Source organism: Mesorhizobium sp. M0870, assembly GCF_040319775.1.
Classification (GTDB): domain Bacteria; phylum Pseudomonadota; class Alphaproteobacteria; order Rhizobiales; family Rhizobiaceae; genus Mesorhizobium.
Genome location: NZ_JAMYOI010000025.1, coordinates 1 through 54,135, shown reverse-complemented (window position 1 = coordinate 54,135; position 54,135 = coordinate 1). Strand labels below are relative to the sequence as shown.

Below are 54,135 nucleotides of genomic sequence, written 5' to 3'. Positions count from 1 at the left end.
TCCAACCTGCGGCGAACTCACGGCATTCCTTGCGGAATTCGTTGACCGGCACCTCGTCCTTGTTCTTGCCCTTGGCGCGGTACTGCTCCTCGATCTTCCATTCGATCGGCAGGCCGTGACAGTCCCAGCCGGGCACATAGTTCGAGTCGTAACCGCGCATCTGGAACGAGCGGGTGATGACGTCCTTGAGGATCTTGTTCAGCGCATGGCCGATATGGATGTTGCCGTTGGCGTAGGGCGGGCCGTCATGCAGCACGTATTTCGTGCGGCCGGCAGCGCTCTCGCGCAGCTTGCGGTAGAGGTCCATGTCCTGCCAGCGCTTGACCAGCAGCGGCTCCTTCTCCGGCAAGCCGGCACGCATCGGGAAATCCGTCCGCGGCAGGTAAAGCGTCTTGGAATAGTCGATCGTTTCAGTTGTATCGGTCATTGGTCTGCCATGTGCATTGCCCGGCGGCAAAAGAGCTCGGGCGTTGAACTATACTTTTGCGCATGTCGTTTTCCCAAAACCGGGGCCACTTTTGGGCGACATGCCTGATGATCTGGAAAAAGCGCGAGAGGCCGCGCGCAGAATTCCCGGCGGTTCCGGCGACCCTCAGGCCGCCCGGAACACCGGGCCGGTAATTCGTATCGTCAGCACGCGAAGGCGCGAAAAGCTCGTCATTGGTGGGCTTTTAGCGGAGATAGACGCAGGAATAAAGCGTCTCTCGTTCGATTCACCTACATCGTGAAATCGAAGCGGTAGGTGGTCGACACGCCAATCATAAACTGGTTGCGGTCGCCACGCTCCTTGACCAGGCTGGAATCGGCCGCCGGTCCCATCAGGCGCGAATATTCGCCAAACAGGCTGGCAGTCATCGGCTCGGTCACCTTCCAGGTGATAGCGCCGCCGAGGCCGGTCGATTTCAACCCGCCACCGGGATGGTATTCGCTCAAGCCCGAGGCCACCGCTTCCTGCGCGTTGACGCCATAATAGGCGTCGAAATAGTTGCCTGAGGCGAAGGAAACACGCGGTCCTCCCGAAATCCTGACGGTCGGCGTCACGTCGTAAAAGGCGTCGGCGGCGATGTCGGCGACAAAGCCGTTGTGGGCGCGAATGCCGTGGCGCAGCTCGGCGCGGGCGCGCAGCCAGTCCGTCGGATAGAATTCGAAGAAGCCGCCGACTTCGCCGCCCCAGCGCACCGGATCGAGGCCCTTCAGCTCATCGGCGTTGTCATCGTCGCGGGAAAACAGGAACTTGCCGGTCAGGCCGGCGCGGACACCGCCATCATCGACCAGCGCCAGCGAGATGTTGTCGTTGCGCGAGACAAAGCGGGCGGCAGGTCCGGCCTTGCCCAGCGAAATGATCGGCGAGGCGCTGAGCAGGTACTTCTTGCCGCCCTCGAAATTCGGCGCCACCATGCCAGTGGCGCCAACGGTCAGATACCAGTCGCCGGACAGCCAGCTGCCCTCGCCCGCATTGGCAACGCCCGCGCCACCCAGCATCGCAGCGGCCAACACCAGAGAGATTCTTCCGACCGGACTCATGGCCACTCCACTAACACAACACACACGGTTACCGACGACAGCTTTGACGGCCGTTTGGTAAAATTTGATTTAAACCCGAGACATACGCTCGCGCTTTGCCGCGATCCGGCTGCCGGTCATCGACTGGACGTTGGCCCGCGCCCGGATTACCTTCCATTCGCAGTATTCCGCAGCCCTCGATGGAGACCGCGACAATGACCCTGCATGGCGACGCCTTGAAAATCGCGATCGAACAGACACGGACAAAATGGGGATGGTTTGTCGCGCTCGGTGTGCTGCTGCTCATCTTCGGCGGCATTGCCTTTGCCAATCTGTTCGTCGCCACGGTGGCTTCCGTCTACGTCGTGGGATGGCTGATGCTGATGGCGGGCATCATCGAGATCGTGCATGCGTTCGGCGTCAAGACCTGGAGCCGCTTCTTCTACTGGCTGCTCAGCGGACTGCTGTACGCCGTTGCCGGCTTCTTCGCTTTCGGCAATCCGTTGCTTGCCTCGGCGGTGCTGACGTTCCTGCTGGCGATCGCGCTGGTCGCGTCAGGGGTGCTCAGGGCCTGGGTCGGCTACAGCCATCGGCCGGAACGCGGCTGGGGCTGGATCGTCGCCGCCGGTGTCATCAGCGCCCTTGCAGGTCTGATCATCGCCATGGGCTGGCCGGTCAACAGCCTGTGGGTGCTCGGTCTGTTCCTTGCGATCGATCTGATCTTCCAGGGCTGGACCTTCATCGCCGTCGGCCTCGCGCTGAAAAAATAGCCGGGATCACGCCTGGACTCAAAAAGCCATGGCCGCGTCGAGATCGGAGAGCGGCTTGACGCCGGCAAGCAGCGCGCGTGCCTCGGCTTCATCGCGCTTCATCTGCGCGACCAGCGCATCGAGCCCTTCGAACTTCACCTCCGGGCGCAGGAAACCGAAGAAGGAAACCTGACAGACCTCGCCATAGAGGTCTTCGGAGAAGTCGAAGACGAAGGTTTCAAGCAGCGGCGCGCCATTGTCGTCGACCGTCGGGCGACGGCCGAAGCTGGCGACGCCGTCGTGAAGCGTGCCGTCGGCGCGGCGGAAGCGGACGGCATAGATGCCCTCCTTGAGTGCGGCTTCAGCCGACAGCCTCATATTCGCGGTTGGAAAGCCAAGGGTGTGGCCAAGCTGCTGTCCGCCGACCACCTCGCTTTCGACGGTGAAGCGGTAGCCGAGCAGACCGGCGGCTTCAGCCACCTCGCCCTCGCCCAGCAATCCGCGGATGCGGCTGGACGACACCACCTCGGCGCCCTCGTCCCGGAAGGCGTCGACGAGCGTGACGCCGAAGCCATGACGTTCGCCGGCCGCCATCAGGTAGGCCGGGCCGCCTTGACGATCCTTGCCGAAGTGGAAATCGAACCCGGTCACGGCGTGGGTAATGCCAAGGTTCGTTTCCAGCACATCCGTCACGAACGCTTCCGCCGACAGCGAGGCGAAGTCGCGCGTGAACGGCTGTTCGACCAGCGCGGCAAAGCCCAGCAGCGACAGGAGCCTCGCCTTCATCGGCGGCGGCGTCAGCACGAACAACGGGATATCAGGCCTGAAGATCTTGCGCGGATGCGGTTCGAATGTCAGCACCAGGGCCGGCACTCCACGCCGTCCGGCCTCGGCAGAGGCCCGCTCGAGCACCGCCTGATGGCCGCGATGGACGCCATCGAAATTGCCGATCGCCACCACGCCGCCGCGCAGGTCGGCGGGAAGCGGCGCGGTTGCCAGGATGCGTTGGAAGGCTGCCATCGTCACCTACCGAAGTCTGGGAATGACGGCCACCGGACCATAGCCATGCTTTTCCAGGAACGCCGCCAGTCTTGCCGGGTCCGGGTACAGGGCATCGCCATAGTCGCGGGCATGGATGCCGCCGGAGACATAAAGAACATCGAAGCCATTGTCGGCGGCGCCCTTCACATCGGTCATCATGCCGTCGCCGATGGCCAGCACCTGGCCGCGCTCGACCGGCTGGCCAAGAATCTCGGCGACCTCTTTCATCGCGAGATTGTAGATCGGCGCGTAAGGTTTTCCAGCGATCAATGTGCGGCCGCCGAGCTGGGCGTAGTCACGCGCCAGCGCGCCGGCACACCATATGATGCGTTCGCCGCGCTCGACCACGATGTCGGGATTTGCGCAGATGAAAGGCAGGTTCCGGGCGCGCAGCCGCCGCAGGAGCTCCGTGTAATCCTCGGGGTTTTCGACCTCGTCGTCGAACAGGCCGGTGCAGACGATGCCGGACGCCTCGAACTCCTCGACAAGCTCGACGTCGAGACCTTCATAGAGGGTGAAGTCCCGGTCGGCGCCGATATGGAAAATCTTGCGCGGCCCTTCGGCGATCAGATCCCGCGTCACGTCGCCTGAGGTAACCACCCGGTCGTAGGCTGACGGTGGAACACCGATCGCGTTCATCTGCGCCACGACATCGGCACTTCTGCGCGGCGAATTGGTGATGAGGACGACGGGGATTTTCGCCTCTCGAGCCCTTGCCAATGCCGAGGCCGCCGCCGGGAAATGCGTTTCACCATTGTGCACCACGCCCCAGACGTCGCACAGGATTGCCGAATAGGCCTTCGACACGTCTTCGAGCGAGCTGATGATTTCAGGCGAATCCGCCATGCCGTTTCCTTCAGTCATGATCGTTGCGATCGCCGCGACCGACGGTTCGCCGCAGCCGGTTCGGATTAGCCGAACCGCCCCGGCCTGTCATCAGCTTTCGCCAGGCACGATTGGTTAGCGGTTGGTGAAGCGCTGCCCCGGCAATCGAGCGATTTCCCAAACACGGCCTTCAGCGTTTTGTGGAAAGCTGGCATTGATCGAGAATCCGCCGGCGGGGGCCGCTGCAAGACATGCATGGACTTTGGCGTCAGTTCTGCCGCGACCAACGCGGCAACTATGCTCTTATGACCGTCGTCGCGATGGTTCCGCTCATGGGCGCCCTGGCGATGGCCGTCGACTTCACCGAGATGAGCCGCGAAAAACAGGCGGTTTCGAATGCGCTCGATGCCGCAAACTTCGCCACGGCGCGCCGGCTGACGGAAGGTGCTACCGACGACCAGTTGAGAGCCTATGCGCTCGATTTCTTCAATGCCAACCTCAACAAGATCAACCCTGCCAACACGACGCTCAGCGTCACCTTGCCAAGCAACACCGCCGGCGGGGGCTTGCTCAAGATGAGCGCGCGGCTTGACTACAAGCCCTATTTCTATCCGGTCTTCGGTCAGCTCGTCGGCAAATCCGAAACCGACGCCAACCAGAAGATCAGCTTCAACGTCTCCTCGGAAGTGCGGCTGAAGAACACTCTTGAAGTCGCCCTGGTGCTCGACAATTCCGGGTCGATGACCAAGACCGGAACGGGCTCGGGGCAAACGCGGATCGACCTTCTCAAGACCGCGGCCAAACAGCTGGTCGACACGCTGGCCCAGCAGGCGGCGATGATCAAGCAGGTCGACAGGCCGGTGCAGTTCGGCCTCGTGCCGTTTGCCGCCTCGGTCAATGTCGGACCCGGCAACGGTAACGCGTCCTGGATGGACACCGAAGGACTGTCGCCGGTATCGAACGAGAATTTCGACTGGTCGACGCTGAACGCGGTCGACAAATACGCCCAGCAGACCAACGGTATCTGGTACAAGCGCGGCACCGGATGGGGTACCGGCGAAGGCCAGATGCTGACCCGGTTTTCGCTCTACCGAGACATGAAGGTCGTCACCAACCATGAGCGTGTCACCAACAGCAAGCGCGTGGTTTGCGACGAATACAACTCGAACAACACCTGCAAACGCGACCACGACGAATACGACTACATCGATTCCTATGGCCCGTTCGCCAGTTGGCAGGGTTGCGTCGAGGCCAGGCCCTATCCCTACAATGTCAACGACGCGGCGCCTTCCGGCGGCTCTGCGAACACCGGCATAGGGATTGGCGATCCGGCGACGATGTTCGTGCCGATGTTCGCCCCTGACGAACCCGGCAACCATTGGAAGATCACTCAGGATCCGGATGAGGCCGCGCCGACGGCCTATGGCGCTATCAACAGCTGGTGGAATGACGACCCGACAAGCAGCACCGGCCAATCCCGGTTGCGCAACATGGCCAAATATTTCCAGCCGCGGCCGATCAATGCGCCGGCGCTGGCCGCCGGCAACGGGCCGAACTACAGCTGCTCCACCAACCCGATCACGCCGCTGACCGATGTCAGCGTTGCCACTGGGCTCACGGCGATCAAGGCCGCGATCGACCTGATGAAGCCCGATGGCGGCACCAATGTTCCCGAAGGCATCGCCTGGGGATGGCGCGTGGTTTCGAGCGGCGAGCCCTTCACGCAAGGACGCCCGGAAACCGAGAGGGGCAACGACAAGGTCGTGATCGTGCTGACCGACGGCGCCAACACCTACTACACGCCTTCCTCGCTCGGCTATTCCGACCCCGCCGATTCGAAGTCGACCTATGCGTCCTTCGGCTATCTCAAACCCGGCTACAACGGCACGTCGGTGGGCCGCCTGTTCATGGGCACATCGAGCACCATTGGCCAATTCGATTATTCTAACGGCAATTATACCAACGCGCTCAACGAGCAGATGGCGACGCTTTGCAACAACGCCAAGGCAGCCAACATCATGGTGATGACTGTGGCGCTCGATCTGTCGACGACTAAAATCGCCGACCAGCAGGCGATCGAGGCGCTGAAATCCTGCTCGTCGAACTCGCGCTTCCGCAAGGATCCAACGGACGCGAGCAAGCCGGCAAAACTGTTCTGGAACGCCACCGGCGCCAGCTTGTCGAACGATTTCAAGGAAATCGGCAACGAACTGTCGAACCTGCGCGTCGTCGGCTGATCCGTAGGCACCGGCGGCTAGCTGGAACAACGGCTGGCGCCGCCATGCACTTGCGCGCGCCTGCCGGGACAGGCACATGTTGGCCGCCTGCCGGATCGTGCATCCATTCGCGGCGCGCTGGGGAAGAACAGATGCCCGAAACGGCCAATCATCTCGCCTTCGCGCTGGTCTGCCTCGGCATGGTGCTGACGCCTGGCCCCAACATGATCTATCTGATCTCGCGTTCCCTGTCGCAGGGGCCGAAGGCGGGGCTCATCTCGCTTGGCGGCGTGGCACTCGGCTTTGTCTTCTATGTGCTGGCGGCGGCGTTCGGCATCACCGCGCTGCTGCTCGCCGTGCCCTACGCCTATGACGCGCTGCGCTTTGCCGGCGTGCTCTATCTCCTGTGGCTGGCCTGGCAGGCGGTGAAGCCGGGCGGACGCTCGCCGTTCGAAGTGCGCGAATTGCCGAGGGACAGGCCGCGCAAGCTTTTCGCCATGGGCCTGATGACGAATCTGCTCAATCCGAAGGTGGCCGTGCTCTATCTGTCGCTGTTGCCGCAGTTCATCAGCCCCGGCAAAGGCCACGTCCTGTCGCAGCTACTGGTGCTCGGCGCGACGCAGATTTCGATCAGTCTCAGCGTCAATGCCGTCATCGCGGTGACGGCCGGCTCGATCGCCACCTTTCTCGCCGGACGGCCTTTGTGGCTGGTCATCCAGCGCTGGATGATGGGCACCGTGCTGGCGGCACTTGCGCTGAAGATGGCGACAGAGGCGCAGCGCTGAATTCGCCTTGGACGATGATCGCGAGCTGAGCTAGAAACGTCAGGGCGCCAGCAGCTGCACGAATTTCTCCGCGGCTGGCGAACGATTGGCCCTTGCAAGACTGACAACGAGCAGCCGCCTCTGAACACAAGGAACAATGGGAATTCGACACACGCGAGCGTCTCCTTCCGGAGTGGAAAGCTCAGGCATCAGTGTCACACCGATCCCCTGCGACACCATTTCCACCAGGGCAGCCGTATCGCGAACCGTAAGGACAACCTTAGGCGAGATGTTCACGGATGCGAAGAGCTGACGGATGACCGGCTCGCAACCAGAGCCCGACATGATGAAATTCTCGTCGGCCAGGTCGCACAATTTGACGCGCGCCGTCGCTGCTAGCGGGTGGTCGCAAGCAGCAAGAAAGACGAAATCATCCTCCAGGACTACATCCCCGACAGTTTCGGCTGATTGTTCGGAGGTCAGGCCGACGTCAACGACTGCTGTTTCAACCCATTCCAGAACCTCATGATCGGTTCCTTCCAGCAAAACCAGTTCGACGCCGGGGAAAAGCCGCTGGAAGCGGGCAAGTATTTGCGGCAGCAAACGCTCTACCGCGCTTGCCACGCTTCCAATGCGCAACCGCCCGGTCTGAGCGCCTGAAGCTGCGGCGCTCCTTTGCTGGATTCGCTCGATGGCCAGAACGGCCTCTCGCGCATCCTGAAGCACTGCTTGTCCAATTTCCGTCGGAAACACCCCGTTCTTGCCGCGAACCAGAAGCTTCACTCCAAGAACGCCTTCAAGGCTTCTCATCGCCTGGCTTGCGCCCGACTGCGTCATGCCGATCCGCGTAGCGGCCGTCGAAAAGCTCGCGTCTTCGACAATCATGGTCAGGACCCGCAGCTGAGCGAGAGTGATATTAGTGATAGTCATGATAGATATCATCCGAATGCATTTTACTTATGCATCTCCGATAACGCATCTGGAAGCTCACTTCAATTCATAGGAGCTCTCATGACACAACGACTCGCATTGGCGCTGATCGGTGAATACACGCCATCTTTCGAACCACACGCCAAGATGGACGAAGCGCTGGATCATGCCGGGTCCACGCTCGGTATCCAGTACGAACACCAGTGGATTTCGACCGAAGAACTGATCACCGGGGTCAGCGACAAGCTGGCACCTTTTGATGCGATCTGGATCGCTCCAGGCAGCCCGTACAGGAGCATGAATGGCGCTCTGAATGCCATCCGGCATGCCAGGGAAAACGAAATTCCTGCTTTGGGAACCTGCGGCGGTTGCCAGCATATGGTCGTCGAATATGCCCGCAACGTGCTGGGTTTCCAGGACGCCGAGCATGCGGAATACGATCCCTATGCTTCCACCCTGTTCGTCACACAGCTGACCTGTTCACTCGTTGGGCAAACCATGGACGTATTTCTGACGCGAGGGAGCCGGGCAGCGCGGATTTATGGACAAACGAACACGAAAGAGCGCTACTATTGCAACTTCGGCATCAATCCAGCCTACCAGAAAGAACTGGACGCCGGCGGCTTTCACATTGTCGGCAGGGATTCGAATGGCGAGGCTCGCGTCCTCCTGCTGCCATCCCACCCATTCTACCTTGCCACGCTCTTCGTGCCGCAGCTGACGTCGACAAAGCAGCACCCGCATCCAATCATTGTCGCCTTCCTGGAAAGCGCCCGGTCAAGACCGCGCGCCGCGTTTTGGGGCGGTGATGTTTCCCAGCTCAATCGCTGAACGGCCTATCGTCGTTGAGTGATTGCAAGAAGTTAGCGACAGCGCACCCTACATCGGCCGCCTTGTCTGCTGCGCCCGCTCGGGCTCGACCACCTTGCGGTAGAGATGCCAGGTGGCATGGCCGAGCACCGGCATGACGACGGCTAGCCCGGCAAACAGCGGGATGGAACCGATCACCAGAAGCACGGCGACCAGCAAGCCCCACAGCGCCATCTGCAGCGGGTTGGCCATTACCGCCCGGGCCGAGGTCTCGATCGCCGAAACGGCGCCGACGTCACGGTCGAGCAGCAGCGGGAAGGCAACCACGGTGGTGGCCAGCACGATTACGGCAAAGACAAAGCCCGCGGCATTGCCGGCAAGGATCAGCGTCCAGCCCTTGCTGGTGGTCAGCACGTCGCGGATGAAGCCACCGATCGAGGCCGGCGGCTGGTCGCCGAACAGGCCGGTGTAGATCGATTGCGCGGTGTAGAGCCATAACAGGAACAGCGCCACCAGCATGATCCCGATGACGGCGATCGACGGAACCGCGGACGAGCGCCGCACATCAAACGCGTGCCGCCAGGAGGTGTTCATGCCGAGTTCGCGCCGGCGGCTGATCTCGTAAAGGCCGAGCGCCGCAAAGGGCCCGACCAGCGCGAAACCCGACATCAGGGGATAGATGAGCTGGATGGCGTTGGCCCCGGACGTCCACTGCGTCAGGATCAGGCCGACGATGGGATAGATCAAGCACAGGAACACATAGTGCGAAGGTTTTGCCCAGAAATCCTCGACGCCGAGGCGCAGCGCATCCCAAAGGTCCGACGTGGTGATGCGGCGCACCGTTGGCTGCACATGCATTCCACGTGCGTCCGCCATGACATGAAAGCCGGCCATAACCTTCCTCCCGTGTGTCGGGGCGGTCACCGCCAGGATGGCCGCCAGAGCTGCCACTTCAAGAACGAGAGGCACGATAGCAGAGTTGGCGGCGATTGTCGCCGCGTCAATTGCCTGGGGAGCAACTCCTCGTAGTGTTCAACTCTCCGTATGGCCTCTCATATGGCGTACCTTGGCGGTCCTTCATTTTGACCAATCATTGTGCTGCATTTTAGCATTTACGCATTTTAGCATTTACTTAAATTGCTCGTAGGGATCTTTGGCGTATCACCTGAGCTTTACGAAGTTCGGCGAGGAACTATGTTCGCATTGAAAGGCTTTTGGTCTTCGGAGCGTGGCAACTTTGCCATAACGACCGCCATCGGGATGCTGCCGATAATGATTGGTTTGGCCGGCGCCGTTGATCTGATCGGCACGAGCCATGACGCCTCGCAACTACAGAACTCGCTTGACGCGGCGGGGCTCGCCATCGGCACGAAGTTCTCTCCCGATATGGCGGCCGGCGATGTCCAGCAGCTTGGGCTGCAATTCTTCGCCGCCAATATGAGCGTGGCCGACCAGCAGGAATATCTGGGCAGCGTCTCCGCTTTCGCGGCAACGGCAAGCGGCAGCCCAAGCGCCTACTTTATCTCGCTGTCGTCCAGCATAAGCCGCCCAAGCTTCATCAGCGCCTCGGCCCCCTGGCAGGCCTACCGCTCGGCCTCGGTCAAGATAAAACCTGGCGCGCAGGCCTGCGTGCTGGCGCTCGATCCGCATGCGTCCGCCGCCGTGAACCTGCAGGGCTCGACCAACGTCTCGATGGACAATTGTGTGATCGCGGCGAACTCGGACGCCCCCGATTCCGTGAACAGGGGCGGCTCCGCCCTGGTTTCAGCGGGCTGTGTCTCAACTGTCGGCGGCACCAGCGGGCTGTTGCCACCCAGCGCCAGTCTCGCCTGCGGAACGCCGCACGAACATCGGTACGCATCCTTTGATCCGCTGGCCGACGTCGTTCCTCCCCCTTACACATTGTGTTTGCCGGTCCCGAACGGCAAAACCTACACGCTGTCGCCAGGCACTTATTGCGACAAGACATTGTCGGGAAACATCACGCTTAATCCGGGCGTCTACATCATGCGCGGCACCACCATAAAGCCAGGGGGAAACGGCAGCCTGACTGGCCAGGGCGTGACCATATTTCTCATGGAAAGCGCTCAGATCTACATAAATGCCAATGAGAAGGTGAACCTTTCCCCGCCCACCAGCGGCCCTTATGCCGGTATCACCATTTTTCAGGATCACGGCAACACGTCTGCTCTGACATTGAATGGCGGCGCAAATTCCGTGATCAGCGGTTTTATCTACGCGCCGGACGCGCCCATTTCCTACGCCGGCAACTCTGATATGAGCGCCCAGGGCAACTGTCTCAGGCTTGTCGGCAATACGATACAGATGACCGGAAACTCGTCCGTCAAGTCGGACTGCGCGGCGGCGCTTGGAAATCGCACAATGTATGCCGATCGGATGATCACTCTGGTGAAATGAGAAACGACAGGCGGCCCAAGCGGTCGCGTTGAGAAAAATGGCGGTCGCGTTTAACAATGCCGGAGTGCGGCGACCGCACTCCGGCAGATCAGTGCCTCTCACAAAGGCACATCCTGGTTGAAAATGGGGTATCGCTACGATTGCGCCGGTGCAGCGAAGCGATCGATCACCTCAGTCAGGGGGACGTGGCCAAGGCAGGCGCCAGAACCGGCGGGTTGTTCGCCATCCTCGACAGCCAGGGCATAACGCACGGCCGGATCGGCTTCGATGCGAAGGCGCAATCCGGCCAGCTTGGGATAGGCAGCGCCGTCGATCGCCTGGTGAAATTCCGCCCAGCGTGCCACGCCGATCAGCGTGGTATCGGCAAGAGTCAGCCCGTCGCCGACCAGGAAATCCGTACCGGCGATCATCGCCTCGAGCCGATCATGACGTTCCGCAACGGCCTTGCGGCCGAACTCCCGCAAGGTCGCCTTCAGCGCGGGTTCATCCGCCGCCATTTCCAATGCCACCCAGAGCGGGCTGAAGGCGGCGGTGAAACCGGTGTTCACGAAGGCCATCAACTGGTGCATGCGGTCGGCTTGCGGCGTGCGCGGTTCGAAGCTGATGCGACGCTGTGTGTCGCGGGCTTCGAGCCATGCGGCGATGGCCATTGTCTCGGTGAGCACCCGGCCTTCGTCGGTGATCAGCACCGGCGTTTCCTGACGGTCGTTGATGCTGGCATAGGCATCGTTTTTCATCTCGGTGAGCATGTCGACGCGGCACAGGCGATAGGGTTGCCCGACGCGTTCGAAGGCAGCGACGAGCCCCATCGAGCTTCCCGCCGGGAAGCCATAAAGCAGGATAGGTTCCATTTGTTTTCTTCCGTGATTGAGGAGATCACGCCGCGCAGCGAAACTTGACCCTAAACGCTGGTCGTCCCATGTAAATTACGCACAATTCTGTAACCAGGATCCGCCCATGAAAGACGTCGTCTCACGCTGCCCGATCGAAGAGACCATGCGCGTGCTCAGCGGCCGCTGGCCCACGCTGCTGCTCTATTATCTGAAGGACGGGACCAAGCGGTTCAGTGACCTGAGACGCGACAACCCCACCGTGTCGCACCGCATTCTGGCTCTGGAACTGCGCAAGCTCGAGGACGCCGGTATCGTGAGGCGAACGGCCCGCTCGGGCTATCCGCTGCGGGTCGACTATGACCTCACGGCGCCTGGCCGCAAGCTTGTACCGCTCATCGACGCGCTGGGCTCGTGGTGGGTGCATACGGAAGACGACCGGATGCGCGGTTCCTCGGACGCAGATCTCGATACTGCCGCCTAACATCTTCGATTTTCGCCGCCCTGCCCGGCAAAAGCCATGATCGACGTTATCTCAGGGGCATGACCATAGCGAAAATCGAAACCTACCCGATGCCGAATCTGAACAGGCGCATGGTGTTGACCGGCCTCGCCGCCCTAGCGGGACTCGCCGCCTGCAGCGCTGTTTCACTGCCAACCGGCGAAGGCGCCGGGGTCTCCTCCTCCGCCACCGGCACGCTGGCCAGTATCCGCGCCTCGGCCGGGCTGGCGCCGATGGTCCCCGACCGGCAGCTCGAACAGGCCGCCCTGCAGCAGGCCGGCTACATGGCGCAGCGCCGCCGCATGAGCCACACCACCGGCTGGGGCAAGGATTTCGCCTCGCGCGTCAGGGACAATCGAATTTCCGGTGCCGCGGCGGAGAACATCGCCGAGGGCCGTTTCGATCTTGAGAAGCTGTTCGACATCTGGGTGCATTCGCCCGGCCATCGCCGCAACATGCTCGACCCGCGCTTCACCCGCTTCGGCCTTGCCTATGTGCGCGACGGCGGCGACAGCAAGCTCCGTTACTGGAGCCTGGTGCTCGGAAAATAGGATGGAAAGCTAGTCCATATGCGCTGCCGGCGCGCCGCCGGCAGGCGCCTGCTTCGGCTTGCGCAGCAGGAAAACAAACGGAATGGCAAGCAGCGTCATCACCATGAGCATTTTGAAGTCGTTGACGTAGGAGATCATCATCGCCTGGAGATTGACCATGCGATCGACCTGTGAGAGCGCCATAGGATCGCCGCTCGCGGCGGCTGGAGAGACCGCCCACAGATTCGGATTGAACGGGTTGATGAAGGCCGAAAGCTCGGTGTGGTTGACCTGCGTGTTGCGCACCATCAGAACCGTCACGACCGACACGCCGATGGATGAGCCAAGATTGCGCACCAGGCTGAACAAAGCCGTGGCATCGGTGCGGAAGCGCACGTCAAGCGTGGCGAAGGCGACGGTCGACAGCGGCACGAACACCATTCCCATCCCCAGGCCCTGGATGACGCCGGAGCTGAGGATCAGCCAATTGTCCATCTGTGGCGTGAAGCTGGACATGGTGTAGAGCGATTGCGCCGTGAGCAGAAAGCCGATGACGACAAGAATCCTGGCGTCGATCCTGCTCATGAGCCGCCCGACGACAAGCATCGAAATCATGGTGCCGACACCGCGCGGCCCCAACACGACACCGATGGTGACGGTCGGATAGCCGAAGATGGTCGACAGCATCGGCGGCAGCAGCGACATCGAGGCCAGGATCAGCACGCCCATGACGAAGATGAATGCCAGCCCGGTCACGAAATTGCGGTCGAGGAAGATCTTGGGATCGATGAAAGGACGTTCCGCCGTCAGCGTGTGGATGATGAACACCCAGAATCCGGTGATCGAAAGAGCAAGCTCGATCCAGATCTCGACCGAGGAAAACCAGTCGACCTCGCCGCCGCGGTCAAGCAGCAACTGCAGCGCACCGACACCGAGCGATAACATGGCGAAGCCGAAGAAATCGAAGCTGCGCACTCGCCGGGCAACCGCCGGCAGATAGGCGGCCATACCGAGGAAGGCGATGATGCCGACCGGCAGGTTGATGAAGAACACCCAGCGCCAGTTGAAATTTTCGGTCAGCCAGCCGCCGAGCGTCGGACCCAGGATTGGCCCCAGCATGATGCCAGCGCCCCAGATGGCCATTGCCTGGCCGTGGCGCTCCCTGGGGTTGATGTCGAGCAGGAAGGTTTGCGACAGTGGCACGATGGCGGCGCCGAACACGCCTTGCATCAGCCGGAAGAACACTATGCTCTCCAGGCTCCAGGCGATACCGCACAGCATCGAAAACACGGTGAAACCGACAACCGCCCCCAGGAACAGTTCCTTGCGGCCGAAGCGATCGGCCAGCCAGCCGGTGACCGGCGTCATGATGGCGGCGGCAACGATGTAGGAGGTCAGCACCCAGTTGATGTTGTCGGGTGAGGCGCCGAGATCGCCGGTCATGGTCGGCAGCGCGACGTTGGCGATCGTCGTGTCGAGCGCCTGCATGATCGTCGCCAGCATGAGCGCGACCGTGATCAGGCCGCGATGCGGCACTTCTTTGAAGGGTTCGGGCGTGCTCATGGCATGAAACTTCCAGCAGGTAACAAAAACGTGTACAAGGGGTTTCCGGGCGGCAACGCCTTCCGTTGAGAGACCCTCGTCGCGGTGGGACGCGATTGTCGATGTGGGGGTTACATCGACTGAAAGTCTCTGATGAGCGGATGCCTGCCGCCCGGAAACATGAGGACCGACGGGTCCGCGTCGGAGATTTCAGATTTCGGCCAGGCCGCTACGCGGCGCGCCCAAACGCTGATCCTCCAGCTCCTCCCATCAGACCAATCCTGCTATTCACCTCCGCCGCTGGTCCTGCGGCATTCTGACGTTACTGCGCGGCCTCGCCAGCCGTGGCGTGACCGAAGATCGAAGGCAGGCCACGCGCCACGCCGGTGTCGACGGTAACGGTGGCGCTCATGCCGGTGCGCAACGCCATCTTGGCGTCCGCATCGGTCAATTCGAGACGAACCGGGATGCGCTGCGTGACCTTGACCCAGTTGCCGGTGGCATTCTGGGCTGGCAGCAGCGAGAACTCGGCTCCCGTGCCGGCGCCGATCGCCTTGACCGTCGCCTCGAAGGTGCGCCCTGGATAGGTGTCGACCACGATCTCGGCCTTCTGGCCGGGCTTCATGTGGGTGAGCTGCGTTTCCTTGAAATTGGCATCGATCCAGGTGTCGCCGGTCTCGACCAGCGAAAACAGCGGCGTGCCGGAACCGACATACTGGCCGACCTTGAACGACGAGGCCTGGCTGACGATGCCGTCCGCCGGCGCCTTGACCGTGGTCTGCGCCAGGTCGTAGGCCGCCTTGTCGCGCGCGGCGAGCGCGGCCATCACGGTCGGGTGCTTGTCGGTCTCGATGTCGGGATTGCCGCCAAGGGCTGCCTTGGCGCTGATGATGCCTTGCTCGGCAACGGCCAGCTGCTGCTTGGCCTTGTCGAGATCGTTCTTGGCCTCGTCCAGCGACGATTTGGCGTTGATGCCCTTCTGGGCAAGATCGGCGGCGCGGTCGAACTGCGACTGGGCGAAGACGACCTGGCTGGCATCGGACTTCTGCTGAGCCATCGACTGGCCATAGGCCGCGCGCAGCTGCTCGACATTGAGACGCGCGCCCGCCACCGCCGCGTCGGCCTGCGCCAGCGCGATCCGGTATGGCTCGGGGTCGATGGCAAACAGCTCGTCACCCTGTTTGACCAGCTGGTTATCGAAGATGTCGACCTTGACGATGCGGCCTGCCGTGTCGGAAGCGATCGACACCTTGGCCTGCTGCAGGTTGGCGTTCTCGGTCTCCTGGTAGCGGCCGCCGGTGACCCAGACGTAGCCGCCCCCGACAGCGAGTGCCGCGGGCAGCGCGACCATCAGCAGGAAGCGGCCCAGCCGGCGCTTTTTCTTCACCGGCGCCGGGGCCGGCTGCACTGGGGGAGCAACCGCCACCGGGGCCGCGGCCGGCTGCGCCGGCGCTTCCATCTCCAGTTCGGTCGTGTTCTTGTCTATCTTGGCTACCGCGTTCATGCTGCTGCGCCTTCTGTATTCTTCACTTTTTCAATGGACGGCGTCTCGTCGTCGGTCAGGTTGCGGACCATCGCCTCGAGCCCTTCGACGAGGACGCGACGGGCTTCCGGCTTCACGCCGACCAGCGATTCCTCATAGACTTCCCCGGCAATGCTCTTGATCACGGCGTAGGCGTCGCTCGCCTTGGGCGTCAGGAAGATCATGCGGACGCGACGATCGGCGGCGTCGGCACGACGCTCGATCCAGCCTCCCTCCTCCATGCGGTCGACCAGGCGCGAAACGCTGATCGGCTCGATTTCGAGAAGTTCGGCCAGCCGTGCCTGCGCGACGCCGTCTTCCTTGGCAACGCGGACCAGAAGCCGCCATTGCGCCGAAGAAAGCCCCAAGCCACTGGCCCTCGCCTCGAAGCGCTTGCGCATCAGGCGCTGCACGTCGTGAATCAAGAAGCCCAATCTGTCGATGCCATCGGAAACCATGAGCGGGATATATAATAAGCGTGCTCACTATTCAAGATGCCGCGTTGCATAAGAAGCCGGCAGATATGCACGACAGTCATGCGATGCAGGCATGGTTACCGATTGGTGAGCGCCTGTCGCCATGCCAGCCGGCTTCGCCGCTCCGCCACGTCATGCTGGTCGGGTCTGACATATTGATGTACAGCCGTTGGTCAGGATCGGGGGATCACGAAAATGCCGACGCTCTACGCTCTCAAGCCGGCCTTCCAGGGACGGCTGCGGCCGCTGGTCAATCGGCTGGCGGCAATCGGGGTCACCGCAAACAGCATAACCATCCTGGCGGCCGTGATGTCGATAACCGCCGGCGCGGCCATCGCGATCCTGCACGAATGGCGCTGGCTGCTGTTGCTTATCCCCGTGGTGATGTTCGTGCGCATGGCGCTGAATGCCGTGGATGGCATGCTGGCACGGGAACATGGGCAGGCGTCGACGCTCGGCATGTATCTGAACGAGTTGTGCGACGTCGTTTCGGACCTCGCACTGATTCTTCCTTTTGCCGTCTTTCCGGAATTTGGCGCATGGGGCGTCGTCGCCTTCGCGATATCGGCCGTGCTGACCGAATTCGCCGGCGTGCTCGGCATCGCCGCCAAGATCGGACGCAACTATGCCGGGCCATTCGGCAAGAGCGACAGAGCGCTGGCGCTCGGTGTGGTCGCCGTGCTGTGCGCCGCCGGGCTCTGGCCGGCATCGATAGCACCGTTTGTGTTTCCGGCCATGGCAACGCTTTCGCTGCTGACCGCCATAAACCGGATACGCGCCGGCCTTATTGGCAGCGCCAGCTGAGCATCGAGGCTCGCCATGCCGCCAGAGGGAAAGACCATGATGCACGAACCGATCGCCGCCGCGGCCACGCAAAGCTTTGCGCGGCAAGCGCAGGAGCGGGTCTTCCGCAGCCATGACGGGGCGGAGATCTTCTACCGATTCTGGCCTGCGGCTTCGGCCGATGCCAAAGGCGCGGTGGTGCTGTTCCATCGCGGCCACGAGCATGGCGGCCGCATGGCCCATCTCGTCGACGAATTGCGGATGCCGGACCACGCCTTCTATGCCTGGGATGCCCGCGGCAATGGCCGTTCGTCCGGCGAGCGCGGCTATGCCCCTTCCTTCTCGGCCCTGGTGCGCGACATCGACTGCTTCATGCGCGAGATTGCCGCCAGGGATGGCTTCGCCACTGGGGATATCGCGCTGATCGCGCAATCCTTCGGCGCTGTGCTTGCCGCCGCCTGGGTGCATGACTATGCGCCGAAGTTGCGCGCCATGGTGCTGGCCTCACCGGCCTTCTCGGTGAAACTCTACGTGCCCTTCGCCAAGGAAGGCATCGCACTCTGGCAGAAGATCAAGGGCCGCTTTTTCGTCAATTCCTACGTCAAGGCGAAATTCCTGACCCATGATCCCGTGCGCATCGCCTCCTTCGAGAGCGATCCGCTGATCACGCGGCCGATCGCTTCCAACATCCTGGTCGAACTCTACCAGCATGCCGCACGCATCGTCGCTGACGCCCGCGCCATCAGCGTGCCGACCCAGCTTCTGCTCTCGGGCAGCGACTGGGTGGTGCGCCACGGCCCGCAGCACGAGTTCTTCGTCAATCTCGGCAGCCGCACCAAGGAACGCCATGTGCTGCCGGGCTTCTTTCACGACACGCTGGGCGAACGCGACCGGGCGCAGGCCCTCGAGCTGATCCGGCCGTTCCTCGCCAGGCAATTCGCGGCACCGGACGCGCCGGTCGACCTGAAGCAGGCGGACATCGCCGGCTACACCCGCGACGAGGCCGACCGGCTTGCCTCGCCGCTCGCTCTGATGTCGCCCAAGGGCCTCTATTGGGCATTCAGCCGCGCCTCCATCCGCATGGGTGCCTGGGTCTCGCAGGGCATGAAGACCGGCATCGCCACCGGCTTCGATTCCGGCTCCACATTGGATTACGTCTACGAGAACGACGCGCGGGGTCTCACACCTCTTGGCCGCGTCGTCGACCGTGTCTTCCTGGAGGCCATTGGCTGGCGCGGCATCCGCCAGCGCAAGCTGCATCTCGAAGAGCTCATCGGCTCTTGCGTGGCGACGCTCAAGGCCGCTGGCCGGCCGGCGCACATTCTCGACATCGCCGCCGGCCATGGCCGCTATGTTCTCGATGCCATCGCGAAGAGCCCCGACCAGCCAGCGAGCGTTCGCCTGCAGGATTATTCCGACCTCAACGTCCAGCTTGGCCGCAAGCTGATCGCTGAGCGGCAATTGCCGGCTGATGTCTCGTTCCAGCGCGCCGATGCCTTCGATGCCGACATGCTCGCCAACGTCGATCCGGCCCCCGACCTCGCCATCGTTTCCGGCCTCTACGAGCTGTTCTCGGACAACGCGATGATCGCCCGCTCGCTTGGTGGTTTGGCCAGCGCCATGCAGCCGGGCAGCCTGCTGCTCTACACCAACCAGCCTTGGCATCCGCAGCTCGAGATGATCGCCCGCAGCCTGACTTCGCATCGCGGCGGCGAGGCCTGGGTGATGCGGCGGCGCACGCAGGGCGAGATGGACCAGCTCGTCGAATCCGCCGGGTTCGAGAAGCTCGACCAGCGCATCGACCAATGGGGCATCTTCACCGTCTCGGTCGCGCGGCGCCGCTGAACAGCATGGTCTTATCGCCTGCACCCACCGCGCGCGCCGAGCCTTATGGACGGGTGGTCGTCAGGGCTGCGCTCTGGCTGGCCTTGCTGGCACCATTCTTCTATCTCAGCTACGGCTTCGCCAACTGGCTGGCCTCGCGGCGCGACGATGTCGGCAGCATCGTGTTCTCGTGGGAGCACGGCATTCCGTTCGTCGCCTGGACCATCGTGCCCTATTGGTCGATCAACCTGTTCTACGGCCTGTCGCTGCTGCTCAACAACGACAGGCAAGGGGTGGACCGCCTGGCCGGGCGTTATCTCACCGCGCAAATCGTCGCCGTTGCCTGCTTCATCCTGTTCCCGCTGACCGCGACATTCGTGCGACCGGCGACGACCGGCCTGCCCGGCTTCCTGTTTGCCGTGCTCGGCGGTTTCGACAAGCCGTTCAACCAGGCGCCCTCGCTGCACATCGCCCTTCTGGTGATCATCTGGGATCATTGGCGCCACCGGCTCGGCGGTTTTCTCCTGGCGCTCTGGCACGGCTGGTGCTTCCTGATCGGCGCCTCGGTGCTGACGACCTGGCAGCATCATTTCATCGACATCCCGACCGGCGCGCTGCTCGGGCTCTTTGCGTTGTGGCTGTTTCCGCGCAGCGGCGCGTTGCCGTTTTCAGGCTTCCGGCTGACCAGCGATGTGCAAGCGCGGCGGCTGGCGCGGTTCTATGCGCTGGGCGCCGTTCTTGCGCTGGCGGGCGCCGCGCTCGGTGCATTCGTTTGCGCTGTCGCCCTCTTCCTGCTTTGGCCGGCTTTGGCGCTGGCCATCGTCGCCCTCGCCTATGCAGGGGCAGTCGAAAAAGTGTTCCAGAAATCCGCCGATGGCAGCATCACGCTTGCAAGCCGTGTCCTGCTCTTGCCTTACCGTCTCGGCGCCAGGGCAAACATATGGGCCTGGACGCGCAAACTTGCTCCCCAGGTGGCGATTGCCGATGGCGTCTTTCTCGGGCGCTTTCCCACTACACGCGAGGCCAACGGCTTCGGCACGGTCATCGACCTTGCCGCCGAACTTGAAAGACCGGCGGCACCCGATTGCCGCTGGATCAGCTTTCCGATGATCGACCTGTTGCCGCCGCCCGTGTCGGTACAGCAACAGGCAGCCGGCGCGCTGGAAAGCGCGCGCCGGGATGGCACCGTGCTGGTGTGCTGCGCGCTCGGCTTCCAGCGCAGCGCCGGCGTCGTCGCCGAATGGCTTGTGGCGACCGACAGAGCCAGGACGCCGGCGCTTGCCCGCGAGATGCTCGCGGCCCTCGGCCGGCCGGTTCATCTTGCAGAAGCCACGGATCCGGTAGCGTCATGACCGGCAATGCCTATCAGGACCGCACCGACCGCTTCGCCGGCATGCTGATGCGGCAGGCAGCGTGGCCGGCTGCAATCGTGGTGGCCGCGAATGTCCTTGCGCCGCTGGCTGCCTCGACGCGCGGCGCTTTCGAAAACTTGCCCGCGGCCATTGCTTTGTCGATCACCGCCGCGAGCGCGGTGGCGGTGCTGATGCTGTCGACACTGCTGGCGTTTGACGCGCTGCTGTTCCGGATCATGGCCAGCCATGACGACGAAGCTTCCGGCGGTGCCGCAGTGGACGACATGCTGGCGCGCATGCGCCTGAAAACGGCCCCGTCCGCGACACGTTCGCTTGATGACCGCATGGCCGGCACGCGTCGTCTGCTGTTCAAGCAGCGTGCCGCCCTGGCTCTGTTTGCCGCAGCACTTCTGGCGGCAGGGTTTTGGGCGCCGCGATGAACAGGCTTTCGCTCAAGACCTTCACCTTGCTGCAGACTGTAACCTCCGTCGGCCTGTCGGCGCTGGCCCGGATGGTAACCGGGGTGCGGCCGATCTGGAACGGCAGCCTGCCCTCCGACCGCCAGCGCATCTATTTCGCCAACCACACCAGCCATGGCGACTTCATCCTTTTGTCGGCCTGCCTCAGCGAAAGGGAGCGCGCGATCACCCATGCTGTTGCCGCAGGCGAATATTGGGGGAAGTCGCGGCTGCGCCGCTTCATCGCGCAGGATATGCTGTCGTCGGTGCTCATCAACCGGCAGTGGACGAGACCTGAGGAAAATCCGATCGAGATCATGCTGTCGGTTCTCGACCAGGGGCACTCGCTGATCCTGTTTCCCGAAGGCACACGCAACATGACCGAAGAGCCGCTGCTGGCATTCCGCTCCGGGCTCTACAATCTGTCGACGGCGCGGCCTGAGGTCGAGCTGATCCCGTGCTGGATCGAGAACATGTCGCGCGTGCTGCCCAAAGGCCAATTCCTGCCGGTGCCGCTGCTGTGCCGCGTCGTCTTCGGCCCGCCGGTGGCGATCGGTCCGGGCGAAGAACGCCGCGCCTTCCTCGAACGCGCCCACGCCGCGCTTCTGGCGCTCAACCCGCGTCCCGAGCGAGACGATTGATGCGCCACGAGATCTCCATCCTGATCATCGGCCTGCTGGCGGTTTTGACCACCGCCAGCATCGTCGCCACCATACTTTCGGCGCGGGCGCCCAAGCCGCTCAGTTCGACGCTGGTCAATCTGACCCAGCGCATCAACGCCTGGTGGGTGATGGTGGCGCTGATGACGGTCGCCTTCTTCTTCGGCCGTTACGGGATGACCATCCTGTTCGCTCTGATCTCCTTCGCCGCGCTGCGCGAATTCGTGACGCTGACGCATACGCGCCGCAGCGACCATTGGGTGCTGCTCGGCATGTTCGGCATCATCATACCGTTTCAATACTGGCTGGTGTGGACCGCCTGGTACGGGCTCTTCGTCATCTTCATTCCGGTCTATTGCTTCCTGCTGATGCCGGCCATCACGGCGCTGCATGGCGACACGGAACGCTTCCTCGAGCGGATCGCCGCGCAACAATGGGCGGTGATGATCTCGGTCTATTGCGTCAGCCACGTCCCTGCCCTGCTGACACTCGACGTGCCGGGCTTCGAAGGCCGCACCCTGCTGCTGATCGCCTTTCTCATCATCGTCGTGCAAGGCAGCGACGTGCTGCAATACATCTTCGGCAAGCTGTTTGGAAAACACCGTTTCTCGCCGAACGTCTCGCCGTCGAAAACCTGGGAAGGCCTGATCGGCGGACTGGTGTCGGCGAGCCTGCTCGGCGCGCTGCTATCGTTCGTGACACCCTTCTCGCCGCTGCAGGCAGCAGCCGTGGCCTTCGTCGCCTGCTCGATGGGATTTCTCGGCGGGCTGGTCGCCTCGGCCATCAAGCGCGATCAGGGCGTCAAGGACTGGGGCCATCTCATCGAAGGCCATGGCGGCATGATGGACCGCACCGACAGCCTGGTCTTCGCCGCCCCGGTGTTCTTCCACATCGTGCGCTATTTCTGGACCGTGTGATCCGGCGATCTGTTGCCGCGCTCAAAGCGGTTGCGGATGAGCATGGTGACGACCAGAAACCACGCTATTTAGCGCGTTTCCTGACATACAGTTCCAGCTTGTGGCGGACGATTTCGAAGCCAAGCTCCGACGCTATCTCGGCCTGCAGTTTCTCGATTTTGTCGGAACGGAACTCGATCACCTGACCGGTGTCGAGGTCGATGAGATGGTCGTGATGTTCACGGTCCGCGTTTTCGAACCGGGCGCGGCCCTCGTCGAAGGCATGACGCTGGATGGCGCCTTTCTCCTCCAGGAGCCGCAACGTCCGGTAGACGGTCGACAAGGAAATGCTGCCGTCGATCTGGTGGGCACGAGAATACAATTCGTTCGCGTCCGGATGGTCGTGCGCATCCGCCAGCAGCCGCAAGATCACCTTGCGTTGTTCGGTCATCCGGACACCGGCGGCTTTCAAATTGCTCCGGAATCGCTCGAAAAGGTCGTTGTCCGCTTTCATCCGTCATACTTAGCCGCGTTGCCACGCGACTGCAATTAGCTACTTGCAAATCAGTTGCAACTGCAATATCAGATGCAAATCACTTGCATTAGCATGACGTGACTAGCGCATGGGCGACGATCAACTCCAGTCGAAAGGCATCCGATGACTGTTTCTGCTTCCCCAACCCGCAGGACGATGCAGCGGGCGCTTGGCGGCCTTGTGGCCATCGGTTTTGCGACGATGGCGAGCCTCGTTCCGGTCATGGCACAGGAGACCCGGCCTGCGGCAGGGAAGGTTCTGCGCGTCGTGACGACGTTCACGATCATCCAGGATATCGCGCAAAACGTGGCCGGGACCGCGGCAATCGTAGAGTCGGTGACCAAGCCCGGCGCTGAAATCCACGATTATCAGCCGACGCCGCTCGACGTGGTGAGGGCGCAATCGGCCGACCTCGTGCTCTGGAACGGCATGAACCTCGAACGCTGGTTCGAGAAATTCTTCGACAACGTGAAGAACGTGCCGAGTGCCGTCGTCACGGAGGGCATAGAGCCGATGGGGATCAAGGAGGGACCTTACGAAGGCAAGCCCAATCCGCATGCGTGGATGTCGCCGAAGAACGCCCTCATCTATGTCGAGAACATCCGCAAGGCGCTGTCCAAGGCGGATCCGGCAAACGCCCCGGTCTATGCCGCCAATGCCGCCGCCTATTCGGAAAAGATCAAGGCAATCGACGAGCCCATGCGCAAGCGCCTGTCGGCGATCCCAACGGACCAACGCTGGCTGGTTACAAGCGAAGGCGCTTTCAGCTACCTGGCACGCGACTTCGACCTGCGCGAAGCCTATCTGTGGCCGATCAACGCCGACCAGCAAGGCACCCCGCAACAGGCGCGCAAGCTGATCGACCTGGTGCGCGAGAACAAGATTCCGGTGGTGTTCAGCGAAAGCACCATTTCCGACAAGGCGGCCAAGCAAGTCGCGCGCGAAACCGGAGCCACCTATGGAGGCGTTCTCTACGTCGATTCGCTGAGCGAGGAAGACGGCCTGGTTCCGACCTATCTGAAGCTTCTCGAAACCACCGTCGAGACGATCGTCCAGGGGTTCGGCGGGTGACCGGGGTTCGCACCGCGCTCGCTCCGGACAGCAGCCATGATCGAACATCGACCGGTAGCGGCCGGGTCGTTGCCTCCATCGACGTGGACGACGTCACCGTCAGCTATTCAAGCGGGGTCACGGCCGTACACTCCGCCTCTTTCAGGCTCGGCGCCTCCACCATCTGCGCGCTGGTCGGCGTCAACGGCTCCGGCAAATCGACGCTGTTCAAGGCGCTGATGGGCTTCCTGACGCCGTCGACCGGAACAGTGCTTATCGCCGGATTGCCCGTCCACGCAGCGCTGAAGCGCGGCCTAGTCGCGTATGTGCCGCAGAGCGAGGATGTCGACTGGAACTTTCCGGTGCTGGTGGAAGATGTCGTCATGATGGGCCGCTACGGCCACATGAATTTTCTGCGTATCCCAGGCAGAGCCGATCGCATGGCGGTCGACGCGGCACTGGAACGGGTCGGCATGACCGATTTTCGCAAGCGCCAGATCGGCGAACTGAGCGGCGGCCAGAAGAAGCGTGTGTTCCTGGCGCGCGCTCTGGCGCAGGGCGGCGAAATCATCCTGCTCGACGAGCCGTTCACCGGCGTCGACGTTCAGACCGAAGCAGCGATCATCGATCTCCTTCGGTCGATGCGCGACGACGGCAAGCTGATGTTGGTGTCGACGCACAATCTCGGCAGCATCGTCAATTTCTGCGACCATGTCGTCATCTTCAACAAGACGGTGCTGGCCTTCGGACCAACAGAGACAACGTTTACGCAAGCCAATGTTGCGAAAGCTTTTGGCGGCGTGCTGAGGCATCTGCGCCTCGGCGGCGCCGATCTTCATGACGACCCCGACGCTCGCCACCTGACCGTGCTGACCGATGACGAGCGTCCTCTGGTGCTTTACGGCGAGCGGGATCAAGAGAAGATGATGAAGCCCGACAGCGGATCGCCAGCCCCGTGATCGACATCCTGCTGGAACCCTTCACCTACAACTACATGGCCAAGGCCATCTGGGTCAGCGCCCTGGTCGGCATGGTCTGCGCGTTCCTGTCCTGCTATCTCATACTAAAGGGCTGGGCCCTGATGGGCGACGCGCTTGCCCACTCGGTGGTGCCGGGCGTTGCGGCCGCCTACATGCTGGCCCTTCCCTATGCCGCCGGCGCATTCGCCTCCGGCCTCATCGCCGCACTCGGCATCACCTTGGTGCGGCGCGTGACGCAACTTCGCGAGGACGCCGTGATCGGCCTTGTCTTTACAACGCTGTTCGCTGGCGGGCTGCTGATTGCGTCGATCAGTCCGACCTCCGTAAACATCCAGTCCATCGTACTCGGCAACATCCTCGCAATCTCCGACGAGGATGTAACCCAGGTCATCCTCATCGCAGCGGTTTCGCTGGCTGTACTGGGGCTTCGATGGAAGGATATGATGCTGGTGTTCTTCGACGAGAACCATGCGCGCGGCGTCGGCCTGAATCCGTGGCGGCTGCGGGTCCTGTTCTTCGTGCTGCTCAGCGCCTGCATCGTCGCCGCGCTCCAGACCGTCGGCGCGATCCTCGTGATCGCGATGGTGGTAACGCCTGGCGCCACCGCCTACCTGCTTACCGATCGGTTCGGCGTCATGATCCTGCTCGCGATGGCGATCGGCGCGGCGACGAGCGCGGTTGGCGCCTATCTCAGCTTCTTTCTCGATGGCGCGACTGGCGGACTGATCGTGGTGCTGCAGACCGTGGTCTTTCTGACTGCCTTCGTCTTCGCACCCAAACATGGGCGGCTCGCCGCACGCCGGGCGGCACGTGCCGCATCGCAGGTCGCGTCATGATGACGATCTGGTCCTGGATCGCCGAACCGCTCAGTCACGAATTCATGCGTCGCGGTCTCGCCGTCGCCGTTCTGGTCGGCGCCATTTGCGCAGTGTTGTCCTGCTATCTCGTCCTGAAGGGCTGGTCGCTGATGGGCGACGCCGTTTCGCATGCCGTGCTTCCGGGTATCGTGCTCGCCTATATCGCCGGGATCCCGCTTGCCTTCGGCGCCTTCGTGGCAGGACTTGGCTGCGCGCTGGCGACGGGCTACCTCAAGCAGCACAGCCGGATCAAGGAGGACGCAGTCATGGGCATCGTCTTCTCAGGCATGTTCGCGTTTGGCCTGGTGCTGTTCGTCAAAGTCGAGACCGACCAGCATCTCAATCATATCCTGTTCGGCAACATGCTCGGCGTCCAGTGGCGCGACGTGATCGAGGCGGCGGTCATCGTCGTGCCGGCGATCCTCATCGTTCTGGCAAAACGCAAGGATCTGCTGCTTTATTGTTTCGATCCGGCCCATGCGCGCGCGATCGGCCTGCCCGTCAACCTGCTGCATTTCGGGCTGCTGACGCTGCTCGCGTTGACCATCGTGGCCTCGCTGAAGGCTGTCGGGATCATCCTTGTCATCGCCATGCTGATCGCGCCGGGAGCGATCGGCTTTCTTTTGACGAAGAGCTTTGAGCGCATGCTCGCCATTGCCGCCGCGGCCGCCATCGGGTCGAGCGTCGTGGGAACGATCCTCAGCTATCACATCGACGCAGCCACCGGCCCGACGATCGTCGTCGTTCAGGCCGGCGTTTTTTTGCTTGCCCTGTTCCAGTCGAAGCGCCCAAAGCAACGGGTGCAACTGGGCATTTCGGGAGAGTAATCGCGGCCCTGACCCAGGCCGCACTCAAAGCCGGTTGCGGATCAGCATGGTGACGACGAAGAACGCGCCGACCGAGCTGGTGATGATGCCGATCGGCAGTTCCTGCGGCGGCAGCAGCGTTCGGGCCAGAAGGTCGCTGGCCAGCAAAAGCACCGCGCCAAACACGGCACAGCTGGCAACCAGGCGCAGGTGCAAGGGGCCCGCCAGCGGCCGTGACAGATGCGGGATCATCAGCCCGACGAAGCCGATGACGCCAGCGACCGAGACAAGGATAGCCGTCGAGAAGGCGGCGACGAGAAAGGTCATCCGGCGCATGCGCGCCACCGGCACGCCAAGGCTTTCGGCGGCATTTTCACCGGCCAGGAAAGCATCGAGCCGGCGGTGGTTCCACAGCGCGTAAGCCAGAATGGTCCCCGCACCCAGTGCGCCGAGCCAGATGTTGTCCCAGCGCGCCAGGCCAAGGCCGCCCATGGTCCAGAACAGCACGGAGTGGGCGGCGCGCTGATCGCCGGCAAAGACAAGATAGTTGGTCAAGGCGGTGAACATGAAGGACACGGCAAGGCCGGCAAGGATCAGCCGCTCCGGGCCTTGCCCCCTCACCCGCGCCACCAGCAGCAGGACGACGCCGGCAGCCAATATGCCGCCGGTGAAGGCCGCGACCGGCAATGTCCAGATGCCGAAACTGTCGCCGAAGACGGTGATAACGGAAACCGCACCCGCGGCGGCGCCCGACGACAGGCCGAACAGGAACGGGTCGGCAAGGTCGTTGCGGGTCACCGTCTGCAGCAGCGCACCGACGACGCCGAGACCGACGCCGACGCAGATGGCCAGGATCGTGCGCGGCAGCCGCAGGTCGACGACGATCTTGCCGACCGGTCCTGCCACGTCGTGCCCGCTGAAGCCGATTACACGACCAAGCGCGGCAACAACATCGGTCAGCGGGATCAGTGTCGAACCATAGGCGATCGACAGCAGAGCGAGAGCGGCGATCGCCGCCGCGCCCGCCAGCATGGCCAGTGCAAATGCCGGATGGCGCAAGCCTGGAAATGCGTCGCGTCTGTCAGGACGCGTGCGACGCACTTCCAGGATCTCTTGTTCATGCATGTCGTTGCCCCAAAACCGCTGCGCACTTTTGGGCGACAGGCATCAAAACGCTTCCGGATGCATGGCCTTGGCGATCTTGTCGATCGCTTCGATGTTGGCCGGGCCGGGAGTAAGTTCGGCATAGCGCAGCGCGACGAAGCGCTCGTTCTTGACCGCGTCGGTCTCCTTCATGGCCGGATGCGCCTTCAGGAAATCGAGCAGTTTCCTGTAGCCACCGCCATCCTGGTAATCGAGCAGGATGAGGAATTGCGGATTGCGCGACGCCACCGTTTCCCAGTCCGTATTGCCCCAACTGGTGTCCATGTCGGCCATAATGTTGTCGCCGCCGGCGGCTGATATCATGGCGCTGGGGATGGCGAATTTGCCTGCGGTGAACGGCTTGTCCTCGCCGGAATCATAGAGGAAGACCCGCGTTCCCTTGGCGTCGCCGACCTTGGCGGTGATGTCGGCGAGCCGCGTCTTCCAGCCGGAGACAAGCTTCTCAGCTTCGGCCTCCTTGCCGAAGATCTTGCCCAGCTTTTCGACGTCGCCATAGAGCAGGTCCATCGAGGCGGCGGGGCGGCTCTTGTCGAGATGGACGCAGCTTTCCGTCAGCACCAGCGTCTTGATGCCGTGCGGAGCAAGCGTGTCGGGCGTCACTTCACCACCCGGCTTCATGCCATAATACCAGCCGGCGAAGAAAAAATCGGGCTCGACCGCGACGAGGTTTTCGAGCGTCGGATATTTCGGCGCCAGTTCCGGGATCGAACCCTGCTCGGCCTTGAACTCAGGACCCACCTTGTACCATCCGGTGATGCCGGTCAGGCCGACGATCGACGGCTGCAGTTTCAGCGCGAAAGCCATCTCGGCCATGTTGAGATCCTGGATGACGGCGCGCTTCGGCGGCGCATCGAAGGTCAGCGGCTTGCCGCAGCTGTCGACAGTTACCGGGAAGGCCAGGGCTGTCGAGGCCAGCAGCGAGAAGGCAAGCGAAAAAGCAAGGCGTTTCAAGGGTTTGCTCCTGTGGACGGGATGATCGATATGGGACGGCTTCAATCAGGATGGCGGCGCGGCACGGTTCGGAACATCGAACACCGTCAGTTCGCGGTCTTCGGTCGGATGGCGCAGACGCAGCACATCGATGCCGAAAATTTCGCGAATCAGCTTTTGGGTCAGCGCTTCGCGCGGTGCGGCGAGCGCTTGCAGACGGGCATGGTTCATCACCGCCACCCTGGTGGCGAACGGTGCCACCAGCGCCAGATCGTGCAGCACCGCGATCACCGTCATCTCGAAGCCTGCCACGAGGTCGAGCAGTTCGCCGCGGGCGCGCGGGTCGAGATGGTTGGTCGGCTCGTCGAGGAACAGGATCTTTGGCTGCTGGGCGATGGCGCGGGCCAGTTGGGCGCGCTGGCGCTCGCCGCCCGACAGCGAGCCGATGGTGCGGCCAAGCAGCGGCAGCAGGCCGGTCCGGCGCAGCGCATCGACGACAATGTCACGCTCCTCGCTCCTGCGCCGTAGCCGAGCGTGCGGGACCCGGCCCAGCTCGACATAGTCGATCACCGCCAGCCGCGGATCGGGCTGGTCGGTCTGGCCGACCACGGCGATATGCAGTGCCCGCTCGGCGGCGGAAATCCTGTCCAGCCGGCGCCCGCCGAGGTTCACCTCGCCGGAACTTGGCCGCAGCATGCCCGACAGCATGCGCAGCAGCGTCGTCTTGCCGGCGCCGTTGGGACCGATGATGGCTAGGCGATCGCCAGCGGCCACCGAGAAGCTGACCGCCTGGACCAGATCCCGCCCGTTCGCCATGGCGCAGAGGTCACGGGCTTCGAGAAGCGCTACGGGCATCGGCTGCCCGCCAGATTGCCGGGATGGCAAAGCGTGCTCACGATGATGCGATGATCGATAGAGCCGTCCAACTTTCCGTCACTTTCCAAAACTGGCGACGGAAGGAAGCTGGCGAAGCGGCCGACAAGACCGGGATTCGCGTTTCCTCCCGGCACACCCCGTCCGGTCAACTCAGTGATGGCAGGTCTCCTGGCTCGCGGGTCGTTGCGCCATCCTGCCTTCCCAGCCTTGCCGGCCAGTGGCATTCACGGATTTTGCTCGCCGCTTACAGTTGCGGGGGCAGCCACGGCCTCGACCCCTGGGGATCTCACCGTGTTCCCTTTTCACCCCTCGCCTTTCGACTCGGGGACCATCACCGCTTCAGCGTAGATTTCCCCCAATCGCTTCGCAATGAATTTCTCGGACGGAGTGGTGGGCCGGCTAGGGGAAACATGCATTTCCCGCTCTCGATATGTAATAACATTACGCATTTAGAGGATGCCGCCTGGCGCTGTCAAGTGAAGCCTGCCGAATTTGGCTCGTCGGCGGCAAGGGGCGCTCCAACGCTGCGCCATATCGGTGCGACTGTGACGGGATCGGTGCGATTGCGCGGGATGCGCAATTTCGATCAAACTGGCCGCGCCAGGAAACGGCAGGATGATCTGGCCAATGCGAGGAGCAAAATGAACCCGACCGAGAAAGCGCTGTGGTTCGTCGAAAGTCATCTGCCGGAGGCGATCTCGCTTGACGATGTCGCGCAAAGCAGCGGCGTGTCGCGTTTTCATGTGACGCGGGCTTTCGGCGCTGCCACGGGCCGCTCGGTGATGGGCTACATGCGCTCACGCCGGCTCACCGAGGCGGCGCGCAAGCTGGCCGGCGGGGCGCCCGACATTCTCTCCGTCGCGCTCGACGCCGGCTACAACTCGCATGAGGCGTTCACCCGTGCCTTCCGCGATCAGTTCGGCACCACGCCGGAACTGGTGCGCGCGCAAGGCACACTCGACAAGCTCGACCTCGTGGAGCCGATCCTGATGGACCAGTCCTTCCTCACCAATCTCGAACCACCGCGTTTCGAGACCAGCCGGCCGTTCCTGATCGCCGGCCTCGGCGAACGCTACAGCTGCGAAACCAGCGCCGCCATTCCGATGCAATGGCAGCGCTTCGGCCCCTATATCGGCAACATTCCGGGCGAGGCCGGCGACGTCGCCTATGGCGTCTGCGTCAACGGCGACGATGCCGGCAATTTCGACTACATCGCCGGCGTCGAAGTGTCTGATTTTTCCGACCTGCCGAGGGAATTCAGCCGGGTGCGGGTGCCGGCGCAGAAATATGCGGTCTTTGCCCACCGCGAACACATCTCGACCATCCGCCGCACGGTCAATACGATCTGGAACAAATGGCTGCCGGCTTCCGGCCACGAGATATCGGATGCGCCGGAATTCGAACGCTACGGCCCTGAGTTCGACCCACGCAGCGGCAATGGCGGGCTGGAGATCTGGATACCGGTGAAGGCGTAGTCGGTCAGGCCATCGGCAGCGCCGGCCAGCGATCGACTATCCCGCCGCCGGAAAACACAGCGATCGACCCGAACTGCTGCAGCACGGCTTCGCTCTGCGTCGGCCTTAGAAACGCGTAGTCGCCGGGCTTTGCGGTCGCGTCGGCGGGCAAGCCCATGAATTGCTGGTTGGAGGACAGGCCGAGCAGCCCGTTCGCCTTCATGCCTTCGGGGAAGACGGGCTCGGCCATCCACTTGCCGCCATAGAGATAGCAGCCCTTGCGCGGGAAGCGGCCGAGCGCCTGCAGCAGGCGGGTGACGGCCGGCGGGCCAGGCAGCATCGGCTCGACCATTTTCAGGATCGGCGTGGCGATGAAGGCCGCCGGCTGGAAGCCGTCGAGGCCTGGCGTATCGAAATCACTGGGCAGCACAAAGGCCGAGCCCATCGAAACCTCGTTGGCCATGCCGCCATGATGAAGCAGCGCGGTCTTGCTGCCGCCGATGTTCAGGATACGGCGCTGGTCGGCGCCGAGACAGGCGACGAACGCCGACGCCTGCGCCGACGCCTTGGCCAATGCCTTTGCCGGTCCGCCGAAAAGGCCGGGAATGAGCGGCGCATGCGCCTCGTAGGCCATGACGCCTTCGCAATGCAGCCGGGCCGGCAACGCGCTCAACGCCTTCGACAAGGCCTCAGGATTGGCGAACCCGCCGCGATGCAGCCCGACATCGATCTCGAAAGCGATGCGCAGGCCGATGCCGAGTTCGCCAGCGAGGGCGCCATATTCCGCCAGTCTCTCCTCGCTGTCGATCAGCCAGCAGACACGCGACCAGTCAACATTACCCTTCACCAGCGCAGCCCTTGCCGCACCGATCGGCATCGGCTTGCCATAGAGCAGATCGGCATCCGGGAACGCCTTCAGCACCGCCTCGCTGATCGGCGGGTGAAAGGTCATGAAGCGCTCACTGCCGAGCGCCTTGCCGATATGCGCAAGCAGCGGCAGGCAGGCGAGCGATTTGTCGACCAGCCGCACGGCCAGGCCGGGATCCAGTCTCTCCTTTACCAGGGCAATGTTGCCGTCCAGCCGGTCGCGATCGAGCAGCAGGCAGGGCTGGAAGATGCCGGCTTCCTTCAGCGCATCGGACAGGGTGGAAAAATAGGTGCTCATCATTCGATGCCGAACAGGCCGGCCATATAGGGCGAGACGAAGCGGTTTTGCGGATCGACGTCGCGGCGCACCGCCATGGCATCGTCCCAGCGCGGGTAGAGCTTTTTCAGATCCGCCGCTTTCAGGCTGTGCATCTTGCCCCAATGCGGCCGGCCGCCATATCTGCGGAAGATCGGCTCTGCCGCCCGCATGAACGGCAACGGATCGTTCGCTGCATCATGGTGGATGGCGATGGAGCAGGTCAGCCTGTTGTAGAATGGCGAAAGCCAGAACTGGTCCGGCGCGACCGAGCGCACCTCCATCGGGAAATAGACCTCGGGAAAACGCTTCTCGGTCAGCTCGATGATCTCGGCCAGCGCCTTCGGCCCTTCCTCGAACGGCAAATGATATTCCATCTCGTTGAACTTGGTCTGCCGGTCGCTGGCATAGACGTTGAGCCAGTCCTGCACGTAGTCCTCGGCCGGCAATTTGGCGATGGCGCCCAGGATCAGACGGCCACGCAGCGATGGCAGCCAGGCAAGTGAGGTGCGCAGCCTGCGCAGTGTCCTCAAACCCGCCTCGTCCTCTTCCGGCGGCCGTGTGGTGGGTGCGGCGTCGCTGAAATCGCTGGCGATGAACTGCGCATAGCCGGAAAACGGAATGTAGTAGAATTCGGCCGAGCGATGCGCGGCCATCATTGCCTCGAAATCGCGCAGCATCTCGGTGATCGGCAGCACCCATTTGCGGCGGCGCAACCGGTAGGTCGCGATGTTGTTCAGCGTCACTTCGGTGAGCACGCCGAAAGCGCCGAGCGCGACACCGATGGCATGGATCATGTCCTGATCCCCTGCCCGCTTGAAGTCGCGGACCTTGCCAAGCCCGTCGACGATCTGCACCGTCTCCAGTTGCGTGTGATAGGCGCCGAGCGTCGGTCCCGAGCCGTGCGTGGCTGTGCCCAGCGCGCCGCCGATCGCCTGGCGGTCGATATCGCCCATGTTGGGCAGGCCCTGGCCAATACCTTGCAGGATGCCCATCAGCGCGCCGAGCCGGGTCCCTGCCCGCACCCGCGCCTGATGTTTTTCAGCGTCGTGCGAGACCAGCCCTTCCAGTCTCTCCAGGGACAGGATCGTGCCCTGCGATTTCACCAGCGGCGTGAAGGAATGACCGGCGCCGGCGACGCGCACCGGGCCAGGCGCGGTCCGGACGAGATCACCGAGTTCACCGGCATCGCCGGGGCTGGCGATCAGCTTGGGCTCGGCGCTTACAAAGCCCGACCAGTTGCTCCAAACGTTTGACATGCCACCTCCCCGCTCAGGCAACCGCACGACGGCGACGTGACACAAGGACGAACAGACCGAGCAGCGCCACGCTGGCCACCGCGCTGGCGGCGGCGAATTCCGGCACCGGCCGGAAATCCTTGCCATCGATGAGCAGCGACGCCGCGATCGGTCCGATCGCCAGGCCGAAAAGCTGGGCCGCCGGCACCAGCAGCACAGCGGTCCGCGTCTCGTCGGCGGTGATCGCCAGACGTATCTGGTAGGGCACGATGAACAGCAGGATAAAGCCCATAGCCAAGGCAGCGACCCAGAACGTCGTCAGGCCAGGGCTACTGGCAAGAACCAGGGAGCTGACAAGCGCGACGACGCCGATCGCCGCGATGGCAAGGCGATAGTCGATGCGTGCTTCGAACGCCGTCGCCGTCATCGCCCCCAGGACCTGTACGGCGAGGCTGGCCGAGACGATCAGGCCGACGGTGCGGGCATCGATGCCATACTGTGCGCCAAGCGGTTCCAGAAAGGCCCAGACCGCGCCGAAGAACATGAAATAGCAGAAGACCGACAGCAGCGCGGTGAGTGAAGGAACCGTCAGCACATTGGCCAAATTCTCCTCCTTGGGCAGGTCGGCATAGTCACCGGGAACAGTGAAGGCGACCGCCAGAGACGCGATGCAGACGACGGCAAGAACGATGAAGCCCCCTGCCGACCCTGCGGCCGGGATTACATAGAGCGCCAGCAACAGGGCGAGCGCGCATTGCGCCAGCGTCTGCATGGTGACGAAATAGCCGCCGATGCGCTCGGCGCGCCGCGAGCGGGCGATCAGTTCGGTGGCGATGGCGACCAGACCGCCCTCGGCGAGCCCGGCCAGGGCGCGGGCCGCAATCAGCGTGCCGGCGCTCGCGGCATAGGCCGTCCACACATTGGCCAGCGCCAGCAGCAGCAGAAGGACGGCACTTTTCCAGCGCATGTGGTGCGCCGAAAGCAGCATCGCCACGACAGCCGAACCGATGGCAATGGCGATCATCTCGGCGGTGGCGACCAGCGCCAGTTCGTCGCCGCTGACATGACCCTCAGTGTAAAGGGCGCCGAGCAACACGGGCTGCAGCCCGAGGATGAGCAGGCCCACCGAACCGATCCACAGGGCCGAGGCAAGCTGCCAGCCGGTCGGATTGCCGACCAGCCAGTCGCCACTGCCTGCATGGCCGGTGTCTGTCGAAGCCAAAGGCGCCTCCCAACGTCCTTGCCGTGCGGCAAAAAAGCTGACAACCTGTCAGTATTTCAGAAACTGATACTTGATCATATTTCTTGTCAACCGGAATTTGAAAACTGTGCGAAAGATCGGTGCATGACCGAATTGAAAAGAATGGCGACCGAGCCGAGGCGCAGGCCCAAGCAGGAACGCAGCCGCGAGCGCATCGACGCGATCCTGTCGACGACCATGCGGCTGATCGGGGAAAAGGGTATCGACGCCGTCACCATGAAGGAGGTCGGCATGCTGGCGGGCGGGCCGATCGCCACCGTCTACCACTATTTTCCCAACAAATCGGCGATCCTGGCGATGCTCTATGAACGGTTTTCAGAGGTCAGCCGGGCACGGCTGACGACGATCATCGCCGAAATCCACGAGGCGAAGGATGTGATCGTGGCCGCTGACCGGCTGCTCGATGATTATCTCAACCGTGTCGCCGGCGATCCGGCCATTCAGGATCTGCAGAACGCCATCCAGGCCGACAAGGCGCTCAAGAACCTCGACATCGCGGAAACCCGGTACCAAGCCAAAATGTTCTGCGACCACGTCATCGCCTTGCTCAAGCCCGAGAGGCGCGAGCAGTTCGAACGCATGGTTCTGCTGATCTTCCAGCTCGCCGGCGGCGTGGTGCGCCTGGCGCTCGCCGAGGGCGAACCGGAAAGCCGCCAGACCATCGAGGATTACCGGTCTATCATTCACACCCAGCTGCGGCTGTTTTTGTAGCCGTGGCGATCGTCAGCAAGCTGCCGCGAATGAGAGGTGTCGGGCATCGCAAGCATCAGAACGCCCGCTATGCGACCTGGCGGACAAGGGCTTCGAAGCCGTCGGCAAGATTGGCATTGCCGGCAGCGAGAAACGCAGAAAGATTGCGGGCGCCACCGGGCGTCTTGTTGGCATCAAGCAGCACCGCCCTGCCCTCATGCATGACGAAATCGAACTTTCCGTAGTCAAAGCCAAGCCGGCGCCTCAACGTGCGAAGCTCGTCGGGAACCGGAACCGGCTCACGTCGGATCGTGTCGTCGCCCTTGACGAGGCTCTGCGGCGAGACATGGCGGGTGCAGCGCTCGCGCTCGCCGCAGAATATCCAGAAGCGGGCTCCAAAGCCGTCCGCCTCCGGCTCGGGAATGAATTTTTCGACGACGAGATCGCTGCGGTCGAAGACCTCCGGCGCAACATCCGAAAGGGATGCATAGACGCGATAACCCTCGATGAGCTCGACGCCGGGAAACGGCTTCGGCTTCCCGGCTCGCAGCGATCGCCGGTTGAGCGCTTGCTCCCGCATCCCGAGATTGTTGAGATTGCTCTTGACGATGACCGGTCCTTGCCAGTCGTCCTCCTTGCCGATCACCGCGCCACTGACGCGTCGCTTGGAGATGTCGGCGGCTCCGATGTTCAGGCAAAAGGGAAAAGCGCGTGCGTATTCGACATATTCGGGGGGCGTCACAGTCGCATCGACGTGCAGCACCGCGATGTCGGCCTCCGGCTTTGCCGACGTTCCGGGGATTATGCGGACGGAATGACCGCGTCGCTTCAGTTCCTCCAGCAAACCGAAAAGCATATAGGAGCTCCGGCGGCGAAACAGCAGGCCACGCCGGCGTTCGAACCTGTCGAACTCATGCGTAATAACCGCGATGCGTGTCATGCGCCCCCCCGAGCTTGGCTTCATCAGCGTCCTCCATTATGCCTGCAAATACAATGCCGGCTTGGGGGTGTGGATGACCGACCATTGGAATGCCATTCGAGGGCACTGGCAGTTGCTCGGGCCACCGTTGCGGCCGCCAGCGGAAGCGGTTGAGGCCTATGAGCGTGAGCTCGACCTTTCGAAGGCGCACGTCATTCTGCTCGGCGTGACGCCGGAACTCGCCGGGCTCGGGACGACGATGATGGCCGTCGACGAATCCTCCGACATGATCGCCGGTATCTGGCCAGGCGACACCGCGTTGCGAAAGGCAATCAACGGCGACTGGCTCGACTTGCCGGTGTCGGACGCAAGCATAGATGCGGTGATCGGCGATGGCTGCCTGTCGGCGCTCGGCCTTTCAACCGCGCGCCGGGCGCTATTTGCGGCGATCGCCGGCGTACTGCGCACCGGCGGCCGAGCGGGACTGCGTCTCTTTGCCGGTCCCGAAACACCGGACGATCCGGCGGCGGTGCGGGCGCTTGCACTGTCGGGCGGTGTCTCGACCTTCCACGAACTCAAATGGCGCGTCGCAATGACCGCGACGGGCGACGCGCCCGACCATGCCATTCCGGTCAGGACGATCGCGGAAAGGTTCGATGCACTGTTTCCTGACCGCAAAGAGCTTTCGGCTCGCACGGGCTGGGACCTGCCCACCATCGGCACCATCGATGTCTATCGGAACTCGCCGGCCATCTACACCTTCGCGCCGGCGACTGCATTGGCGAGCGAGGCGGAAGCGTTCTTTGGTGATGTTCGCATCGCTTTGACCGGGAGCTATGGGCTCGCCGAGCGATGCCCGCTGTTGGTGCTGCGGGCGCCAAGACACTGAAGATAGCAGGACGGCGCTCGAGCCGGGGCAGGCGCAACCCAGGCTTTGTTAAATCGTGCGGCAGCATGAGAAAAATTTCGCTCGCATCGCGGCCTTCGCGCACCTTGACTCTCAAAAGCCGTCAGCCTATTTCAGCGCCACGTTAGCACTCTCCATTGGTGAGTGCTAACTCATATGTCCGGCGCCGCCGGATGGAGGAACTGTTTCTCACCGTTCTCATCGAGGAAGAAAAAATGGCAAAGTCGAAGTTCCGCCCGCTTCATGACCGCGTGGTCGTTCGCCGGGTCGAATCCGAATCCAAGACCGCTGGCGGGATCATCATCCCCGACACGGCAAAGGAAAAGCCGCAGGAAGGCGAGATCATCGCTGTCGGCTCCGGCGCTCGTGACGAAGCTGGCAAGCTGGTCCCGCTGGACGTCAAGGCCGGCGACCGCATCCTGTTCGGCAAGTGGTCGGGCACCGAAGTCAAGCTCAATGGCGAAGACCTTCTGATCATGAAGGAATCCGACATCATGGGCATCATCGGCTGATATCAGGCCTTTCCCCGTCAACTGAATTCCCGGGCTCGATCAAAGCCCCTGCCAGGAGCTAAAAATGGCTGCCAAAGACGTAAAATTCTCCCGTGATGCCCGCGAGCGCATGCTGCGCGGCGTCAACATCCTCGCCGACGCGGTGAAGGTCACGCTCGGCCCCAAGGGCCGCAACGTCGTCATCGACAAGTCGTTCGGCGCCCCGCGCATCACCAAGGACGGCGTCACCGTCGCCAAGGAAATCGAGCTTGAAGACAAGTTCGAGAACATGGGCGCGCAGATGGTCCGCGAAGTTGCTTCGAAGACCAACGACATCGCCGGCGACGGCACCACGACCGCGACCGTTCTGGCACAGTCGATCGTCCAGGAAGGCCACAAGGCCGTTGCCGCCGGCATGAACCCGATGGACCTGAAGCGCGGCATCGATCTGGCCGTGACCGAAGTCGTCGCGGCTCTCGGCAAGGCTGCCAAGAAGATCAAGACCTCCGAGGAAGTCGCCCAGGTCGGCACGATCTCGGCCAATGGCGACGAGTCGGTCGGCAAGATGATCGCGGAAGCGATGCAGAAGGTCGGCAACGAAGGCGTCATCACGGTTGAAGAAGCCAAGACCGCCGAGACCGAACTCGAAGTCGTCGAAGGCATGCAGTTCGACCGCGGCTACCTCTCGCCCTACTTCGTCACCAACGCCGACAAGATGGTTGCCGAGCTCGAGGACGTCTACATCCTCCTGCACGAGAAGAAGCTGTCCAACCTCCAGGCCATGCTGCCGGTTCTCGAAGCCGTCGTGCAGACCTCGAAGCCGCTGCTCATCATCTCGGAAGACGTCGAAGGCGAGGCTTTGGCCACGCTGGTCGTCAACAAGCTGCGTGGCGGCCTGAAGATCGCCGCCGTCAAGGCGCCGGGCTTCGGTGATCGCCGCAAGGCCATGCTGGAAGACATCGCCATCCTCACCGGTGGCCAGGTCATCTCGGAAGACCTCGGCATCAAGCTCGAGAACGTCGGCCTCAACATGCTCGGCCGCGCCAAGAAGGTGTCGATCTCCAAGGAGAACACCACCATCGTCGACGGCGCCGGCAAGAAGGCCGAGATCCAGGGCCGCGTCGCCCAGATCAAGCAGCAGATCGAAGAGACCACTTCGGACTACGACAAGGAGAAGCTGCAGGAACGTCTGGCGAAGCTCGCCGGCGGCGTTGCGGTGATCCGCGTCGGCGGCGCGACGGAAGTCGAGGTCAAGGAAAAGAAGGATCGCGTCGATGACGCCCTCAACGCGACCCGCGCGGCCGTCGAAGAAGGCATCGTTGCTGGTGGTGGCGTAGCCCTGCTGCGCGCTTCGGCCAACATCAAGGCCACCGGCGTCAACGCCGACCAGGCCGCCGGCATCAACATCGTTCGTCGTGCGCTGCAGGCTCCGGCCCGCCAGATCGCGGCCAACGCCGGTGCGGAAGCATCGATCGTTGCCGGCAAGATCCTTGAGAACAAGGGCTTGACCTTCGGCTACAACGCCCAGACCGGCGAATATGGCGACATGATCGCCATGGGTATCGTCGATCCGGTCAAGGTTGTCCGTACGGCTCTCCAGGACGCGGCCTCGGTCGCCGGCCTGCTGGTCACCACCGAAGCCATGATCGCGGAGGCTCCGAAGAAGGAGTCGGCTGGCGGCGGCGGCATGCCTGGCGGCATGGGCGGCGGCATGGGCGGTATGGGCGGTATGGATTTCTAATCCAGCCCTATCAGCCTTCAGATACGGAAAGGGCGGCAGAGATGCCGCCCTTTTTGTTTTGCGCAGCGGTCGTCGTGGCCTCTCAGACGGCGGCATCCGCGCGTTGCTTTACCTCGCCGGCAAGCACCGCGGCTTCGATCAGCGCCGCCACTTCATCGGCCACGGCCTGTATCGGAGCGCGGTCGCGGGTGGCGCGGGCGATCACCATCAGTCCTTCCAGCGACGATTCGACCAGCAGTGCCAATGCATGCGCGCGGCGCTCGGGCACCCCCGCCCTGACGAAGGCGTCCCGCAGCAGGCCTATCCACTGTTCGAAGGCCGAGCGGCACAACTCCGCCAGTTCCGGCACGTCGGTGGGCGAGTCCAGCACGACAGGCGCGACCGGACAGCCGAGCGAAAACTGGTTGTCTTCCAGCATGCGCCCCACCGACTGGTAGATATGATGGACGGCCACCGCCGGATTCTTTTCGGCAGCCAGCGCTTCGCCCAGCCTCTCCGTCACGTCGGCAACGCTAGCGCGCGTCACCTCGATGACCAGTTGGTCCTTGCCGCCGGGAAAATGAAAATAGAGCGAGCCCCGCGGTGCGCCGCTGGCGCTCAATATGTCGTTGAGCGAGGTGCCGTGATAGCCGCGCTGCCTGAGCAGCAGCCCAGTCGTCTCGAGTATGCGGGTGCGGGTGTCGTTGGCCATGTCAACCTCTGTCAGCAGGAATCATTATAGGCCTTGCGCAGAATATGACAATCGGTCTACATAATATGTAGATCAGTCTATATATTCCTGAGGAATGCCATGCGAAGGGAGAACGACAATGACAATTCGTGAAGCCTCGGCCAAATGGCAGGGGACGCTGAAGGAAGGTTCGGGACGGTTGCGGCTCGGCAGCGGCGTCTTCGAAGGCGCCTATTCCTTCCCGTCGCGTTTCGAGAACGGTCCGGGCACCAATCCGGAGGAACTGATCGCCGCAGCGCATGCAGGCTGCTTCTCGATGGCGCTGAGCGCCATACTGGGCAACGCCAATCATGTTCCGACAAGCATCAGCACCGTCGCCAAGGTGCATCTTGGCGCAACCGCTGCCGGTCCGACGATCACCCGCATCGAACTCGAAACCGAGGCAGAGGTCGCGGGACTTGCCGAAGATGAATTCGAGCGCCTTGCACAGTCCGCCAAGGCGGGCTGCCTCGTCTCGCGGGCCCTTGCCGGCGTGTCCCAGATCACCCTCAAGGCAACACTCGTCGAAGCCACCAAAGGCCAATGAAGCCAGGAGAAAGAAGATGACACAGGAGCTTGTCATGGACGCAGCCGCGTACGACCTGTCCCAGCAGACGGCCGAGATCATGCGGCGCTACAACGACGTATTCCAACGCCATGATCCTTCGGCACTCGCCGAGCTGGTGGCTGAGGATTGCGTGATCGAGAACACCGTGCCAGCGCCGGACGGCGCCCGTTATGCCGGTCAAGCGGCGTGCGTCGGGCTTTGGGCGGCGATAGCAACCCAGGCCGGCACGCGCTTCGATATCGAGGAAACCTTCGTTGCCGGCGACCGGGCAACGATCCGCTGGCGCTATTTCATGACCGACGGCAATTCGCTGCGCGGCGTCAACCTCATGCGCGTGGCCGGCGGCGGATCGTCGAAGCGATGGGCTATGTGAAGGGGTAGCGTGCCCGAGCAATTCCCCGAAAGCGCATAACGGCTTTTCGCCCGGAATAGCGCAACAAAGAGGAGCGGATCAGCGAGACTGAACCGCTCCCCGTGGCGCTACCGATCGGCCAGCGCCAGCTTCGCGCCGAGCATGACGAAGGCGCCGGCGAAGGTCCGGCGCATCCAGGTCAACACCATTGGCCGCGAGACGACGTGGCTGCGGATCGAGGCGGCGAAGATGCCGTAGCCGACGAAAACCACGAAGGTCAAAAGCATGAAGACGGAACTCAGTTCCAGCATCTTCGACAGCGCATTGGGCTCGGTGGTGCTGACGAATTGCGGCAGGAAAGCGAAGAAGAAGATCGACAGTTTCGGATTGAGCACGTTGGCGAGGATCCCGGTGGCAATCACCTTGCCGGCCGAGCGCGGCGTCACATCCTGCTCGACGCTGAGGCCGCCATTTTCCTTCAGCGTGTTCCAGGCCATGTAGAGGAGGTAGGCGACGCCGAGATATTTCAGCGTCTCGAAGGCAAGCGCGCTGGTGTGCAGCAGCGCCGCAAGGCCGGTGATGGCGGCGGCCATGTGTGGGATGATGCCGAGCGTGCAGCCGAAGGCGGCGATGACGCTGGCCCGCGCGCCGCGCGAAAGGCCGGCGCTCAGCGTGTAGAGAACGCCGGTGCCGGGCGAAGCCACGACGATCAGCGACGTCAACAGAAATTCGATGCTCACGATGGTTCCTCCGGCACCCGACCCGGCCAGGAACGTATCGGGCTGCGGGTCGGCGCACAAGCGGAGGTGATCGGAGCTTGGCTACACCGGCAATCCGAGCGCTCGGCGTGCCATCAGACACTCCTCGTCGCCGGGCATGCAGGCGCGACAGACGTCTGGCCGGACGTCGTAGATGCCGCAAGCGGTCGACTTGCCGATCTCGCCGGACAGCGCCGAGCAGCGCACGCCCTCGCAGCGCATGCCTGACAGGTCAGATGCGACATATTTTTCCGGGATACGGTCGAGCTGCGCGTCATCCTCGGTGGAAAAGCGCGGCCACTCGGCCGAATAGGAGCAGCAGGCACCGCAGCTTTGGCAATCGAAGGTGCCCTGTTGCGACGACAAAACGCTCGCCACCAGGGCGGACAGCCCTGGCGCGGCGGGGTTGCGATCGGCGTCTTGCGGCAAGGCGCTATTTCTTCTTAGCCGTCTTGCCCTTCGGCGAATCCGCCGGCGACTTGAACAGATCGGTCGCGGCCTCGATGGCGTCGCCGGCCTTCGGCGCGGCAACCGGCTTGGCCGGTTTTGCCGCGGCACCCGAGGCTGCCGGCTGATCCTTGGAGGAGAATTTTATGGCCATGTCAGTCCTCGTCGGCGAAGCGCGATGATGGGGCGCGCGGATTGCGCAGGCGGCCGATCAGCGCCGAAACGGCCGTGATGTTCATTTCCTCGGGCGACCAGTTTTTCACCGCCTCGATGTGATGGGCCGCCAGCTCGCGATGCGTGCTGCCGCTGTAGGCCGCGTCCTGATAAGTCACCCGCTCATGGGTTTTGGCGTCTTCACGGACATATTCGATCAGGTAATTCGGGCATTCGGCGCGGCCGCGCACGCCGACGCGCACCTGGGCATCGCCGTGGGCACGCTTGCAGCGTTCGAGCTTTTCCAGCACACGCCGTACGAATTCGACCGGCTTGTCGAGGCCTTCGACCATATCGGCAATGGTTGCATCGGCGGCGATCGGTGTTGGCGGTACGCGTTTGGTGGCCATCAGCGTCTTCCGGCCCGCTTCGGCAAAGCGGCTAGCGCGGCGGCGGCGGCCATCTCGTCGGCCTCCTTCTCCAGGCGCAATTCGCGCAGCCGCGCGGTCTTGGCTTCGCGTGCCTCGCTGACGGCGTCGCGCTCGGAATTGATGCGGTTGAGCGACATCGACTGGGTTTGCGTCTTGCTGAACAGGGACACGGCCTGATCGACGGTTGTCTTTGAACTGGTGGTCAAATCTTTCTCCTGTCAGGAGCCTGTGCCGATGGAGCGAGACCGGGTCTTCGGTCAGGATCACGCACAAAGCAATACGCGCGGCGAATTCAAATTGCTGGAGCGTCCCTTAGCACGTCCAGGCCGGCGCGCAGCGCACTTTCGGCGGTAAGGCGCGCAAAATGAAAAAGGCCAGGCACCGCCTGACCTTCCATGAGAGCGTCGCGCAACCAGACGACATCCAAAAGGATACACCGGGGGTGCACGGGAACGCCCTGCTTATGCACATGATATGCCGTGGAAACTCAGGTCTCCGCGGCCATGCGCCCGAATTCGCCACTCACCGGTGCCAGTACATCCGTGGTCACCGGGAGAGCTGAATTCGTTTTTCAGGCCGCCTTCAACTGGTCGGCGGACATCTTGCCCGACTTGTTGTCGCGGACCATCTCGTAGCCGAGCTTCTGGCCCTCGACGATGTCGCGCATGCCGGCGCGCTCTACGGCCGAGATGTGGACAAAAACGTCGGCCGAGCCGTCGTCAGGCTGAATAAAACCAAAACCTTTGGTGGCGTTGAACCATTTAACTGTGCCGGTGCTCATGACGAACCCTTTCCATGGCAAATATTCGTTCGACGCCATGCGGATGCACAACGTCGTTTGTCCCGATTTTTGATGTGGGAAGTTCGTCAAAGGCGCGCTCGAAAGCGCGGATAACAAAAGTCAGTCAAACAAATATCGACGATTTGCTTATAGGCTTCTTTTGGGGCGCTGTCAAATTTGCATAAAGCCACAGCTGCGGAATTCTCCCAAACCACCTGGCCAAAACACCTGACATGACGGCAAATCGGACCCCAAACAGCGCGCTTGCGCCAACTTGAAAAAAGTTTTCCGGCATCCAGGAACCATCTGCGCAGACGCGCATTTATTCGGTGTCATCAGCAGTTCATGAGAGCAATCGAATAACAGTTGATGGCAAAGACGCCCCCCGCACGATAAAAGGTGCGAGGGGCGTTTTCGTTTGGATCCTATTCGTCCGGGCCGGGTTCCGGCCACGTCTCCCTGGCCGCCTCGGCATACCAGTGGCGCATCGCCGGCGTTGCCAGCACGGCATCGACATAGGCGCGCGTATCCTGCGCCAGCGTGCCGCCATAGGTATCGAAACGGGTGACGACAGGCGCATACATGGCATCAGCCACGGTGAAGTGGCCGAACAGGAACGGGCCGCCCTTGCCGTATTTTTCCCGGCACTCGCGCCACAGCGCCTCGATGCGGGCGCGTTGCGCCTCGCCCTCGGCGTCAAGCGGCTTGTGGCCCTTCGGCCGACGCAAATTCATCGGCCAGCCATAGCGAACCTCGCGAAAGCCGGAATGCATCTCGGTCGCGGCCGAACGCGCCAGCGCACGGGCGTCGATATCGGCGGGCCAGAGCTTTTTCTCGGGAAACAGGTCGGCGAGATATTCAAGGATGGCAAGGGTTTCCCAGACGATCTTGCCGTTGTGATTCAGCACCGGCACCTGACCGGTCGGCGACACTTTTGCCAGATTGGCAAAAGTTTCAGGCGTGCGCAGCCGTACGAAACCTTCCTCGAACGGGATCTCCAGATGCCTCATCGCCACCCATGGCCGCAGCGACCATGAGGAGAAACACTTGTTGCCAATATAGAGCGTAAATTCTGCCATTTTTCTCCCCGCACGCACGGCCTCCAAAATCCCATTGCCAACGCGTGTTCACAGCCTAGCCCACCGACCTTGCCCCAGGCGGCGGCCGCGCGACCTGATCTGCCGATCGGGCGACGCCTGGAACCTAACCGACATCGGCTCGTTAGCTACCGCAATGAATTCCTTCGAATTCAAAATCCCGGGAGATGCGCAAAAATGGTGAACAAGGATCAGGTCGCGGGCGTGGCCAAGCAGGTCAAGGGCTCGGTCAAGGAAGCCGCCGGCAAGGCAACCGGCAACCGGCAGACCCAGGCCGAAGGCACGGCCGACAGGATCGCCGGCAAGGTGCAGAAGGCCTATGGCGACGTCAAGGACAAGGTCAGGAAGGCGCTCTGATCCGCATCGAGGAACGCGTTGTTATCGAGGGAAAGGCGGTCGCGAAGGCCGCCTTTTTCAGGTGCTCCAGCCCTTGCTGAAAGCATTGGTGAACACGACCTCGCCATTATCGCCGATCGCCTCGCCCAGCACCACGTCCATGCCGTTGCTGGTCACCCTGGCCAGGGCGAAACCGCCCATATAGGCAGCCTTCGGCTTGAACAGGTCGATCCCGTCCCTGCGATAGATCAGCGGCGTTTCGTGCTGGTGGCCATGGAAAATGCCGACGACATTGTAGCCCTTGAGCGCCGCCAGCAGCGCCTGCCGGTCGGCCTCGCTCCACCAATGCGGCGCACCGGTGCCGTCATCATCAAAGTGGCTCCTGGCGGCATCCCAGCGTTCCACCGAGAAAGTGTCCCAGCCATAATGCTGGAACAGGACGACCGGGCGGCCGTCCGCCGCATAGGTCGCCAGGTCCTGCTTCAGCCATGGCAGGCTGCTCTCGGCACCGTGGCCGGTATCGCCGGCGAAACGATGCGTCTGGATCAGATGCAGGCCGCCCCAGTCCCAGGAGTAGCAGTCGGTGTCGACATCATAGTCGGTGGCCGGCACTGGCGGCTTGAAGAACACGCCGGCGCGATGGTTGACCTCGACATAGTCGCGCAGTTCGCGCCGGTACCAGTCGACATGGTGCGGCGGCCCGTTCTGGTCGAGATCATGGTTGCCGAGCCCGACATAAACCGGCATGTGCACGCGATCCGGACCGACGCCTTGGCTGTAGCGCTGGCTGAACTGGAGCAGTTGGGTGCCCTCGCTCGGCTGGGTGATCTGGCCGCCGCCATCGTCGGTGATGTCGCCGCCGACGACAAGGCCGAGCGGCGCGCCTATCTTGCCGGCCGAACGCAGGCCGGTGGCGACGCCATTGATCTCGGCCGGCCAGTCCTTGTCGCCAAGCGCATTCAGCACCGCCACGTTGCGCAGCAGCGCGGCGTCGGTCTTGCCTTCTTGCAGGCAGTTGGGGCTCAAGCCGCTCGCCATGCGGCAGGCATGGACATCGGCGATGAACAGGAAGGTGGCGTCGATCGACTGGACGCGTTGCCCGGTCTGGCCTAAGGCCGGCCGCGGCAAGGCGCCGGCCGCGGCAAATCCTGCAGCCTGTACCAGGAAGTTGCGTCGGGAAAGCGATCCAGTCGAACGGCGATTCATCATCTGCTGATTCAGCATGGACAGCAGCCGGTCGTCCAGCGCCTCTGCGCCATCATCGACATGACGCCACGGGTCTGGCATGTCTCGCTTGCGCAAGCGCATGCCGCCGGTTGCGTCGATGCCAAGTCCGCCAGGAAGGGTTTCGTTCTGGCGAGACCCGGCATCCAGAGCGAATTTCGGCCCGTGGCCGGCGGGATGATGTCGGTTGCCAACACCTACGAATCGCAATCGCCCCAGACCCAATATCTGTTCGCCGGCCTGATCGAGGTGTTTCGCGACAGCGACACCGGCCGCCAGGCGATGATCCCGTTTTCCGATCTGCGCAAGCTGTTCCCGCTGAAGGCGGGGGCAAAGGCCACGATAGAGTTCGTCGAGCTGTCGCTGAACCAGCCGCCGAAGGGCACCAAGACGCTGAGCCTGATCGTCAAGGGCAAGGAAACATTCCGTCTGGGCGATTGCAAATACAATGTCCTGGCGGTCAAGGAGACCTTCAAGAACGGTGCCGGCGAGACGCTGGATTCATTCACCGCGCTCTATGCTCCCGATCTGCAAGCCGCGCTCGCGCGGCGCTACGATGAAGGCACCAGTTCGGAATCCGTCAACGGCTACGAGACGATCAAGCCGCTGGCCGAGTAGGTAAGAGCCCAGGCTTCTTCGCTTCCCCCTCGTGTCAGCCAGAGCGAAGCCGCAAGGTCGAGAGAAGTGGCTGCGTCGCGATCCTGCACACCCCCCTCTGTCCTCCCGGACATCTCCCCCGCAAGGGGGGAGATTGGCTGTCACACCGGCTTTCGCCAATCTCCACCGGTGAAGGTACGAGCGAGCGCCGATGCTGCAGATCTCCCTCCTTGCGGGGGAGATGGCCGGCAGGCCAGAGGGGGGTGCTGTCCCGCCGACATCAAATAATTCTCGGCCGTGGCAGTATCCTGTTGCGTCGCCTGGCAACCAAGCCGCCCTGCGACGGCGCGCTGCGCTCCAACCCTGCCAGGCAATCCCGCAGCACACCGGCATCCTGCGCCGTCTTGGCCATCGACATCGCCCCGGAATAGGCGGCGACCGTCAGCGCGGCGAAGCGTTCGGGGTCCGTGCCCTCGTCCTTGCCCGCCTGCTGGTCGGCACGCACCTTGTCGGCAATCGCCTGCCGCCACCCGCCAAAGATACCGGCAAGGGCAAGGCGGAAATCGGGATCGGCAAGCGACAGTTCGTGCGCCAGATTGTTGAGCGGGCAGCCGCGCACGAACCCCTGCTGCTCCAGTTCCGCCGCCACGGCCTCGAACACCGAGCGCACGCCCTCGCGCACTGACGCCGCCGCCAGCACCGGCGCGATCCATGTCTCTTCGACCGCTGCCGCCACACGCTCGTCGATCACAGCCAGCGCCAGCGCCTTCTTGGTCGGGAAATGGTGATGCAGCGCTCCGCCGCTGACATCAGCCGCCGCCATCAGATCGCCGATGCTGGAGGCGTGATAGCCGCGCGCCTGGAACGCGTCCTCGGCGACATCGAGCACTTTCTTGCGCATGCCTTCAGGGTCGTTGATGCGTTTTCCCGGGCGCGGTTTTGGCTGGACGGTCATCTCTGCTGACATTGCCGAACTTTAGCATGTTGACAAAACAGGACAACCGGTCTGTTTTACAAAACAGGACGATCACCCTGTTTTGGAGAATGTCGGATGAACCTGCCCCAGAACGTCGCGCCGAAACCCACGGCGCTCGCCTCGCCTGTCGTCGAGTTGCGGCAATACACGCTGAAGCCCGGCCGGCGCGACACGCTCATCGGCATCTTCGACGGCAGGCTGATCGAGGGCCAGGAGGACGCCGGCATGAACGTCATCGGCCAGTTCCGGGACCTCGATCGGCCTGACATGTTCGTCTGGATGCGCGGCTTCGACGGCATGGATGCGCGGAAAAATGCTCTCGCCGCTTTTTATGGCGGGCCGGTCTGGGCGGCGCACAGTGATGCGGCCAATGCGACGATGATCGATTCCGACGATGTGCTGCTGCTCAAGCCGGCGTGGCCGGGCGCAGGCTTCGACCTCGCGGGCGCGCAGCGGCCAAGCCTGGCCGATGACGAAAAACCCATTCAAAACAAACCGCTGACCGGCATCGTTGTCATCGCGATTCATCATTTGCAGCCCGGCACAGAGGCTGATTTCGCCACTCGCTTCGAGACTGAGACGGCGTGCCTGATGACGGCCGACGCACGCCTGCTCGCCGCTTTCGTTACGGAGCATGCCGAAAACAGTTTTCCGCGCCTGCCGGTGCGGGCTGATGAAAACGTCTTCATGTCCGTCACCGGCTTCGACAACGCAGAGGCGCATGCCCGCCACAAAGCCGCTCTCGCCGCCTCGCCGACATGGCAGGCCTTTTGGCAGGCCGCGCAAGCTGGTCTGACCAAACCAACGGAGACATTGCGGCTGTCGCCCACATCGCAATCGTTGGTCGGGCGTTAGACTTCAAATGCCTTGACTATGGCCTTCGCGACCAGGGCCGGATCTTCCCAATGCGGGTTGTGGCCACAGGCCTCGGCGCGGACGAGGAGAGCTTCAGGAAGAGCGGACCGCAACGCCTGCTGGTGCGCCGCGCCGAACAGCGGGTCGCACGCGCCTGCGATGATCAGCGTCCGGGCCTGCACGGCCCGCGCAGCATCGGTCAGATCGGCGCGGCGGATTTCCCCGAGAATCGCGCGCCAGCGCGGCGTCGGCATCGCCGAGGCCTCTTGCGCCAAGCCGGTGAGAAAGGCTGCGGGCACGTCGGGACGACAGGCATGCCACCAGGCATAGAACGGATCGGTCGGCGATATCGGATCTCGCAGGGCCTCGACGCTCACCACCAGCGGATGACCCGGCGCGAAATCGGGCTTCAACGTGCCGGCCAGGACCACCAGCCCGCCGATCAACTCCTTGTGCCCCGCAGCCAAAGCGACAGCCACCATGGCGCCCAGCGAATGGCCGACGACGACCGGTCGGTCGAGTTGTAAACTCTGGATCAGCCCGGCGATATCATCGGCAAGATCGGCGATGCCGCAGTTCTTGCCAGCCTGCGAGGCGCCGTGGCCGCGCAGATCCGGCATGATCAGACGGCGGCCGGCCAGATATGGCGCCAGAAGCGAAAAACTGCGGCTGGTGTCGGTGAAGCCGTGCACCAACAGAAGTGCCGGCTCGGCGCCCGATATCTCGACATAGGCGATGTCGAGATCGCCGACAGTGACGAACTGCTTGCGGCCGGCCCAGGCGCCCTGCTCCGCCACCACAGCCTGCTTCGGCAAGTCATCGAGCGCGGCCGCTCTCACAGGCCGAGCTTTTCCTTGACCGCGGCGAGGCCCGGCTTGCCGTCGAAGGTGGTGACGCCGGCGAGCCAGGCGTCGAGGCGGCTTTTGTTCGCCGTGATTGCCTTCAGCGCCCCGTCCTCCGGCTTCATGCCGTCATTGATCAGATAGCCCATGCCGACATTCTCGAAATCGATGTCGAAGGCGAGATTCCCGAGGAATTGCGCGACGTTCGGGCATTGCTGCAGATAGCCCTTGCGCACCTGCGTCGTCACGGTCGCGGCGCCGAAATTCGGGCCGAAGAACTTGTCGCCACCTGTCAGGTACTTGAAGTCGTACATCGTGTTCATCGGATGCGGCGCCCAGCCCTGGAAGACGATGAACTGCTTTTCCTTGATCTCGTAGCCGACCTCGGAAAGCATGCCGGCTTCGCTGGACTCGACCACTTGCCAGCCGTCCAGGCCAAAGGCGGGATCGGCGATGGCGTCCATCATCAACTGGTTGGAGCCGGGCTCGATGCCGTACATTTTCTTGCCGAACTTGTCCGCGAACTTGTGCAGGTCGGAGATATCCTTGACGCCGGCCTCCCAGACATAGGTCGGCACGGCGAATGTGTATTTGGCGCCTACGAGATTGACGCGCACATTCTCGACCGAGCCGTCCTTCTTGTAGGGCTCATAATAGGTGACCATGGCCGGGTCCCAGTAGCCCAGGAACAGGTCGAGATCCCTGTTCTTCATGCCCTCGTAGATGACGTTGATGCCAAGAACCTGGCTTTGCGGCTGATAGCCGAGCGCCTGCAGCAGGACATTGGCGACCGCCGTGGTGAAGGCAAGGTCGTTCCAGCCGGGTTCAGCCATGCGGACAGTGCCGCACTGCTCGGCCTCGGCTGCCTGGGCCGCATTCGAGGCCAATATCAGCGCGGCAAGACAGACGCCATTTGCAAGCATGCGCAACATTTCGGTTCTCCTCATTGTGATCAAATTGACCAATTGGTCTTTTTATTGTCCCATGGGTCAATGATTGATCTGAGCGGACGAAAATGTCAACGTGGATTCGCCATGCATGGACCGATCCCGTGAAACTCAAGCGTCTCAGTGAGATACGCCGCAAGGAGCTGCGGCAGGCGGCCTTCGTGGTTCTGGAGCGCGAAGGCATTGCCGGCGCGACCCTGGAAAAAGTGGCCGCCCAGGCAGGTGCCTCCAAGGGCATCGTGCTGCACTATTTCCGCAACAAGCAGGAATTGTTCGAGCACGCGATGCGCGAGGCCAATGCCGTCCTGTGCCAGGCGGTGATCGCGCGGCTTCGCCGGGCGCGTACGCCGATGGAGCGCATGGATGCGGTGATCGAGGGCAATTTCGAGGAGCATCTGTTCCAGCCGCCTCTGTGCCATGCCTGGCTGTCGCTCTGCGCCGAGGTGCCGCGCGACGAGAAGATGGCCCGTATCCAGCGGGTGATCCATGCGCGCATGCGCTCGAACCTGTTGTCGGGCCTGCACGGCCTCGCCTCGCCTGGAGACGCCGACGACATCGCGCTTGGCGTCACGGCGCTGATCGACGGGCTTTGGCTGCGGCTCGGCCTGCAGCCGGGCAGCGTGTCGCGCGAACAGGCGGTCCGCCAGGTCAAGAATTATGTCGCGGGCCGGCTGGCCCTGCGGGAGCTTACGACCGCCGGCGCGTAACCGGCCTCGGCTGGCCTGCGCCGGCAGCGGTCGAAGTTCATACCCGGGGATAGGCCGACGGCTTGACCGCGGCCGCCACTATACGGTGCTCTCGACGAGGCAGAAATCTCGGAGTGCCCCATGAGACTTCACGACAAGCGCGCGCTGGTCACCGGTGGGTCGGACGGTATCGGCCTGGCGATCGCCGAGTCATTTTTGCGCGAGGGCGCGGACGTGCTGATCGTCGGCCGCGACACCAAAAAACTCGACGACGCCCGCGAGCGCCTCGGCGGCACTATCGAGACGCTGTCGGCCGATCTTGCCACCTCGGCCGGCATCGCGGCCGTCGTCGAGCATGTGAAAAAATCCGGCAGGCCGCTTGATATCCTGGTCAACAATGCAGGCGTGGCTTTCCTGGTGCCGTTCGAAACCGTCAGCGAGGCGCAGTTCCAGCAATCCTTCGCGCTCAATGTGACGGCGGTGTTCTTCCTCACCCAGGGCCTGCTGCCGCATCTGGCTGCCGGCGCATCGGTGATCAACATCTCGTCCTACTTCGCCAACAAGATGATCCCGAAGCGGCCGTCGAGCCTCTATTCGCTGTCGACGGGCGCGTTGAACTCGCTGACCAAGTCGCTCGCCTTCGAACTCGGCCCGCACGGCATCCGCGTCAACGCCATCGCGCTCGGCACGGTCGACACCGCCATGCGGCGCAAGACCGTCGACAATTTGCCGGCCGAGGCAAAGGCCGAGCTGAAGGCCTATGTCGAGCGCAGCTATCCGCTCGGCAGAATCGGCCGCCCTGACGATCTGGCCGGTATCGCGGTTTATCTGGCCAGCGAAGAGGCCGCCTGGACCAGCGGCGGCATCTTTTCGATCGATGGTGGCTATACCGCGGGCTGATCCGTCCGGCCACCAGACCAGGCGCCGGCATTTTCTGCGGCGCCGCTTTCCACGAATCCGAGTGCGCCTACCGCCTCCAGGACCTGATCGCGAACCCAGCGATGGGGTGGCTCGTCGTCGTGGCGCGCGTGCCAGTACATCCTGATTTCCGGAACAGCAATGGGAAGTGGCGGTTCAAAGATGACGAGCGGCAGGGTCTTCGCTGCCCAAACCGCGAACTGCCTGGGAACTGCCGCGAGGTGGTTTCCGTTTGCCACTGCCAATGCGACAGCCTGAAAGTGCGGCAGGGCCAGGCTTACACGGCGCGTTCGTCCGATCTTGCGGAGCGCCTCGTCGGTGGAGCCCAACATCGAGCCATCGATAGAACGAAGAACATGGGGCAGTTCGCAGAAGAGCTCGATCGGTAGAAGCTCGCCTTCCATGATCCCCGCCTGCCTGATCGCAGCGTTGTCGCTCGCGGCGATGATGGCGAATGGTGAATGGAACAGAGGCGTGCTTGAGACCCAGTCGGAGACCTCCAGCGGACGCTCGAGCGCTACGTCGATTTCATCGTCCTGGAGCAGCCGCGAGACGTCGCCGCGCGCGCTGTCGAGAAACCTTAGCGACGCGCGCGGCGCGGCACCCGCGATGCGCGCCGCTAAAGTTGGCATCAGCATCATGGAAAAGAAATCCGCACCCATGAACGTGAAGGTTCGCTCCAGTTCCACCGGATCGAACGCCTTGGCCGAGTGGAAGACGCGTTCGATTTCACGAAGCGCCACGCGTAACGGCTCGGCCATGCTCTCGGCGCGTGGCGTCGGCATCATGTCATTGCCCCGTCGCACGAACAGCTGGTCGTTGAGGAGATGCCGCAAGCGATTGAGCGCAGCGCTGACGGCAGGCTGGCTGAGGCCGATCTGCTCGCCGGCACGCGTAACGCTTCTCTCCCGCAGAAGGGCGTCGAACACCCTGATGAGATTGAGGTCGAGCGCGTTCAAATTCATCGCATCAATTCGCCCCATACGATCATTCGATTTCCGTTGTCGGCATATCCCTGGCTAGATCGTCATCGGCCCAGCAGGCACAGGCAACAGGAGGATCAGACGGCCATGACAATGACCCCCGGCACGATCACAGGCAAGGAACTCTTCTGGTTCAACAACACGCTTGTCGCGATCCACGTCTCGTCGGCGGCAGGAGAGGACGGCACCTGCGTCGTCGAGCATCGCATGCCCTATGGCGACTCCCCGCCCCTGCATGTGCATCGCAGGGAGGACGAAGTGTTTCACATCCTGGACGGGAGACTGCGCTTTCAGATCGACGGCCACGAACGCATTGCTGAAGCCGGCGAAACCGTCATTGCGCCGAAAGGCCTGCCGCACACCTACCGGGTCGAATCGCGCGAAGGCGCGCGTACGCTCACCATCACGCGCGGTTCGGATTTCGAGACGATGCTGCGTCAGGCGAGCCGTCCCGCCGAACAGCCGGAGGTGCCGCCGCAGATGCAACCAACACCGGAAATCATCGCGGCACTGGTGCAGCTCTGCGCAGAAAACGGCATCGACATTGTCGGTCCGCCGCTAGGGTGAGAGGCCGAAACCGCGCATTCTTTCCCTTCTCCCCTTGTGGGCCTGTTGCAAAATTGTGTGGATGTGATTCCCTGTTTTTGAAACAGGGATCTTGCGATGACGACGAAGCCAAGCGGTCAGTTCAGTTTTGTGGAGGCTCTGCTGCCGCAGGGTCTTGGTCGGAGCGGTCGCCTGGACCGGTTGTCGTTGCTGGTGA

General features: G+C 62.9%; 61 protein-coding genes, 1 pseudogene and 1 riboswitch (1 of these 63 only partly in view). Of the genes and pseudogenes, 31 read left to right on the top strand and 31 right to left on the bottom strand.

Annotation, left to right across the window (positions count from 1 at the left end):
- Positions 1-427, bottom strand: the start of a protein-coding gene (gene ileS / locus NKH97_RS25320; protein WP_023813542.1) for an isoleucine--tRNA ligase. The gene continues 2,567 nt to the left of window position 1, outside the view; 427 of the gene's 2,994 nt are visible here — the first part of the coding sequence; its start codon is at positions 425-427; the stop codon falls past the left edge of the window.
- Between the two features lie 43 nt (positions 428-470).
- On the opposite strand from ileS, the gene NKH97_RS25315 reads away from it, so the two are divergent.
- Positions 471-728, top strand: coding sequence for a hypothetical protein (locus tag NKH97_RS25315; RefSeq protein ID WP_127257956.1), 258 nt, complete (start codon positions 471-473; stop codon positions 726-728).
- Here the strand turns inward: NKH97_RS25315 and NKH97_RS25310 are convergent.
- Positions 718-1,524 (bottom strand): MipA/OmpV family protein, encoded by an 807-nt coding sequence (locus NKH97_RS25310; protein WP_023813541.1) that lies wholly within the window; start codon positions 1,522-1,524, stop codon positions 718-720. The two genes, NKH97_RS25315 and NKH97_RS25310, sit on opposite strands and share 11 nt — an antisense overlap.
- Positions 1,525-1,718: 194 nt before the next feature.
- Here NKH97_RS25310 and NKH97_RS25305 point away from each other — a divergent pair, with 194 nt between their 5' ends.
- Positions 1,719-2,273: an HdeD family acid-resistance protein gene (locus NKH97_RS25305; RefSeq protein WP_023813540.1), complete on the top strand. Its 555-nt coding sequence runs from the start codon at positions 1,719-1,721 to the stop codon at positions 2,271-2,273.
- 18 nt (positions 2,274-2,291) lie between these two features.
- On the opposite strand, the gene NKH97_RS25300 is transcribed toward NKH97_RS25305, so the two are convergent.
- Positions 2,292-3,272: a bifunctional riboflavin kinase/FAD synthetase gene (locus tag NKH97_RS25300; RefSeq protein WP_352799018.1), complete on the bottom strand. Its 981-nt coding sequence runs from the start codon at positions 3,270-3,272 to the stop codon at positions 2,292-2,294.
- 6 nt (positions 3,273-3,278) lie between these two features.
- The gene (locus NKH97_RS25295; RefSeq protein WP_023813538.1) at positions 3,279-4,139 is read right to left on the bottom strand and encodes a TIGR01459 family HAD-type hydrolase; all 861 of its coding nucleotides are present in this window, start codon (positions 4,137-4,139) and stop codon (positions 3,279-3,281) included.
- A gap of 230 nt (positions 4,140-4,369) precedes the next feature.
- Here NKH97_RS25295 and NKH97_RS25290 point away from each other — a divergent pair, with 230 nt between their 5' ends.
- Both NKH97_RS25290 and NKH97_RS25285 read left to right on the top strand, forming a co-directional pair.
- Positions 4,370-6,355: a TadE/TadG family type IV pilus assembly protein gene (locus NKH97_RS25290; protein ID WP_023813537.1), complete on the top strand. Its 1,986-nt coding sequence runs from the start codon at positions 4,370-4,372 to the stop codon at positions 6,353-6,355.
- Positions 6,356-6,486: 131 nt separating this feature from the next.
- Positions 6,487-7,119, top strand: a complete 633-nt coding sequence (locus tag NKH97_RS25285; protein WP_023813536.1) for a LysE family translocator — start codon at positions 6,487-6,489, stop codon at positions 7,117-7,119.
- 39 nt (positions 7,120-7,158) lie between these two features.
- On the opposite strand, the gene NKH97_RS25280 is transcribed toward NKH97_RS25285, so the two are convergent.
- On the bottom strand, positions 7,159-8,028 hold the full coding sequence (locus NKH97_RS25280; RefSeq protein ID WP_164892996.1) for a LysR family transcriptional regulator: 870 nt from the start codon (positions 8,026-8,028) through the stop codon (positions 7,159-7,161).
- Between the two features lie 81 nt (positions 8,029-8,109).
- Between NKH97_RS25280 and NKH97_RS25275 the strand changes: the two genes are divergently transcribed.
- Positions 8,110-8,859 carry a CTP synthase C-terminal region-related (seleno)protein gene (locus NKH97_RS25275; RefSeq protein ID WP_023813534.1) on the top strand — a complete coding sequence of 250 codons (750 nt, stop codon included), beginning with the start codon at positions 8,110-8,112 and terminating at the stop codon, positions 8,857-8,859.
- A gap of 48 nt (positions 8,860-8,907) precedes the next feature.
- On the opposite strand, the gene NKH97_RS25270 is transcribed toward NKH97_RS25275, so the two are convergent.
- Entirely contained in the window at positions 8,908-9,732 is an 825-nt protein-coding gene (locus NKH97_RS25270; protein WP_023813533.1) for a DUF2189 domain-containing protein, read from the bottom strand.
- Positions 9,733-10,032: 300 nt separating this feature from the next.
- On the opposite strand from NKH97_RS25270, the gene NKH97_RS25265 reads away from it, so the two are divergent.
- Positions 10,033-11,256, top strand: a complete 1,224-nt coding sequence (locus NKH97_RS25265) for a TadE/TadG family type IV pilus assembly protein (protein WP_128304793.1) — start codon at positions 10,033-10,035, stop codon at positions 11,254-11,256.
- A 134-nt stretch (positions 11,257-11,390) separates the two neighbouring features.
- On the opposite strand, the gene NKH97_RS25260 is transcribed toward NKH97_RS25265, so the two are convergent.
- Positions 11,391-12,107: a glutathione S-transferase family protein gene (locus NKH97_RS25260; RefSeq protein WP_352442471.1), complete on the bottom strand. Its 717-nt coding sequence runs from the start codon at positions 12,105-12,107 to the stop codon at positions 11,391-11,393.
- Between the two features lie 106 nt (positions 12,108-12,213).
- On the opposite strand from NKH97_RS25260, the gene NKH97_RS25255 reads away from it, so the two are divergent.
- The gene (locus NKH97_RS25255; protein ID WP_352442472.1) at positions 12,214-12,570 is read left to right on the top strand and encodes a winged helix-turn-helix transcriptional regulator; all 357 of its coding nucleotides are present in this window, start codon (positions 12,214-12,216) and stop codon (positions 12,568-12,570) included.
- A gap of 59 nt (positions 12,571-12,629) precedes the next feature.
- Positions 12,630-13,139 (top strand): CAP domain-containing protein, encoded by a 510-nt coding sequence (locus NKH97_RS25250; RefSeq protein WP_352799014.1) that lies wholly within the window; start codon positions 12,630-12,632, stop codon positions 13,137-13,139.
- Between the two features lie 9 nt (positions 13,140-13,148).
- Here NKH97_RS25250 and NKH97_RS25245 read toward each other — a convergent pair whose 3' ends face one another.
- From NKH97_RS25245 to NKH97_RS25235, 3 genes are all read right to left on the bottom strand, one after another.
- Positions 13,149-14,681, bottom strand: a complete 1,533-nt coding sequence (locus NKH97_RS25245; RefSeq protein ID WP_023813528.1) for a DHA2 family efflux MFS transporter permease subunit — start codon at positions 14,679-14,681, stop codon at positions 13,149-13,151.
- A 301-nt stretch (positions 14,682-14,982) separates the two neighbouring features.
- Positions 14,983-16,164, bottom strand: coding sequence for an HlyD family secretion protein (locus NKH97_RS25240; protein ID WP_352752972.1), 1,182 nt, complete (start codon positions 16,162-16,164; stop codon positions 14,983-14,985).
- Positions 16,161-16,640 (bottom strand): MarR family winged helix-turn-helix transcriptional regulator, encoded by a 480-nt coding sequence (locus NKH97_RS25235; protein WP_023813527.1) that lies wholly within the window; start codon positions 16,638-16,640, stop codon positions 16,161-16,163. Before NKH97_RS25235 ends, NKH97_RS25240 begins: the two co-directional genes overlap by 4 nt.
- Positions 16,641-16,853: 213 nt before the next feature.
- Between NKH97_RS25235 and NKH97_RS25230 the strand changes: the two genes are divergently transcribed.
- Genes NKH97_RS25230 through NKH97_RS25205 form a run of 6 tightly spaced genes read left to right on the top strand, consistent with a single transcriptional unit; the run spans position 16,854 to position 22,651 of the window.
- Complete coding sequence (locus NKH97_RS25230) at positions 16,854-17,462, top strand: CDP-alcohol phosphatidyltransferase family protein (protein WP_023813526.1); 609 nt, start codon at positions 16,854-16,856, stop codon at positions 17,460-17,462.
- Positions 17,463-17,501: 39 nt separating this feature from the next.
- Entirely contained in the window at positions 17,502-19,286 is a 1,785-nt protein-coding gene (locus NKH97_RS25225) for a bifunctional alpha/beta hydrolase/class I SAM-dependent methyltransferase (protein WP_502897092.1), read from the top strand.
- Between the two features lie 5 nt (positions 19,287-19,291).
- Complete coding sequence (locus tag NKH97_RS25220; protein ID WP_352611829.1) at positions 19,292-20,617, top strand: phosphatase PAP2/dual specificity phosphatase family protein; 1,326 nt, start codon at positions 19,292-19,294, stop codon at positions 20,615-20,617.
- Positions 20,614-21,057 carry a hypothetical protein gene (locus NKH97_RS25215; RefSeq protein WP_352553885.1) on the top strand — a complete coding sequence of 148 codons (444 nt, stop codon included), beginning with the start codon at positions 20,614-20,616 and terminating at the stop codon, positions 21,055-21,057. Before NKH97_RS25220 ends, NKH97_RS25215 begins: the two co-directional genes overlap by 4 nt.
- Positions 21,054-21,716 carry a lysophospholipid acyltransferase family protein gene (locus NKH97_RS25210; protein ID WP_352553883.1) on the top strand — a complete coding sequence of 221 codons (663 nt, stop codon included), beginning with the start codon at positions 21,054-21,056 and terminating at the stop codon, positions 21,714-21,716. Before NKH97_RS25215 ends, NKH97_RS25210 begins: the two co-directional genes overlap by 4 nt.
- The gene (locus NKH97_RS25205) at positions 21,716-22,651 is read left to right on the top strand and encodes a phosphatidate cytidylyltransferase (RefSeq protein WP_027163212.1); all 936 of its coding nucleotides are present in this window, start codon (positions 21,716-21,718) and stop codon (positions 22,649-22,651) included. The genes NKH97_RS25210 and NKH97_RS25205 overlap by 1 nt, the downstream gene beginning before the upstream one ends.
- 64 nt (positions 22,652-22,715) lie before the next feature.
- On the opposite strand, the gene NKH97_RS25200 is transcribed toward NKH97_RS25205, so the two are convergent.
- Positions 22,716-23,144 (bottom strand): Fur family transcriptional regulator, encoded by a 429-nt coding sequence (locus NKH97_RS25200; RefSeq protein WP_023813521.1) that lies wholly within the window; start codon positions 23,142-23,144, stop codon positions 22,716-22,718.
- 144 nt (positions 23,145-23,288) lie between these two features.
- On the opposite strand from NKH97_RS25200, the gene NKH97_RS25195 reads away from it, so the two are divergent.
- From NKH97_RS25195 to NKH97_RS25180, 4 genes are all read left to right on the top strand, one after another.
- Positions 23,289-24,236, top strand: a complete 948-nt coding sequence (locus tag NKH97_RS25195) for a metal ABC transporter substrate-binding protein (RefSeq protein WP_128304802.1) — start codon at positions 23,289-23,291, stop codon at positions 24,234-24,236.
- 77 nt (positions 24,237-24,313) lie between these two features.
- The gene (locus NKH97_RS25190; protein ID WP_352799044.1) at positions 24,314-25,174 is read left to right on the top strand and encodes a manganese/iron ABC transporter ATP-binding protein; all 861 of its coding nucleotides are present in this window, start codon (positions 24,314-24,316) and stop codon (positions 25,172-25,174) included.
- Complete coding sequence (locus NKH97_RS25185; protein WP_127267054.1) at positions 25,171-26,031, top strand: metal ABC transporter permease; 861 nt, start codon at positions 25,171-25,173, stop codon at positions 26,029-26,031. The genes NKH97_RS25190 and NKH97_RS25185 overlap by 4 nt, the downstream gene beginning before the upstream one ends.
- Entirely contained in the window at positions 26,031-26,879 is an 849-nt protein-coding gene (locus NKH97_RS25180) for a metal ABC transporter permease (RefSeq protein WP_502895153.1), read from the top strand. The genes NKH97_RS25185 and NKH97_RS25180 overlap by 1 nt, the downstream gene beginning before the upstream one ends.
- Positions 26,880-26,903: 24 nt before the next feature.
- Here NKH97_RS25180 and NKH97_RS25175 read toward each other — a convergent pair whose 3' ends face one another.
- The 3 genes from NKH97_RS25175 to NKH97_RS25165 form a co-directional block, all read right to left on the bottom strand.
- The gene (locus NKH97_RS25175; protein WP_352799043.1) at positions 26,904-27,890 is read right to left on the bottom strand and encodes a FecCD family ABC transporter permease; all 987 of its coding nucleotides are present in this window, start codon (positions 27,888-27,890) and stop codon (positions 26,904-26,906) included.
- 135 nt (positions 27,891-28,025) lie between these two features.
- Complete coding sequence (locus tag NKH97_RS25170; protein ID WP_352629671.1) at positions 28,026-28,973, bottom strand: ABC transporter substrate-binding protein; 948 nt, start codon at positions 28,971-28,973, stop codon at positions 28,026-28,028.
- A gap of 45 nt (positions 28,974-29,018) precedes the next feature.
- Entirely contained in the window at positions 29,019-29,807 is a 789-nt protein-coding gene (locus tag NKH97_RS25165; protein WP_352442481.1) for an ABC transporter ATP-binding protein, read from the bottom strand.
- A gap of 162 nt (positions 29,808-29,969) precedes the next feature.
- Positions 29,970-30,176, bottom strand: a riboswitch (cobalamin riboswitch).
- 293 nt (positions 30,177-30,469) lie between these two features.
- Between NKH97_RS25165 and NKH97_RS25160 the strand changes: the two genes are divergently transcribed.
- The gene (locus NKH97_RS25160) at positions 30,470-31,303 is read left to right on the top strand and encodes an AraC family transcriptional regulator (RefSeq protein ID WP_352611834.1); all 834 of its coding nucleotides are present in this window, start codon (positions 30,470-30,472) and stop codon (positions 31,301-31,303) included.
- A 4-nt stretch (positions 31,304-31,307) separates the two neighbouring features.
- Here the strand turns inward: NKH97_RS25160 and NKH97_RS25155 are convergent, their stop codons facing one another.
- The 3 genes from NKH97_RS25155 to NKH97_RS25145 are packed head-to-tail and all read right to left on the bottom strand — an operon-like array spanning position 31,308 to position 34,925.
- On the bottom strand, positions 31,308-32,447 hold the full coding sequence (locus tag NKH97_RS25155) for a DSD1 family PLP-dependent enzyme (protein ID WP_352629669.1): 1,140 nt from the start codon (positions 32,445-32,447) through the stop codon (positions 31,308-31,310).
- Positions 32,447-33,724, bottom strand: a complete 1,278-nt coding sequence (locus NKH97_RS25150) for a D-arabinono-1,4-lactone oxidase (protein WP_352799008.1) — start codon at positions 33,722-33,724, stop codon at positions 32,447-32,449. Before NKH97_RS25150 ends, NKH97_RS25155 begins: the two co-directional genes overlap by 1 nt.
- Before the next feature lie 13 nt (positions 33,725-33,737).
- On the bottom strand, positions 33,738-34,925 hold the full coding sequence (locus NKH97_RS25145) for an MFS transporter (RefSeq protein WP_023813510.1): 1,188 nt from the start codon (positions 34,923-34,925) through the stop codon (positions 33,738-33,740).
- A 123-nt stretch (positions 34,926-35,048) separates the two neighbouring features.
- On the opposite strand from NKH97_RS25145, the gene NKH97_RS25140 reads away from it, so the two are divergent.
- Positions 35,049-35,675 (top strand): TetR/AcrR family transcriptional regulator, encoded by a 627-nt coding sequence (locus NKH97_RS25140; protein ID WP_023813509.1) that lies wholly within the window; start codon positions 35,049-35,051, stop codon positions 35,673-35,675.
- Between the two features lie 67 nt (positions 35,676-35,742).
- On the opposite strand, the gene NKH97_RS25135 is transcribed toward NKH97_RS25140, so the two are convergent.
- Positions 35,743-36,594: an ATP-grasp domain-containing protein gene (locus NKH97_RS25135; protein WP_023813508.1), complete on the bottom strand. Its 852-nt coding sequence runs from the start codon at positions 36,592-36,594 to the stop codon at positions 35,743-35,745.
- Here NKH97_RS25135 and NKH97_RS25130 point away from each other — a divergent pair.
- From NKH97_RS25130 to groL, 3 genes are all read left to right on the top strand, one after another.
- Positions 36,593-37,462, top strand: a complete 870-nt coding sequence (locus NKH97_RS25130; protein ID WP_352799005.1) for a class I SAM-dependent methyltransferase — start codon at positions 36,593-36,595, stop codon at positions 37,460-37,462. The two genes, NKH97_RS25135 and NKH97_RS25130, sit on opposite strands and share 2 nt — an antisense overlap.
- A 233-nt stretch (positions 37,463-37,695) precedes the next feature.
- The gene (gene groES, locus NKH97_RS25125) at positions 37,696-37,992 is read left to right on the top strand and encodes a co-chaperone GroES (RefSeq protein WP_006203049.1); all 297 of its coding nucleotides are present in this window, start codon (positions 37,696-37,698) and stop codon (positions 37,990-37,992) included.
- A 64-nt stretch (positions 37,993-38,056) separates the two neighbouring features.
- Entirely contained in the window at positions 38,057-39,712 is a 1,656-nt protein-coding gene (gene groL, locus NKH97_RS25120) for a chaperonin GroEL (RefSeq protein WP_127289069.1), read from the top strand.
- A gap of 82 nt (positions 39,713-39,794) precedes the next feature.
- On the opposite strand, the gene NKH97_RS25115 is transcribed toward groL, so the two are convergent.
- A complete protein-coding gene (locus tag NKH97_RS25115; protein ID WP_352442935.1) occupies positions 39,795-40,403 on the bottom strand; it encodes a TetR/AcrR family transcriptional regulator in 609 nt (202 codons plus the stop codon).
- A 118-nt stretch (positions 40,404-40,521) separates the two neighbouring features.
- Between NKH97_RS25115 and NKH97_RS25110 the strand changes: the two genes are divergently transcribed.
- A complete protein-coding gene (locus NKH97_RS25110) occupies positions 40,522-40,968 on the top strand; it encodes an OsmC family protein (RefSeq protein WP_352442934.1) in 447 nt (148 codons plus the stop codon).
- A 16-nt stretch (positions 40,969-40,984) separates the two neighbouring features.
- Positions 40,985-41,370, top strand: a pseudogene (locus NKH97_RS25105) (nuclear transport factor 2 family protein).
- 99 nt (positions 41,371-41,469) lie between these two features.
- Here the strand turns inward: NKH97_RS25105 and NKH97_RS25100 are convergent.
- The 7 genes from NKH97_RS25100 to NKH97_RS25070 all read right to left on the bottom strand — a co-directional run bounded on the left by NKH97_RS25100 (position 41,470) and on the right by NKH97_RS25070 (position 44,990).
- Positions 41,470-42,081, bottom strand: a complete 612-nt coding sequence (locus tag NKH97_RS25100) for a LysE family translocator (protein ID WP_031213900.1) — start codon at positions 42,079-42,081, stop codon at positions 41,470-41,472.
- A gap of 81 nt (positions 42,082-42,162) precedes the next feature.
- Positions 42,163-42,528, bottom strand: a complete 366-nt coding sequence (locus tag NKH97_RS25095) for a YkgJ family cysteine cluster protein (RefSeq protein ID WP_023814146.1) — start codon at positions 42,526-42,528, stop codon at positions 42,163-42,165.
- 4 nt (positions 42,529-42,532) lie between these two features.
- Positions 42,533-42,700, bottom strand: coding sequence for a hypothetical protein (locus NKH97_RS25090; protein ID WP_023814145.1), 168 nt, complete (start codon positions 42,698-42,700; stop codon positions 42,533-42,535).
- Position 42,701: 1 nt separating this feature from the next.
- Entirely contained in the window at positions 42,702-43,109 is a 408-nt protein-coding gene (locus NKH97_RS25085; RefSeq protein WP_013532398.1) for a hypothetical protein, read from the bottom strand.
- On the bottom strand, positions 43,109-43,336 hold the full coding sequence (locus tag NKH97_RS25080; protein WP_013532399.1) for a hypothetical protein: 228 nt from the start codon (positions 43,334-43,336) through the stop codon (positions 43,109-43,111). Before NKH97_RS25080 ends, NKH97_RS25085 begins: the two co-directional genes overlap by 1 nt.
- 365 nt (positions 43,337-43,701) lie before the next feature.
- Positions 43,702-43,911: a cold-shock protein gene (locus NKH97_RS25075; RefSeq protein WP_010915421.1), complete on the bottom strand. Its 210-nt coding sequence runs from the start codon at positions 43,909-43,911 to the stop codon at positions 43,702-43,704.
- A 425-nt stretch (positions 43,912-44,336) separates the two neighbouring features.
- Entirely contained in the window at positions 44,337-44,990 is a 654-nt protein-coding gene (locus NKH97_RS25070) for a glutathione S-transferase family protein (RefSeq protein ID WP_023814142.1), read from the bottom strand.
- 195 nt (positions 44,991-45,185) lie between these two features.
- Between NKH97_RS25070 and NKH97_RS25065 the strand changes: the two genes are divergently transcribed.
- Complete coding sequence (locus tag NKH97_RS25065) at positions 45,186-45,365, top strand: CsbD family protein (RefSeq protein WP_023814141.1); 180 nt, start codon at positions 45,186-45,188, stop codon at positions 45,363-45,365.
- 57 nt (positions 45,366-45,422) lie between these two features.
- On the opposite strand, the gene NKH97_RS25060 is transcribed toward NKH97_RS25065, so the two are convergent.
- On the bottom strand, positions 45,423-46,553 hold the full coding sequence (locus NKH97_RS25060; RefSeq protein ID WP_352442936.1) for a metallophosphoesterase: 1,131 nt from the start codon (positions 46,551-46,553) through the stop codon (positions 45,423-45,425).
- Positions 46,554-46,610: 57 nt separating this feature from the next.
- On the opposite strand from NKH97_RS25060, the gene NKH97_RS25055 reads away from it, so the two are divergent.
- Positions 46,611-47,186, top strand: a complete 576-nt coding sequence (locus tag NKH97_RS25055) for a hypothetical protein (protein WP_031213898.1) — start codon at positions 46,611-46,613, stop codon at positions 47,184-47,186.
- 259 nt (positions 47,187-47,445) lie between these two features.
- On the opposite strand, the gene NKH97_RS25050 is transcribed toward NKH97_RS25055, so the two are convergent.
- Positions 47,446-48,120, bottom strand: coding sequence for a TetR/AcrR family transcriptional regulator (locus NKH97_RS25050; protein WP_023814138.1), 675 nt, complete (start codon positions 48,118-48,120; stop codon positions 47,446-47,448).
- Between the two features lie 96 nt (positions 48,121-48,216).
- Here NKH97_RS25050 and NKH97_RS25045 point away from each other — a divergent pair, with 96 nt between their 5' ends.
- Positions 48,217-48,996 (top strand): NIPSNAP family protein, encoded by a 780-nt coding sequence (locus tag NKH97_RS25045; protein ID WP_023814137.1) that lies wholly within the window; start codon positions 48,217-48,219, stop codon positions 48,994-48,996.
- On the opposite strand, the gene NKH97_RS25040 is transcribed toward NKH97_RS25045, so the two are convergent.
- On the bottom strand, positions 48,993-49,835 hold the full coding sequence (locus tag NKH97_RS25040) for an alpha/beta fold hydrolase (protein WP_352799000.1): 843 nt from the start codon (positions 49,833-49,835) through the stop codon (positions 48,993-48,995). The genes NKH97_RS25045 and NKH97_RS25040 overlap by 4 nt on opposite strands.
- On the bottom strand, positions 49,832-50,770 hold the full coding sequence (gene choX / locus NKH97_RS25035) for a choline ABC transporter substrate-binding protein (protein ID WP_352798998.1): 939 nt from the start codon (positions 50,768-50,770) through the stop codon (positions 49,832-49,834). Before choX ends, NKH97_RS25040 begins: the two co-directional genes overlap by 4 nt.
- An 83-nt stretch (positions 50,771-50,853) precedes the next feature.
- Here choX and betI point away from each other — a divergent pair, with 83 nt between their 5' ends.
- Positions 50,854-51,492, top strand: a complete 639-nt coding sequence (gene betI / locus NKH97_RS25030; RefSeq protein WP_352442931.1) for a choline-binding transcriptional repressor BetI — start codon at positions 50,854-50,856, stop codon at positions 51,490-51,492.
- A gap of 120 nt (positions 51,493-51,612) precedes the next feature.
- Positions 51,613-52,371: an SDR family NAD(P)-dependent oxidoreductase gene (locus NKH97_RS25025; RefSeq protein ID WP_352798997.1), complete on the top strand. Its 759-nt coding sequence runs from the start codon at positions 51,613-51,615 to the stop codon at positions 52,369-52,371.
- Here the strand turns inward: NKH97_RS25025 and NKH97_RS25020 are convergent.
- Positions 52,356-53,354: a LysR family transcriptional regulator gene (locus tag NKH97_RS25020; RefSeq protein WP_352798996.1), complete on the bottom strand. Its 999-nt coding sequence runs from the start codon at positions 53,352-53,354 to the stop codon at positions 52,356-52,358. The genes NKH97_RS25025 and NKH97_RS25020 overlap by 16 nt on opposite strands.
- A 105-nt stretch (positions 53,355-53,459) precedes the next feature.
- Here NKH97_RS25020 and NKH97_RS25015 point away from each other — a divergent pair, with 105 nt between their 5' ends.
- Positions 53,460-53,939, top strand: coding sequence for a cupin domain-containing protein (locus NKH97_RS25015; RefSeq protein WP_031213895.1), 480 nt, complete (start codon positions 53,460-53,462; stop codon positions 53,937-53,939).
- Positions 53,940-54,135 lie beyond the last annotated feature (196 nt).

Bases quoted from the DNA above. Each gene is read 5' to 3' on its own strand.
- NKH97_RS25020 (WP_352798996.1), bottom strand. From the start codon at position 53,354: ATGAATTTGAACGCGCTCGACCTCAATCTCATCAGGGTGTTCGACGCC.
- NKH97_RS25065 (WP_023814141.1), top strand. From the start codon at position 45,186: ATGGTGAACAAGGATCAGGTCGCGGGCGTGGCCAAGCAGGTCAAGGGC.
- NKH97_RS25275 (WP_023813534.1), top strand. From the start codon at position 8,110: ATGACACAACGACTCGCATTGGCGCTGATCGGTGAATACACGCCATCT.
- NKH97_RS25075 (WP_010915421.1), bottom strand. From the start codon at position 43,911: ATGAGCACCGGCACAGTTAAATGGTTCAACGCCACCAAAGGTTTTGGT.
- NKH97_RS25165 (WP_352442481.1), bottom strand. From the start codon at position 29,807: ATGCCCGTAGCGCTTCTCGAAGCCCGTGACCTCTGCGCCATGGCGAAC.
- betI (WP_352442931.1), top strand. From the start codon at position 50,854: ATGTCAACGTGGATTCGCCATGCATGGACCGATCCCGTGAAACTCAAG.
- NKH97_RS25260 (WP_352442471.1), bottom strand. From the start codon at position 12,107: ATGGAACCTATCCTGCTTTATGGCTTCCCGGCGGGAAGCTCGATGGGG.
- groES (WP_006203049.1), top strand. From the start codon at position 37,696: ATGGCAAAGTCGAAGTTCCGCCCGCTTCATGACCGCGTGGTCGTTCGC.
- NKH97_RS25225 (WP_502897092.1), top strand. From the start codon at position 17,502: ATGCACGAACCGATCGCCGCCGCGGCCACGCAAAGCTTTGCGCGGCAA.
- NKH97_RS25050 (WP_023814138.1), bottom strand. From the start codon at position 48,120: ATGACCGTCCAGCCAAAACCGCGCCCGGGAAAACGCATCAACGACCCT.
- NKH97_RS25270 (WP_023813533.1), bottom strand. From the start codon at position 9,732: ATGGCCGGCTTTCATGTCATGGCGGACGCACGTGGAATGCATGTGCAG.
- NKH97_RS25250 (WP_352799014.1), top strand. From the start codon at position 12,630: ATGACCATAGCGAAAATCGAAACCTACCCGATGCCGAATCTGAACAGG.
- NKH97_RS25290 (WP_023813537.1), top strand. From the start codon at position 4,370: ATGCATGGACTTTGGCGTCAGTTCTGCCGCGACCAACGCGGCAACTAT.
- NKH97_RS25220 (WP_352611829.1), top strand. From the start codon at position 19,292: ATGGTCTTATCGCCTGCACCCACCGCGCGCGCCGAGCCTTATGGACGG.
- NKH97_RS25155 (WP_352629669.1), bottom strand. From the start codon at position 32,447: ATGAGCACCTATTTTTCCACCCTGTCCGATGCGCTGAAGGAAGCCGGC.
- NKH97_RS25255 (WP_352442472.1), top strand. From the start codon at position 12,214: ATGAAAGACGTCGTCTCACGCTGCCCGATCGAAGAGACCATGCGCGTG.
- NKH97_RS25150 (WP_352799008.1), bottom strand. From the start codon at position 33,724: ATGTCAAACGTTTGGAGCAACTGGTCGGGCTTTGTAAGCGCCGAGCCC.
- NKH97_RS25285 (WP_023813536.1), top strand. From the start codon at position 6,487: ATGCCCGAAACGGCCAATCATCTCGCCTTCGCGCTGGTCTGCCTCGGC.
- NKH97_RS25235 (WP_023813527.1), bottom strand. From the start codon at position 16,640: ATGGTTTCCGATGGCATCGACAGATTGGGCTTCTTGATTCACGACGTG.
- NKH97_RS25245 (WP_023813528.1), bottom strand. From the start codon at position 14,681: ATGAGCACGCCCGAACCCTTCAAAGAAGTGCCGCATCGCGGCCTGATC.
- choX (WP_352798998.1), bottom strand. From the start codon at position 50,770: ATGTTGCGCATGCTTGCAAATGGCGTCTGTCTTGCCGCGCTGATATTG.
- NKH97_RS25085 (WP_013532398.1), bottom strand. From the start codon at position 43,109: ATGGCCACCAAACGCGTACCGCCAACACCGATCGCCGCCGATGCAACC.
- NKH97_RS25055 (WP_031213898.1), top strand. From the start codon at position 46,611: ATGACGCCACGGGTCTGGCATGTCTCGCTTGCGCAAGCGCATGCCGCC.
- NKH97_RS25140 (WP_023813509.1), top strand. From the start codon at position 35,049: ATGACCGAATTGAAAAGAATGGCGACCGAGCCGAGGCGCAGGCCCAAG.
- NKH97_RS25215 (WP_352553885.1), top strand. From the start codon at position 20,614: ATGACCGGCAATGCCTATCAGGACCGCACCGACCGCTTCGCCGGCATG.
- NKH97_RS25135 (WP_023813508.1), bottom strand. From the start codon at position 36,594: ATGACACGCATCGCGGTTATTACGCATGAGTTCGACAGGTTCGAACGC.
- NKH97_RS25070 (WP_023814142.1), bottom strand. From the start codon at position 44,990: ATGGCAGAATTTACGCTCTATATTGGCAACAAGTGTTTCTCCTCATGG.
- NKH97_RS25300 (WP_352799018.1), bottom strand. From the start codon at position 3,272: ATGGCAGCCTTCCAACGCATCCTGGCAACCGCGCCGCTTCCCGCCGAC.
- NKH97_RS25210 (WP_352553883.1), top strand. From the start codon at position 21,054: ATGAACAGGCTTTCGCTCAAGACCTTCACCTTGCTGCAGACTGTAACC.
- NKH97_RS25305 (WP_023813540.1), top strand. From the start codon at position 1,719: ATGACCCTGCATGGCGACGCCTTGAAAATCGCGATCGAACAGACACGG.
- NKH97_RS25060 (WP_352442936.1), bottom strand. From the start codon at position 46,553: ATGATGAATCGCCGTTCGACTGGATCGCTTTCCCGACGCAACTTCCTG.
- NKH97_RS25045 (WP_023814137.1), top strand. From the start codon at position 48,217: ATGAACCTGCCCCAGAACGTCGCGCCGAAACCCACGGCGCTCGCCTCG.
- NKH97_RS25110 (WP_352442934.1), top strand. From the start codon at position 40,522: ATGACAATTCGTGAAGCCTCGGCCAAATGGCAGGGGACGCTGAAGGAA.
- NKH97_RS25265 (WP_128304793.1), top strand. From the start codon at position 10,033: ATGTTCGCATTGAAAGGCTTTTGGTCTTCGGAGCGTGGCAACTTTGCC.
- NKH97_RS25295 (WP_023813538.1), bottom strand. From the start codon at position 4,139: ATGGCGGATTCGCCTGAAATCATCAGCTCGCTCGAAGACGTGTCGAAG.
- NKH97_RS25310 (WP_023813541.1), bottom strand. From the start codon at position 1,524: ATGAGTCCGGTCGGAAGAATCTCTCTGGTGTTGGCCGCTGCGATGCTG.
- NKH97_RS25205 (WP_027163212.1), top strand. From the start codon at position 21,716: ATGCGCCACGAGATCTCCATCCTGATCATCGGCCTGCTGGCGGTTTTG.
- NKH97_RS25240 (WP_352752972.1), bottom strand. From the start codon at position 16,164: ATGAACGCGGTAGCCAAGATAGACAAGAACACGACCGAACTGGAGATG.
- NKH97_RS25025 (WP_352798997.1), top strand. From the start codon at position 51,613: ATGAGACTTCACGACAAGCGCGCGCTGGTCACCGGTGGGTCGGACGGT.
- NKH97_RS25230 (WP_023813526.1), top strand. From the start codon at position 16,854: ATGCCGACGCTCTACGCTCTCAAGCCGGCCTTCCAGGGACGGCTGCGG.
- NKH97_RS25175 (WP_352799043.1), bottom strand. From the start codon at position 27,890: ATGCTGGCGGGCGCGGCGGCGATCGCCGCTCTCGCTCTGCTGTCGATC.
- NKH97_RS25160 (WP_352611834.1), top strand. From the start codon at position 30,470: ATGAACCCGACCGAGAAAGCGCTGTGGTTCGTCGAAAGTCATCTGCCG.
- groL (WP_127289069.1), top strand. From the start codon at position 38,057: ATGGCTGCCAAAGACGTAAAATTCTCCCGTGATGCCCGCGAGCGCATG.
- NKH97_RS25280 (WP_164892996.1), bottom strand. From the start codon at position 8,028: ATGACTATCACTAATATCACTCTCGCTCAGCTGCGGGTCCTGACCATG.
- NKH97_RS25015 (WP_031213895.1), top strand. From the start codon at position 53,460: ATGACAATGACCCCCGGCACGATCACAGGCAAGGAACTCTTCTGGTTC.
- NKH97_RS25090 (WP_023814145.1), bottom strand. From the start codon at position 42,700: ATGGCCATAAAATTCTCCTCCAAGGATCAGCCGGCAGCCTCGGGTGCC.
- NKH97_RS25115 (WP_352442935.1), bottom strand. From the start codon at position 40,403: ATGGCCAACGACACCCGCACCCGCATACTCGAGACGACTGGGCTGCTG.
- NKH97_RS25180 (WP_502895153.1), top strand. From the start codon at position 26,031: ATGACGATCTGGTCCTGGATCGCCGAACCGCTCAGTCACGAATTCATG.
- NKH97_RS25195 (WP_128304802.1), top strand. From the start codon at position 23,289: ATGACTGTTTCTGCTTCCCCAACCCGCAGGACGATGCAGCGGGCGCTT.
- NKH97_RS25130 (WP_352799005.1), top strand. From the start codon at position 36,593: ATGCGCCCCCCCGAGCTTGGCTTCATCAGCGTCCTCCATTATGCCTGC.
- NKH97_RS25200 (WP_023813521.1), bottom strand. From the start codon at position 23,144: ATGAAAGCGGACAACGACCTTTTCGAGCGATTCCGGAGCAATTTGAAA.